We start from the raw sequence: 56,998 nt of genomic DNA on the forward strand, positions 1-56,998 counted from the left end.
TTACCCCGGCCTCATTCTGGGGGTTCGGGCGTGGCCCCGGGGGGGGGGGGCGCGGGGGGGGGGGGGGGGGGGGGGGGGGGGCTGGTCGCGCAGTTCCCCGCGCCCCTAAAGGCAAAAGACACCTGCGGGCAGCGCCCGTTCTTCCAGGGGCGCGGGGAACTGCGCGAACGGCCACGACGCGCGGAAAGCCGACGACGGTCAGCCCGGCTCACCCCAATCGGTCGAGGAACGGCTCGATCGCTGTGCGCCAGGACGCCGGCTGGTCGTAGTGGACGAGGTGGCCCGCGTCGGAGACCTCCGCGTACTCGCCGAGCGGCAGCACCCGCACCATCTCCTGCGCCTCGGCGCGTCCCAGTTCGCCGTCCAGACCGCGCACGACCAGGGCGGGGCAGCGCACGGACGACAGTTCGTCCCAGTGCGCGTCGTACACCCAGGTCTCGCGGGACTTCAGCATCTGCTCCGGCTCGAAGACCGGCCGCCAGCCGTCGGCGCACTCGTGCATGACCTCGGCGTAGAACTCCCCGCGCGCCGGATTGGGGCGCTCCACCCAGGGGTCGTCCTCGCCGAACCACTTCCGTACGTCCGCGATCGTCGCGAACGGCAGGGGCCAGGACCGGAACCAGTCGTCCCACTCCCGCTGCGAGGCGGCGCCCAGCGCCGACGCCCGCATGTCGCAGATGATCAGCCCGCGCACCAGGTCCGGCCGTTTCGCGGCCAGCTGCCATCCGGTGAGCGCCCCCATGGCGTGCCCGATGAGCACGACCGGCGCGAGCCCGAGCTGCTCCAGCGCCGCCTCGGCGTCCTCGACGTACGCCTCCCGGGTGAACGCGGCCCGTGGCGGCTTGTCGCTCTGCCCGTGCCCCCGCTGGTCGAGGGCCACCGCGCGGTGCCGCTCGGCGAGCCAGCGGGCGGTCGAGGCCCAGTGCGAGGCCCGGCCCATCAGGCCATGGAGTAACAGCACGCCGGGCGAGCCGGCACCGCCGGTATCGGCTCCCTCGATGGCCCCGCTGTCCCCGCGCGGCTTCGCGGGGTCACCGAATTCCCAGGCGGCCAGGCGTACGCCGCCCGTACCGGTCACGTCGATGCGCCGCACCATTGGTCCTGGTACCCCCCAAGCTCCGCTCGGCCCGCCCGCTGCCCTTCGAGGGGGGCGGACCTGTCCACCGCGTCCTGCCTGCCGTAGTACCGCTTTCCTGTTTCCTGCCGATGTCCGGTCTCACCGTGTCACGGACCGCTGGGTCTCCGTGTCACGGGGTCACGGGTCACAAGGTCACGGGGTCACAAGGTCACGGGGTCACGGGGTCACGGGGTCACGGGCGAGATCACCCGCAGACTATCGAATGCGCATTCGAGAATGGCGGTTGGGCGGGCAACACCCCTCGTTCGAGTGACCCCCCGCCAGGAATGATCGCCGCGCCCCAGGGGAGATCTTCTGCGGGAGGCGGACCGCTCGGGGAAACCGGTCCGCGGGGACGACCCTGGGAGCTCGGGGCTCCGGGTCGACACAGGGGAGGACAGGCCCCGGCGCCACACGGCGCCGGGGCCTTTTGTCTGTCCAGTTGCATGTCCGGTTGTGTGTCCGGTTGTCTGTCCAGTTGTGTGTCCGGCACATCCGCCCACCCCCTGCCGGTCATATGCCTCACGCGACAGCGTGTCACGGGAACCGTCACCGCGCTGCCCTTCCGCACGGCCGGATCGGGATTTGACGCAACGATGGGAAACGGGTCTCGGCCGGGCGGCAAGTGCCGTCCGGCGCCGGGGAGTTGGCGGCCTCCGTTGGCCCCATTGGCCCCATTGGCCCCGGTGACCCCGTTGGCCCCGTTGGCTCAGCGCTTGGCGACGAAGACGTGTGACGCGACGTCCGACTCCAGCTCCGCCGCCTCGCCGCCGCTGCCGACCAGGACCCCGCCGGCGGATTCCGTCACGCTCACCACCGAGCCGGGCTGCACACCCGCGCGGCGCAGCGTGTACATCAGCTGGGCGTCCGTCTGGATGGGCTCGCCGATGCGGCGGACCACGACCGTCTTGCCCTCCATGCCCGGGTCGAGGTCGGCCAGCGAGACCATGCCCTCGTCCAGGAAGGGGTCGGCGCCGTCCTTCTCGCCCAGCTCCTCCAGGCCCGGGATGGGGTTTCCGTACGGCGACTCGGTGGGGTGGCGCAGCAGCTCCAGGACGCGGCGCTCGACCGCCTCGCTCATCACGTGCTCCCAGCGGCACGCCTCGGCGTGGACCTGCTCCCACTCCAGCCCGATCACGTCCACGAGCAGGCATTCGGCCAGCCGGTGCTTGCGCATCACGCGCGTGGCCAGCCGGCGGCCCTCGTCGGTCAGCTCCAGGTGCCGGTCGCTCGCCACGGACACCAGGCCGTCGCGCTCCATCCGCGCCACCGTCTGGCTGACCGTCGGGCCGCTCTGGTCGAGCCGCTCGGCGATCCGGGCGCGCATGGGGACCACACCTTCCTCCTCCAGTTCGAGGATGGTGCGGAGATACATCTCCGTCGTATCGATCAGTCCGGACATACGTGCCCCTCGATTAGCTCTGCCGGAGGCTCGACGGCTCCCCGGAACATGCGCTGGCCCTGGACTCAATTCTGACGCATACCACTGACATCCGTGCCGCGCCGAAGGAACGGGTCCGTTGCGAGGACCCCGTGACCGCCACCACCGTACGCGCACCGCCGCCATCGCCGTATTGACACGGCGTTGGTCCAGACCGCACGGTGATCCGCGACACAGGGTCAGGCACTGCGAGAGTGAAGGGGCTCTGCATGGGTGACGGCAAGCTTGCCGACCAGTACTTCGACGCCGCTATCGACCTGCTGCGACAGGTGCGGGACGAGGGTGCGGAGGCGGTCACGGCCGCCGGGACGCTCATCGCCGACACCGTCGCCTCGGGCGGGCGGCTGTTCGCGTTCGGCGCCGGCCACTCCTCGCTCGCCGCGCAGGACATCGTGTACCGCGCGGGCGGGCTCGCCCTGATGAACCTGCTGACGGTGCCGGGGGTCGTCGGCGTCGATGTGATGCCTGCCACACTCGGGTCGGCACTGGAGCGGGTGGACGGCCTCGCCGCGGCCGTCCTGGACTCCTCGCCGCTGCGCTCGGGCGACCTCCTGGTGATCATCTCGCTGTCCGGGCGCAACGCTCTGCCGGTCGAGATGGCGCTGAACGCCCGCGCGCTGGGCGTCCGCGTGATCGGCGTGACCTCGGTCGCCTACACCGAGCAGACCACGTCCCGCCACTCCTCGGGTACGTACCTCAAGGACCACTGCGACATCGTCCTCGACTCGAAGATCCCGGTCGGCGACGCCGAGCTGACCCTGGCGGCCGTCCCGGCCCCCTTCGCCCCCGCGTCCACCGTCGTCACCACGGCCCTCCTCCAGGCCGTCATGGCCACCGCCGCCGGCTCCCTCGCCGACCGCGGCATCGAGCCCCCGCTCCTGCGCTCCGGCAATGTGGACGGCGGCCACGAGTGGAACCGGCGGGTGATGGAGGAGTACGGGGACCGGATCTTTTACCGGCAGTGAGGCAGGGGGGTGAGGGGCTCGTGACGGGGGTGGGCCGAGCCGCCCGGTACGACCCTTTTGCGGCCGGGAGTGAGCGCCTGCGGCAAGGCGGGGCCGTGACGTGCGCGCGGGCGCGTGCCGGGCCCTGCGCGGCCAGGGCTTCGCGGCAGGGCATCCGGTGCGACATCCGGCGGGGCATCCGGCGGGGCATCCGGCGGGGCATCCGGCGGGGCCGAGGGCTCGCCGACGACCACCCGGACGGCCTGCGGCCAGGGCCGGTACGCGCGAAGGCGCGGCGGTGCCGGGCGAGCGCACCGGAGGCCGTCCCTCACCTCAGCCCGGAGTCCCCGCCCCCCGGCTCGCGTATCGCGCCCGAAAGGTCCAGGGACGTCGCTATGCGGACGGCGACGTCCTCCGCGTAGGTGCTGTCGGTGCGTTCGAACTGGGTGCGGCCGGGGCCGCGCAGGAACGTTACGACGCCCAGGGTGCGGCCTCGGCTGCGCAGGACCGCGCACAGGGCGTGGACGGAGTCGGCGGGCCACTGTCGGGTGAGGGCCCAGGTGCGGGCCTGGTCGGCGGAGACCGCGCCCGCGCCCGCGCGGACCGAGCCCGAGCGTTCGACGCACTGGAGGGCCGGGTGGCCCGGGGCGTAGCGGGCGGGCAGGCCCGCCTGGCCGCCGAAGCGGCTGGGGCCCGGCGTGCCGGTGGGGGTCTCGGCGATCCGGACCAGGCGGATCGAACCGGGTCCGGCGGCCGTGGCGTCGGCGAGGGGGCCGCCCGCGACCCGGTCGATCAGGGCGTGGTCGGCGAAACCGGCGAGGGCGAAGTCCAGGTGGACGGTGGCCGCCTCGGCCGGGTCCTCGCACTCGGCGGCGGCGCGTGCCGCGCGGTGCAGCTGGTTGGTGCGGAAGCGCAGCAGCGCGGCTTCCTGCTCGCCCTGCTTGGTCTCGGTGACGTCCTGGAACAGCCAGCCGACCCCGAGCGGCACCGGCTCCTCGGTGAGCGGCGAGGCCAGCCGCAGGAAGCCGCTGCGCCAGCAGCGCCGGCGCTCTCCCTCGGGGGTGCGGACGGTCACCCAGATCTCGGCGGGCGCGGGCGGCGCGCCCTCGGCCAGCACATGGGTGAAGGCGCTCTCCAGCTCCTCCACACCGCCCCCCAGCAGCTCGCCCAGCGGACGGCCCAGCAGGGTCGTACGGCCGCTGCCGAGCGCCCGCGCGGCGTGCGCGTTGACCACGGCGGGCCGCAGGTCGACATCGACCAGGACGACACCCCAGCTCGCGTCCTCGAACAGGGCCTCGCTCAGCGCGATGGACCGCTCCAGGTCGATCTGGGCGTGGACCTCGCTGAAGGCGCAGTACACCCCGGCGGGCTTGCCGTCGGGGCCGCGCACGGCGGCGGACTGGGTGCGCACCAGGACCCGGCCGCCGTCCTTGGTGAGCAGCGCGAACTCGTGCACCTGCCGGCCGGGGGCGTGCATGGCCGACATCAGGCGGCTCTCGACCTCCTCGGCGTCCGCCGCGCGCACCGCCCAGCCGGCGAAGCCGTGCCGCCCCACCGCCTCGGCCGCGCTCCAGCCGAGAATCCGCTCGGCCTCGCGGTTCCAGTGGGTGACCACGCCGTCCTCGTCGAACGCGCACAGCGCCGCGTCCATGCCGTCCAGCAGGGCGGCGAGCAGATCCGGGCCGCGGGTGCCCCCTGTACCACCGGACCCCGCCCCGGGCTCAGCCCCGGCCCCGGATCCGGACCCGGGTCCGTCCGGGCCGTCCGGGCCGAGTTCGTCCGTAGCCCCAGTACGCCGGGAAGCACTCATCTGGAACCCCCTGCACGTTGGCGTCCGCACGAACGGCGCGTCGGTTCGCTCACTGGCAATCATTCAACTCGAACGTGATGCAGCACACATCTGGTTCCCACAAGATTGCGGGGAATCGTTGTATGCCGGAAATCCGTGCCCCGCCCCTCATGGTGCTACGCCTGTCCACCGCAGGTCGACCCACTCCTCGTGTTCCCCAGGAAGCACACAGCCTTCGCTCTCCACGAATCCCCGCACGCGCGCGTGCGTGACCTTGTCGCCGTGGAGCGCCCGCCGGGTCATCGCCCGGTCCCTTCCTGTGTCATGGGCCCGACGCTAGATGATCAAGCGGCTGTGCCACAGGGGTGGTCCATGGCTCATCAAAGAATTCAAAAAACAGTTGATCGGCGGCCGATCGGGTTCTTAAGGTGGCCAGCACACGAGAAGGGAGGTGGTTCGGCAGATGTATGAGAACCGGACGCGTGAGGTGATTGCGGGCTAGCGGCCCGCCACCACATTTGTGCGGTGCCGGACCAGCACGTGAAAGAGGCGTGCAGCCGGCCCAATCCCAGCAGTCACCCGACCCGCGAGTCGCCGGTAACGTCCGGCCGGCTCCTCCACGGAGGAACCCGACTCGCGGGTCGTCTGCGTTTCAGGGCCGCCTCAGCGGATCCGGGGCGCCCTCCCGGATCCTCCGGCGCGGGCCTCAGCCCGTGATGTCCGTCCAGCCGTCGATCTCGCGCGGGTCGCGCGTGCCGGGGCCGGTGTAGCGGGCGGAGGGGCGGACCAGGCGGCCGGTGCGCTTCTGCTCCAGGATGTGCGCGGACCAGCCGGCCGTCCGGGCGCAGGAGAACATCGACGTGAACATGTGCGCCGGGACCTCGGCGAAGTCCAGGACGATCGCCGCCCAGAACTCGACGTTGGTGGCCAGGATCCGGTCCGGTCGGCGGCTGTGCAGCTCCGCCAGGGCCGCCTTCTCCAGGGCCTCCGCGACCTCGAAGCGCGGGGCACCCAGTTCGCGGGCGGTGCGGCGCAGGACGCGGGCGCGCGGGTCCTCGGCCCGGTAGACCCGGTGGCCGAAGCCCATCAGGCGCTCGCCCTGGTCCAGGGCCCGGCGGACGTACGCGTCTGCGTCCCCGGTGCGCTCGATCTCCTCGATCATGTGCAGGACCCGGGAGGGGGCGCCGCCGTGCAGCGGGCCGGACATGGCCCCCACCGCCCCGGAGAGGGCGGCGGCCACGTCGGCGCCGGTGGAGGCGATGACGCGGGCGGTGAAGGTGGACGCGTTCATGCCGTGCTCGGCGGCGGAGGTCCAGTAGGAGTCCACGGCGGCGATGTGGCGCGGGTCGGGCTCGCCCCGCCAGCGGATCATGAACCGCTCGACGACCGACTGCGCCTTGTCGATCTCCCGCTGCGGGACCATGGGCAGCCCCTGGCCGCGGGCCGACTGGGCGACGTACGACAGGGCCATCACGGCGGCGCGGGCGAGGTCGTCGCGGGCCTGCGCCGCGTCGATGTCCAGCAGCGGTTTCAGGCCCCAGACCGGGGCCAGCATGGCGAGCGCCGACTGTACGTCGACACGGATGTCACCGGAGTGCACGGGGATGGGGAACGGCTCGGCGGGCGGCAGACCGGGGTCGAAGGCGCCGTCGACGAGCAGACCCCAGACATTGCCGAACGAGACATGGCCGACCAGATCCTCGATGTCGACCCCGCGGTACCGGAGGGCACCGCCCTCCTTGTCCGGTTCGGCGATCTCCGTCTCGAACGCGATGACTCCTTCTAGTCCGGGTACGAAGTCGGACATCAGGCGGCTCCTCAGATGTGGACGACAGACGGATGGAACTGGACGGATGGAACGGGAATGACAGACGCATGGAGCGACGGATGGAGCGACGACGGATGGGCAGGTGCGGGTGGGGCTGCTGATACGCAGGCGGCGGGCGTCCGCCGGATCCACGGTCCGTCTCTGGGACTCGCGGTCCTGGGCGCCACCTTGGTGATGCCCCGTGCGGTCGGGGGTCATGTCATCCAACCGGACGGCAACAGCACGATATCCCCGAGTGCCATCTTTGGGGAGAGTGCGCGGCACTGAGTGCCACTCCGTGACCAAGGACACCGCACGGGCGAGGGTGGCGATGGGGCAGGATGACCGCGTGACCGACCCTGATCTCGATCCCGCCGCGATGCGCGAGCAGTACCGGGCCGAGGGCCTCGCCGAGGGCGAGCTGGCCGCGACCCCCGTGGCGCAGTTCGCGCGCTGGTTCCGGCAGGCGGCGACGGAGGCCGGGCTGTTCGAGCCGAACGCGATGGTGGTGTCCACGGCCGACGCGGAGGGCCGCCCCAGCTCCCGTACGGTCCTGCTGAAGCACTTCGACGAAGAGGGCTTCGTCTTCTACACCAACTACGGCTCCCGCAAGGCCCGCGATCTCGCCGCGAACCCGTACATCTCGCTGCTCTTCCCCTGGCATCCGATGGCCCGGCAGGTCATCGTCACGGGCACAGCCCTGCGCACCGGCCGCGACGAGACCGCCGGGTACTTCCGCACCCGGCCGCACGGCTCCCAGCTCGGCGCCTGGGCCAGCGCCCAGTCCTCGCCGATCGCCGGCCGCGCCGAACTCGACACGTCCTACGCCGAGCTGGCCGCCCGCTATCCCGAGGGCGAGCAGGTCCCGGTGCCGCCGCACTGGGGCGGGTTCCGGGTGACGCCCGAGTCGGTGGAGTTCTGGCAGGGCCGCGAGAACCGGCTGCACGACCGGCTGCGGTACGTGTCCCGGCCCGACGGGAACTGGCGGGTGGAGCGGCTGGCGCCCTGAGCGGGCGGGCCGGCCGGGCTCAGCCGCCGCGGGCCGCCGCCTTGCGCAGGAGCGCGTCCCGGTCGTCGCCCAGCTGCAAGGGCAGCACCTGCTCCAGGACCCGGGCGGACTGCCGCACCCTGACCGCCACCAGGCGCGGGCCATAGGCGGTCATCGGCAGCTGGCTGGGCGCCCCGAGCCCGCACACCGCGTAGAGCTGCGACAACTCGGCCCGCACGCGTTCCCTCGGGGGTTTGTCCGTCAGGACGTCCACCCGCACCCCCAGCTCATGGATGTCGGAGTGGACATGCAACTGGATCCGTAACCCGTGACCGGTGTACTCAAGACCGCCCGCGTCAGCGGTGCCGCCCCAGTTCCCGCTGCACGATCTCCCCCCACTGCGCCACCACCCGCTCCCGGCGCGGTCCGTCGTCCGTGAGGAGGTTGGCGAGGCCCAGGCCACGGGCCATGTCGAGCAGGCCCTGGACGGTCTCGCGGACGCCGGGGCGGGTCTCGTCGGCGGCGAGGAGATCGACGGCTATGCGGTGGGTCTCGCGGCCCACGCGGGCCTCCAGTTCGGTCACCCGGGCCCGTAGCTGCTCCTCGTCGGAGGCCGCGACCCACAGATGGAGGGCGGCGCGGAAGAGCGGGCCGGTGTAGAGGTCGACCAGCGCGGCGACGACCGCGCGGCGGTCCCCGGCCGCCCCCTGGGGGAACAGGGCGCGCAGGGCGCCCGAGCGTTCCTCGGCGACGTACTCGACGGCCGCCGTGAACAGGTCCTCGCGGGTCGGGAAGTGGTGCTGGGCCGCGCCGCGCGAGACACCGGCCCGCTCCGCGACGACGGAGACCGTGGAGCCCGCCCAGCCGTGCTCGGCGAGACAGGAGACGGCCGCCTCAAGGAGCCGTTGCCGGGTCGCCCGGCTGCGGTCCTGCTTGGGCACCCGGTCGACGGTGCCCGTACCGCCACCGGCACCGCCGCCGCTGTCTTCTCTGCCACCCATGCCGCTCACCTCCGTACCGACCCCGTGTCGTGTGTTCTCACAGCACCCATGACGGATCCCGTCGTTCCAGGAAGGCCGTCATCCCCTCGCGGGCCTGCGGGGAGGCGAACAGCCGGGCCGAGAGCGCGGTCAGGGTGTCCGCGTCCCGGTCGAAAGCTTCCTGCACCCTAGCCGTGAGCAGCCGTTTGGTCTCCGCCAGAGCCTGTGGCTCCGAGCGCCGCAGCCCGTCCAGGACCGGATCGAGTACGGCGTCCACGTCCGTCCCGTACGCCGTCACCAGCCCGATACGGGCCGCCTCGGCGGCGTCGAAACGCTCGCCGGTGAGGTAGTAGCGGGCCAGGGCGCGCGGGTCGGTGCGCGGGAGGAGGGGGAGCGAGATCACGGCGGGGGCGACCCCGATCCGCACCTCGGTGAAAGCGAACGTCGCGGTGTCCGAGGCGGCGGCGAGATCACAGGCGGCGAGGAGTCCGAGGCCGCCCGCGCGGACATGCCCGGTGACCCGGGCGACGACCGGCTTCGGCAGGTCGACCAGCGCCCGCAGCAGGGCGACCAGGGCGGTGGGCGCGGGCGGGTCGCGCAGGTCGGCGCCCGCGCTGAAGGTGGTGCCGGTGTGGGTGAGGACCACCGCGCGGACACCGTCGTCCCGGCCGCACTCGGCGAGCGCGCCGGTGAGTTCGCCGACCAGGGCCGCCGACAGGGCGTTGCGGTTGCCCGGCGAGTCCAGGGCGAGCGTGGCCACGCCCTGGGCGCGGGTACGGGCGATCAGGGTCATCGGCGTTCCCTCAGTTCACGGCGGAGGATCTTGCCGGAGGCGGCGCGGGGCACCCCGGCGGTGAAGGTCACGCCGCGCACCCGCTTGTAGGGCGCGACGCGTTCGGCGACGTACATCATCACCTCGCCCTCGGAGAGGCCGTCGGCGGACGGCTGGCGCACCACGTACGCGTGCGGGACCTCGTTGCCGTTCTCGTCGGGGGCGCCGATGACGGCCGCGTCCGCGATGCCGGGGTGGGTGAGGAGCAGTGCCTCCAGTTCGGCGGGGGCCACCTGGAAGCCCTTGTACTTGATGAGTTCCTTGACCCGGTCGACGACGTACAGCCAGCCGTCCTCGTCGACATGACCGACGTCCCCGGTGTGCAGCCAGCCGTCGGGGTCGATCATCGCGGCGGTGGCGTCGGGGCGGCCCAGGTAGCCCTTCATCACCTGCGGGCCCCGGAAGAGGATCTCGCCGGACTGGCCCGGGCCGAGGTCCCTGGCGGGGCCGTGCGGATTGCCGGGGCCGTCGGGATCGTCCGGGTCATCCGGGTCGTCCAGGGAGATGATCCGCATCTCGGTGTTGGGGATCAGCTTGCCGACGGTGCCGGGCGGGGCCTCGTGCATGGCGTCCAGGGGGACGACATGGGTGCCCGGGGAGAGTTCCGTCATGCCGTACGCCTGGCCGACCGGCGGCAGGTTCAGCCGGTGCGCGCAGGCGGCGGCGAGGCGCGCGTCCAGGGGGGCGGCGGCGCTGATGACGTACCGCAGGGAGGACAGGTCGTAGTCGGCGACCCTCGGGTGCTTGGCGAGGGCGAGGACGATCGGCGGGGCGACGTACAGGCCGGTGATGCGGTGGTTCTGGATGGCCGCGAGGAAGGTCTCCAGGTCGAAGCGGGGCAGCACGACGACCGTGGCGCCTTGGCGCAGGGGGGCGTTCATGAGCGCGGTGAGGCCGTAGATGTGGAAGAAGGGCAGCACGGCCAGGATGCGGTCGCCCGGGGCGGACGGGATCACCTGGGTGGTGAGCTGGGCGAGGTTGGTGGCGATCTGCCGGTGGGTGAGCATCACGCCCTTCGGGGTGCCGGTGGTGCCCGAGGAGTACGGCAGGACGGCCACGTCCTCGGCCGGGTCGAGGGCGACGGACGGCTCGGGCGCGGTGGAGGCCGGCAGATCGGTCAGCGAGCGGTGGCCGGGCGCGCTGTCGCAGACGAAGATCTCCCGGACGCCCCCGGCGAGACCGGCCGCGCGGCGGGCCACGTCCAGCAGCGGGGACACCGTGACGATCCAGCGGGCCGCGCAGTCCGCGAGCTGCCCCGCGAACTCCTCGGGCGTGGCGAGCGGATGCACGGTGGTCACGGACGCGCCCGCGCGCGTGGCGGCGTAGAACGCGGTCGGGAAGGCGATGGTGTTCGGGCTGTGCAGGGCGAGCACATCGCCCTTGCGCACCCCGGCCTGGGCCAGACCGGCGGCGACCCGGCGGTGGAAGCGGTCCAGCTGCGCGTAGCTGAGGGTGGTGCCGTCGGTGCCGTCGATCAGGGCGGGGGCGTCGCCGAACGCGGCGGCGCCGCCCAGCACGGCGTCGTGGATGGGCAGGTTCATGGGCGGGACGTCGGCGTATTGACTGCGGAACGACACCATCGGGTTCTCCTCTGTCCCGTGCCGGGTAGCGGGTACCGGGTACCGGGTACCGGTTCAGGTATCTCGTACTGGTTCGGCCACCCCGTACCCGTTCAGTACGACTTGGGCAGGCCCAGGCTCTGGTGGGAGACGTAGTTGAGGATCATCTCCCGGCTGACCGGCGCGATCCGGGCCACGCGGGCGGCCGTGATCAGCTTGGCGAGCCCGAACTCGCGGGTCAGGCCGTTGCCGCCGAGGGTGTGCACGGCCTGGTCGACGGCTCTCACACACGCCTCACCGGCCGCGTACTTCGCCATGTTCGCCGCCTCGCCCGCGCCCGCGTCGTCGCCCGCGTCGTACAGCGCCGCCGCCTTCTGCGTCATCAGACGGGCCAGTTCCAGCTCTATGTGGGCCTGCGCGAGGGGGTGGGCGATGGCCTGGTGGGCGCCGATGGGCGCGTTCCAGACGGTCCGCTCACGGGCGTACTCGATGGCCCGGGACAGCGCGTAGCGGCCCATGCCGATCGCGAACGCCGCCGTCATGATCCGCTCGGGGTTCAGCCCGGCGAACAGCTGGAGCAGCCCGGCGTCCTCGTCGCCGACGAGCGCGTCGGCGGGCAGCCGTACATCGTCCAGGACCAGCTCGAACTGCTTCTCCGCCGCCTGGAGTTCCATGTCGATGGAGTGCCGGGTGAGGCCCTGCGCGTCGGTCGGGACGATGAACAGACAGGGCTTGAGGCGTCCCGTGCGGGAGTCCTCCGCGCGGCCGACGATCAGGACGGCGTCGGCGATGTCCACGCCGGAGATGAAGACCTTCCGGCCGGTCAGCAGCCAGGTGTCGCCGTCGCGGCGGGCGGTGGTGGTGATGCGGTGGGAGTTGGAGCCCGCGTCGGGTTCGGTGATGGCGAACGCCATCGTCTTCGTGCCGTCGGCCAGGGCCGGGAGCCAGTGGCGTTTCTGGGTCTCGGTGCCGAAGCGGGATATGACGGTGCCGCAGATCGCCGGGGAGACGACCAGCATGAGGAGGGGGGCTCCGGCCGCACCCAGCTCTTCGAGGACGATCGAGAGTTCGGTGATACCGGCTCCGCCGCCGCCGTGTTCCTCCGGAAGATTGACGCCCAGGTAGCCCAGTTTGCCCGCTTCTGCCCAGAGGGTGGCTCGGTCGTAGGTGGGGCCGTGGGTCTTGCCGAGGGTGGCGACTGCGGTTCGTAGGGTCTGGTGTTCTTCGGATTCGGTGGGGGGCATCTCGCTCCTTCGGGGTGCGGGTTGTGGGTGGCTGGTCGCGCGCACGCGGCGGAGCCGCATATCGATACAGTCCCGCGCCCCTAAGTCGGTCGTACTACCGCCAGCAGTGTGTCGACCTGCACCTGCTGTCCCGTGGTCACGTGGAGGGCGGTCAGGGTTCCTGCCACCGGGGCTGTGATGCGGTGTTCCATCTTCATCGCCTCCAGCCAGAGGAGGGGCTCCCCTGCCTTTACCTGGGTTCCCTCGCTCAGGCCCTCGGCGATGCGGATCACTGTGCCCGGCATGGGGGCCAGGAGGGAGCCGGGGGCGTGCTGGGTGGTGGGGTCGGGGAAGCGGGGGACGGGGGTCAGGGGGGTGTGGTTGACGTAGGTCCGGTCGGCGTAGCGCGTGATCTCGAACGTCCTGCGTACGCCCGCCGCTTCCAGTACGACCTGCCGCGCGTCGGCGTGCAGGACGCGTACCCCGTCGGCCTCCAGGGTGCCCGCGCGGGTGTGGCGGTAGGTGGCCTCGTGTTCCTCGCCGGACAGGCGGTAGCGCTTGGTCTGGGGCTGGGAGGGGAGATTGCGCCAGCCGCCGAAGCGGGAGCGGCCGTGGGCGTCGGCGAGGGCGGCGGCGAGGGGGGCGTAGGGGTCGGGGGTGGGGGTGGTGAGGGCGGTGAGGTGGCGGTCGTAGAAGCCGGTGTCCATGCGGGCCGCCGTGAACTCTTCGTGGCGCAGGGAGCGGACGAGGAGATCGCGGTTGGTGAGGGGGCCGTGGATCTCCGTACGGTCCAGGGCTCCCGCCAGCTTGCGGAGGGCCTCCGCGCGGGTGGGGGCGTGGGCGATCACCTTGGCGAGCAGGGGGTCGTAGTGGACGCCGATGGTGTCGCCGTCGGTGTAGCCGGTGTCCAGACGGACGCCCTCCGGTGCGGTCAGGCGGTGCAGGGTGCCGGTCTGCGGGGTCCAGTCGTGGGCCGGGTCCTCGGCATACAGCCGGGCCTCGACGGCGTGGCCCCGCGCGCGGGGCGGCTGCTCCGGCAGGGCGTGGCCCTCGGCGATACGGAGCTGCTCGGCCACCAGGTCGATGCCGAACACGGCCTCCGTGACGGGGTGTTCGACCTGGAGGCGGGTGTTCATCTCCAGGAAGTGCGCCTCGCCGCCGGCGACGAGGAACTCGACGGTCCCCGCGCCGACGTACGCCACGCGGCGCGCGGCGCGCTCGGCCAGCACGTACAGCTCGTCGGTGAGGGCGGGCGCGAGGCCGGGCGCGGGGGCCTCCTCGATGACCTTCTGGTGGCGGCGCTGGAGGGAGCAGTCGCGGGTGCCGAGCGCCCAGACCGTGCCGTGGGTGTCGGCGAGGATCTGCACCTCGACATGGCGGCCGTGCTCGACGTACGGCTCGACGAACACCTCTCCGTCGCCGAACGCGCTCGCGGCCTCCGCGCGGGCGCCCTCCAGCGCGCCGGGCAGCTCTTCCAGGCGCCGTACGATCCGCATGCCGCGCCCCCCTCCCCCGGCGGCGGCCTTCACCAGCACCGGGAGATCGGCCTCGGTGACCTCGCCCGGCGGGGCGAGCCCCATCAGCTCCTTGGCGCGGGTCTTGGACGCCATGGCCTCGATGGCGTCGGGCGGCGGCCCGATCCACACCAGCCCGGCGTCCCGTACCTCGCGCGCGAAGCCGGCGTTCTCGGACAGGAAGCCGTAGCCGGGGTGCACGGCGTCGGCGCCCGCCGCCAGGGCCGCCTTCACGATCAGCTCGCCGCGCAGATAGGTGTCGGCGGGCGTGAGCCCCGGCAGCCGTACGGCGTCGTCGGCCACGCGCGCGTGCAGCGCGTCCGCGTCCGCGTCGGAGTACACGGCGACCGTGCGGATACCGAGGTCACGGCAGGTGCGGAAGATCCGGACGGCGATCTCGCCCCGGTTGGCCACAAGGAGAGAAGTGATCATGGCTGGTCCCTCACATCCGGAAGACGCCGAAGCCGCCGCGCACGCCCTCGTAGGGCGCGGTGTGCACGGCGGACAGGCACAGGCCGAGGACGGTCCGGGTGTCGCGGGGGTCGATGACCCCGTCGTCGTAGAGCCGCCCGGACAGGAACATCGGCAGCGACTCGGACTCGATCTGCCCCTCGACCATCGCGCGCAGGGCGGTGTCGGCGTCCTCGTCGTACGGCTGTCCCTTGGCGGCGGCCGACTGGCGGGCGACGATCGACAGCACCCCGGCGAGCTGCTGCGGACCCATGACGGCCGATTTGGCGCTGGGCCAGGCGAACAGGAAGCGCGGGTCGTAGGCCCTGCCGCACATGCCGTAGTGCCCGGCGCCGTACGACGCCCCCATGAGGACGGACAGATGGGGGACGCGGCTGTTGCTGACGGCGTTGATCATCATGGCGCCGTGTTTGATGATGCCGCCCTGCTCGTACTCCCGGCCGACCATGTAGCCGGTGGTGTTGTGCAGGAACAGCAGCGGGATGTCCCGCTGGTTGGCGAGCTGGATGAACTGGGCCGCCTTCTGCGACTCGGCGCTGAAGATCACGCCCTGGGTGTTGGCCAGGATGCCGACGGGGTAGCCGTGCAGGGTGGCCCAGCCGGTCGCCAGACTCGTCCCGTACAGCGGCTTGAACTCGTCGAAGTCGGAGGCGTCCACGATCCGGGCGATCACCTCGCGCGGGTCGAAGGGGATCTTGAGATCGCCGGGGACGATGCCGAGCAGTTCCTCCGGGTCGTACTTCGGCGGCTCGGCGGGCCCCGGATCCTCGTACGCCTTGCGGTGGTTGAGGCGGGCGACGACCCGGCGGGCCTGGCGCAGGGCGTCCGGCTCGTCGACGGCGAAGTGGTCGGCGAGGCCGGAGGTGCGGGCGTGCATCTCGGCGCCGCCCAGCGACTCGTCGTCGCTCTCCTCGCCGGTCGCCATCTTCACGAGCGGCGGCCCGCCCAGGAACACCTTCGCGCGCTCCTTGACCATGATCACGTGGTCGGACATGCCGGGGATGTAGGCGCCCCCGGCCGTCGAGTTCCCGAAGACGACGGCGATCGTGGGGATTCCGGCGGCGGACAGCCGGGTCAGGTCCCGGAAGACGGCTCCGCCGGGGATGAAGATCTCCTTCTGCGAGGGCAGGTCGGCGCCGCCGGACTCCACCAGGCTGATGCAGGGCAGCCGGTTGGCCAGCGCGATGTCGTTGGCCCGCAGCGCCTTCTTCAGGCTCCACGGGTTGCTGGCACCGCCGCGCACGGTCGGATCGTTGGCGGTGATCAGGCACTCCACGCCCTCCACCACGCCGATCCCGGTGACCAGGGAGGCGCCGACCGCGTAGTCACTCCCCCAGGCCGCCAGCGGGGACAGCTCCAGGAAGGGGGTGTCCGGGTCCAGCAGCAGCTCGATGCGCTCCCGGGCGAGCAGCTTGCCGCGCTTGCGGTGCCGCTGGACGTATTTCTCGCCGCCGCCCGCCAGCGCCTTCGCATGCTCGCCGTCCAGCTCGGCGAGTTTCGCGAGCATGGCGTCGCGGTGGGAGCGGTGGTCGGGGGTGGTGGGGTCGAGGGTGGATTCGAGGATGGTCACCGGGGCCTCCGGGGCGGCGCGAGGTGGGGGTGCGAGCCGGGGTGAGGATGGGTCTGGGCGGCGGTGGGGGATGGTGGGGGCTGTGGCGGCAGGGCGATCACAGCAGCGCCTCCGGGATGTCCAGGTGGCGGGAGCGCAGCCACTCGCCGAGCGCCTTGGCCTGCGGATCGAAACGGGCCTGCGCGGCGACGCCTTCGCCGAGGATGCCCTCGACCACGAAGTTCAGCGCGCGGAGATGGGGCAGCGGGTGCCGGGTGACCGGCAGGTCCCGGGTCTCGGGCAGCAGTTCCCGGAACCGCTCGACGGTCAGCTCGTACGCCAGCCACCGCCACGCGTCCTCCGACCGCGCCCACACCCCGACATTGGCGTTGCCCCCCTTGTCCCCGCTCCGCGCCCCGGCGACCAGCCCGAGGGGGGCGCGGCGGGTGGGGCCGGGGGTGGGCGGGGGTGGGGGGAGGGTTGGTCCCGGGACGCCTTCGAGGGCTTCGGGGACCTCGGGGACTTGGCGTGCTTCGGGGACTTCAGGGACTTCGGGTACTCCCCATCCTCCCAACCCTTCGATTACGAGGGTCTCGGCGGCCGGAGCGACCTTCACCCGGCGTCCGTCGGGGAGGACAGCCACATGGTCGACCTCACCCTGGGGGATGTAGGTGTCCTCGAAGACCCCATAGGGCGAGCCCTTTCCAGGTGGCGCGAGCACATGGAACCCGGGGTAACTGCCCAACGCCAGCTCCACGGCGGCCCCACTCAGCGCCCGCCCGACCTTGCGCTCGTCCGCGTCCCGCACGACCAGCCGCAGCAACGCGCTCGCCGTCTCCTCCGTACCGGCGTCGGGCCGGTCGGTGCGGGACAGCTCCCAGCGGACCTCGGCGGGGCGGGACTTGGCCAGCGCGTCCTCCAACTGCCCGCGCACCAGCGCCGCCTTGGCCTCGATGTCCAGGCCGGTGAGCACGAAGACGACCTCGTTGCGGAAGCCGCCGAGGCGGTTGAGCCCGACCTTGAGGGTGGGGGGCGGTGCCTCGCCCCGGACGCCCTCGATCCGCACCCGGTCGGGCCCGTCCTGGGCGAGCCGTACGGTGTCCAGCCGCGCGGTGACGTCCGGCCCCGCGTACCGGGCGCCGCCCGTCTCGTACAGCAGTTGCGCGGTGACGGTCCCGACGTCGACGAACCCGCCGGTGCCGGGGTGTTTGGTGATGACGCTGGTGCCGTCGGCGTGGATCTCGGCGAGCGGAAAGCCGGGACGGCGGACGTCCCTGTCCCCGTCGTCGTTGAAGAACGCGTAGTTGCCGCCGGTCGCCTGTGTCCCGCACTCCAGCACATGCCCGGCGACGACGGCTCCCGCCAGCCGGTCGTACTCGTCCGCCCGCCACCCGAAGTGCGCGGCGGCCGGTCCGGTGACCAGCGCCGCGTCCGTCACCCGCCCGGTGACCACGACATCGGCGCCCGCGCGCAGACAGGCCGCGATCCCGAAACCTCCGAGATAGGCGTGCGCGGCGAGGGTGCCCGGGTGGGCGGCGGTGAGGTCGTCGCCCTCGACATGCGCCACGCGCGCGGGGATGCCGAGCCGGTCCGCCAGCTTGCGCACGGCGTCCGCGAGCCCCGCCGGATTCAGCCCGCCCGCGTTGGTCACGATCCGCACGCCCCGCTCCTGGGCGAGCCCGAGGGTGTCCTCCAGCTGCCGCAGGAACGTACGGGCGTATCCCGCCCCCGGGTCCTTCAGCCGGTCCCGGCCGAGGATCAGCATGGTCAGCTCGGCGAGATAGTCGCCGGTCAGCACGTCCAGCTCACCGCCGGTGAGCATCTCGCGCAGGGCGTCGAAACGGTCGCCGTAGAAGCCGGAGGCGTTGCCGATACGGAACGGCTCCCCCTCCGGGGCCACGGGGGTCGAGGCGTTCACTGCGCGTCCCCTTTCGGTGGGCGTCCGGCGCCGGGCGGGCCCGCGAACGCCTGGGCGATGTCCAGCCAGCGGTCCGCGTCGGGGCCGTCGGCCCGGAGGGCGAGGTCGTCGCGATGGGCACGCCGGGTGACGAGCAGACAGAAGTCGAGCGCCGGTCCGGTGACCCGCTGCCCGGCCCCCTCGGGCCCGTACTCCCACAACTCCCCACCCGGACCGACCAGTTCCACCCGGAACTCCTCGGCGGGCGGAGTCAGTCCACGCACCCCGAAGGCATAGTCACGCGCCCGGACCCCGATCCGTGCCACATGCCGCAGCCGTTTGGAGGGTGGCCGCACCACACCCACCACATCGGCGATGTCCAGCCCGTGCGCCCAGGTCTCCATGATCCGGGCGGTCGCGAGGGAAGCGGCGGACATGGGCGGCCCATACCAGGGAAACCGCGCGCCCGGCCGCGCACCCCGCAGAGCCGCATCGAGCGCCGCCCGCCCCGCACGCCAGTGCGCCAGCAACTCGGCGGGCGGCACCCCGGCACCCTCCCTGGCCCCGTCGTCCACAAAGGTCTCCGGCGAGGCCAGCGCCTTCTCGACGCATGCTTGGAAGCCGGCCTCATCGGTCAACGCCAGCAGGGCCGACCGGTCCGTCCACGCAAGGTGGGCTACCTGATGCGCCACACTCCACCCCGGCGCCGGTGTGGGCGAGGCCCACTCCCGCGGTCCCAGCGCGGCCACGATCGCGTCGACCTCCGCGCTTTCCTCGCGCAGATCATCGAAGACGGGCGTCGAATCAAACACGGCTGCGCTCCCCTCGGAACACGACGGTGTGTGGGGCGGTGCGGTGCGGTGCGGTGCGGTGCGGTGCGTGGAGAGCATGGCAGCGGGGGGAGAAACAAGCAAGCGTGCTTGCATTGAATGGCGGAGGGTGGTCACCCTGCCGCTGTGGCCGCGCTACAGCGGCCCGCTGACAGCCACTCTTGCTGCCACCCCTGCTGCCGCTACCGCTCCGGGGACACCCGCGACTTCCCCCGCCGCCCCTTGGGGCCGATCGGGTTCATCCGGCGGGTCTGCGTTCTCACCGCGCCCATGCTCGCCGCGATGACCAGGGCGATGGCGGCGGCCTGCATGGTGGTCAGGGCCTGGTCGAGGATGAGGAAACCGGCGGTGGCGGCGATGGCCGGTTCAAGGCTCATCAGGATGGCGAAGGTGGGGGCGGGCAGGCGGCGCAGGGCGAGGAGTTCGAGGGTGTAGGGGAGCACCGAGGAGAGGACGGCGACCGCCGCGCCCAGGGCGAGGATCTCCGGGTCCAGCAGCTTCGTACCGGACTCGGCGATGCCCAGGGGCAGGAAGAGCACCGCCGCCACCGCCATGGCCAGCGCGAGTCCGTCCGCCTGCGGGAAGCGGCGGCCGGTTCTAGCGCTGAAGACGATGTACGCCGCCCACATCGCGCCCGCCGACAGGGCGAAGGCCGCGCCGACCGGGTCGAGGGTGTCGAAACCGCCGCCGCCGAGCAGGAAGACACCGGCCAGGGCGAGGCCCGCCCAGACGAAATTGATCGCCCGGCGGGAGGCTATGACGGAGAGGGCCAGCGGACCGAGCACTTCGAGGGTGACGGCAGGGCCCAGCGGGATACGGTGCACGGCCTGGTAGAAGAGGCCGTTCATCGCGGCCATGGTGATGCCGAAGACCACGACCGTGCCCCAGTCGGTACGGGAGTGTCCGCGCAGCTTGGGCCGGCAGATGATCAGCAGCACGAGCGCCGCCACCGCCAGCCGCAGGGTGACGATGCCGAGGGCACCGGCCCGGGGCATCAGGGTCACCGCCAGTGCCCCGCCGAACTGCACCGACACCCCGCCCGCCAGCACCAGCCCGACGGGCCCGAGCGACCCGCGCCGGTGCGGGGAGCCACCGGAGGGGGTGGTGGCGGGGGCCCGGGTCGGCGCGGGCGACGGCGAGGTGGCTGCGTCGGGGGTGGTCACAGGGCGTTCCAGGGGGCTCGGTGCGGATGATTGCCGTTCATTACCATGTACCTATCAGTCCAGAGTAGTGGACTCCGTCAGGGGTGTGAACCGCTCACGCCACTGACCTTTCTGTCACGTCCGTCACCCCGGCGGGGCCTGGTCGGGCACCCTCGGCCGGGGCCCGGTCACGAACCTGGCGGCCGCATCTCCGGCGGCACCTCCGGCGGCAGTGACTCGGCCAGCACCTCCGCCAGATGTCTCCCCCGCGCCCCCGCAAGCTGCTCCAGCTGTGTCCGGCAGGAGTAGCCGTCCGCCAGGAGCACCGCGTCGGCGGGGGCCGATGCCAGGGACGGGAGGAGTTGTTCCTCCGCGCAGGCCCGGGAGACGTCGGCGTGGCCGCGTTCGAAGCCGAAGTTTCCGGCGAGGCCGCAGCAGCCGCCGGAGAGTTCGCCGGTCAGGCCGGCCGCCGTGCGCAGCCGTCGTTCGGCGGTGTCGCCGAGGACCGCGTGCTGGTGGCAGTGGGTCTGTCCGACGGCCGGGCGGTCGAGCCGGGGCGGTGTCCAGTGCGGGGCGTGGCGCTCCAGGGCCTGGGCGAAGGTCAGGACGCGGGCGGCGAGACGGGCGGCCCTGGGGTCGTCGGGCAGCAGCTCGGGGAGGTCGGTGCGCAGTGCGGCGGCGCAACTGGGCTCCAGGACGACCACGGGAGCGGTGGTCTCCAGGACGGGTTCCATGAGGTCGAGGGTGCGACGGAGCACCGCGCGGGCGCGGTCGAGCTGGCCCGTGGAGACATAGGTGAGGCCGCAGCAGACCCGGCCCCGGCCGCGCAGCAGGGACCTGGGGTCGAGAGCGACCGTGATGCCGTCGCCGATCGGGGGGCGGGTGAAGTGGACGGTCGGGGGGAGCGCGACGCGCAGCCCGGCGGCCTCCAGGACCCGGACGGCGGACTGTCCGACGGACGGGGCGAGGTGCTCGGTGAAGGTGTCCGGCCAGAGGATGACCAGTTCGCCGTCCGGCGGGGCGGTCGTGGTGCCCCGGCGTCGCTCCCACCACCGGCTGAAGGTCTGCCCGGCCAGCCGGGGAATCCCCCGCTCACGGTCGACACCGGCGAGCCGCTTGCCGAGCCGGGCCAGGGGCTGCACGGCGGCCAGGGCGTTGACCAGCCAGGCCGTGCGGGTCCGGGACACCCAGCGCAGCCAGAGCGGCAGCCGTCCGAGGCTGTAGTGCGCGGCGGGTCGGCGGCGCCCGGCGTAGTGGTGGTGGAGGAACTCCGCCTTGTAGGTGGCCATGTCGACACCGACCGGGCAGTCGGAGCGGCAGCCCTTGCAGGACAGGCACAGATCCAGCGCGTCCCGTACCTCCGTGGACCGCCAGCCGTCGGTCACCAGCTCCCCGGCGAGCATCTCGTGCAGCAGCCGGGCGCGTCCCCGGGTGGAGTGGGTTTCGTCGCCGGTCGCGCGGAAGGACGGGCACATGACGGCGGGCCCGGACGCGGTGGTCGTACGGCATGTGGCGACGCCGACGCAGCGGCGGACGGCGGCCGAGAAGTCACCGCCGTCGGCGGGGTAGCCGAAGGCCACGTCGACGGGCTCGCGGGGCAATACGGCGAAGCGCAGGTCGGCGTCGAGGGGGGCGGGGCGGACCAGCATTCCGGGGTTGAGGAGGTCGTCGGGGTCCCAGACGGCCTTGGCCCGCTCGAAGAGGGCGACCATGTCCGGCCCGTACATCGTGGGGAGGAGTTCAGAACGGGCGAGCCCGTCGCCGTGTTCCCCGGAGAGCGAGCCGCCGTGGGCGACGACCAGGTGGGCCAGCTCCTCGGAGAAGCGCCGGAAGCGGGCCACGCCCGCGTCGGTGAGCAGGTCGAAGTCGATCCGGACATGGATGCAGCCGTCACCGAAGTGCCCGTACGGGGTGCCGCGCAGGCCGTGGGTGGTCAGCAGGGCCCGGAAGTCGCGCAGGTAGGCGCCGAGGCGGGCGGGCGGTACGGCGCAGTCCTCCCAGCCGGGCCATGCCTCGCTGCCGTCCGGCATCCGGGTCGCCGTACCGGCGGCGTCCTCGCGGATCCGCCACAGCGCGCGCTGCCCGGCGGGGTCGGTGACCACGCGGGCGTCGAGCACGTCGGCCGCGCGGACGACGGCGTCGGCGTGCGCCCGCGCCTCGGCCGGAGTCTCGCCGCCCGTCTCCACGAACAGCCAGGCCGCGCCGCGCGGCAGCCCCGCCGGGTCGGGCACCAGGTCGATGGCCATGCCCTCCACGGTCAGCGGCCCGTACGGCAGCAGCCCGGCGGCGGCTTCGGCGGCGGCGCCCTCGTCGGCGTACCCCAGCACCGCCAGTGCCCGTGCCCGGGGTGCCTCCACCAGCCGTACGACCGCTTCGGTGAGCACGCCGAGGGTGCCTTCCGAGCCACAGAAAGAACGGGCGACATCGGCGTGGTGCTCGGGCAGCAGCGCGTCCAGCGCGTAGCCGGAGATACGGCGGGGGAGGTCGGGGAACCCGGTGCGCAGCCGCGCCGACTGGTCGTCGACCAGCTCCCGGAGCCCGTCCGGCGCACCGGCCCACTCCTGCCCCAGCCGCAGTGGCTCGCCCCGCGCGGTGAGCACGGAGAGTTCGCGGACGCTGTCGGCGGTGGTGCCCCAGGCGACGGAGTGGGAACCGCACGAGTTGTTCCCGATCATGCCGCCGAGGGTGCAGCGGCTGTGGGTGGCCGGGTCGGGTCCGAAGCGCAGTCCGTGCGGGGCGGCGGCCTCCTGGAGCCGGTCCAGGACGAGCCCCGGCTGTACGACGGCGGTACGTGTCTCGGCGTCCAGGGAGATCAGCCGGTTCATGTGCCGCGTGAAGTCCAGGACGACGCCGGTGCCGGTCGCCTGCCCGGCGATGGAGGTCCCGCCCCCGCGCGGCACGATGGGCACCCCACGCGCGCGGCACACCGCCAGCACGGCCGCCACGTCATCGGCGTCTCTGGGCGCGACCACCCCCAGCGGGACCCGCCGGTAGTTGGAGGCGTCCATGGTGACCAGCGCGCGGGAGGTGACATCGAAACCGACGTCACCGCGCACTGCGCGGCGCAGTTCCGCTTCGAGATCCGTCTGATCGGTGTGATCAGCGCGGTCGGTGCGATCGGTGCGATCGGTGCGATCCGTCATGGGTCCAGGATGCACGTGTTCACGGACAGTGACGGCGAGTTGTCCACAGGCGGGTGGGAATTGTCGTACTAATACGAGCCAGGGGAGGCGGGCAGGCGGCATCGGAATTGAACGACTCGTTCAAAACAACACATTGACATCACATCGTGTATCGCTCATCCTGACCGTATGCCGAAACCTCCGCAGCAGCACGCCACCCCCACCCCCGCCCCCACCCCCTTCACCCCTCCGCAGCCCGAGCAGGCGCGGGCGCGGCGGGTCTACGCGTCCTTGATCCGGATCGCGGAGCGCCACGCGGCGAGCGACGCGCAGCGGAGCCGCCAGGCGCACCCCTCGTTCCTGGGGCCGCACGAAGCCGTCAGGCTCGTGTCGTTCCTGCTCAGCGGCGCGGCCCTGCGGGAGGACGGCGAGCCGGAGGTGGACCAGGCGGACATCACCGCCGCGCTGAGCCTCGTACCGCTGGTGCGCGGTGAGATGGACGAGCTGGAGACCGGGCTCCTCCAGATGGCGCGGGGGCGGGGGATGACCTGGCAGGAGATCGCGTTCGGGCTGGGGCTGGGGACCCCGCAGGCGGCACGGCAGCGGTACGAGCGGCTGGCGAGCCGGGCGCCGGCGGAGGAACCGGTGGAGGAGAAGGATTCCGGGGCCTCGGACGAGGGACTGGCCTGACGGCCTGGTGAGGCTGGACGCAGGCCGGATTCGGTCCGGAGTCGGTCCGGAGTCGGTCCGGAGTCGGTCCGGAGTCGGGGCCGGAACCGGGCGTCCACGACTCGCCAAACCCGTCTCATCCGACGGACATGTTTCCGCCCGGTTTCGCCCACCCGATACGCTCCGGATCGTGGCCGACATCCAGATTCCCGCTGACATCAAGCCCGCCGATGGTCGATTCGGCGCTGGCCCCTCCAAGGTGCGAGTCGAGGCGCTGGACGCCCTCGCCGCCACCGGTGCCTCCCTGCTGGGCACCTCCCACCGCCAGGCCCCGGTCAAGAACCTGGTCGGCCGGGTGCGTGACGGCATCCGCGAGCTGTTCCAGCTGCCCGACGGCTACGAGGTGATCCTCGGCAACGGCGGTTCCACGGCGTTCTGGGACGTCGCGACGCACGGCCTGATCGAGACCAAGTCGCAGCACCTGAACTTCGGTGAGTTCAGCTCGAAGTTCGCGAAGGCCGCGAAGCTGGCGCCGTGGCTGGCCGACCCGGACGTCATCGCGTCCGACCCCGGTACGCACCCGGAGCCGGTCGCGGCGGCGGGCGTCGACGCGTACGCGTTCACCCACAACGAGACCTCGACCGGTGTCGCCATGCCGATCAAGCGGGTCGCGGGCGCGGACGAGGGCGCGCTGGTGCTGGTCGACGCCACCTCCGGCGCCGGTGGCCTGCCGGTCGACATCGCCGAGACCGACGTGTACTACTTCGCCCCGCAGAAGTCCTTCGCGGCGGACGGTGGCCTGTGGATCGCCGTCTTCTCCCCGGCCGCGATCGAGCGCGCGGAGCGGATCCACGCGTCCGGCCGTCACATCCCGGAGTTCTTCTCGCTGCCGACGGCGATCGACAACTCGCGCAAGAACCAGACGTACAACACCCCGGCGCTCGCCACCCTGTTCCTCCTGGGTGAGCAGCTGAACTGGCTCAACGGCCAGGGCGGCCTGGACTGGGCGGTCCGCCGCACGGCGACGTCCGCGCGGACGCTGTACGGCTGGGCGGAGGACGTGAAGTTCGCCAGCCCGTTCGTCACCGACCCCGCCAAGCGCTCGCAGGTCATCGGCACGATCGACTTCACCGACGAGGTGGACGCGGCGGCCGTCGCGAAGGTGCTGCGCGCCAACGGCATCGTGGACACCGAGCCGTACCGCAAGCTGGGCCGCAACCAGTTGCGCGTGGCGATGTTCCCGGCCATCGAGCCGTCGGATGTCGAGGCGCTGACGAAGTGCGTGGACTATGTGATCGAGCAGCTCTGACGCTGCCGCGTCCCGTACGGCGGTTTGCTGTACGCGGTTTCCTGTACGACGCCGAAGGGCGCCCGGCGGATCGACGATCCGGGGGCGCCCTTCTCGTCTGTGCCTGTGCCTGTGCCCTGGCTCTGTGCCCTACCTCTGGGCGTCGGTTTCGACGAGGAGTTCCTCGGCAGTCGTCACGCTCAGGGACCGGTCGAACCAGACACCCAGCACATCGAGGTCGGTGCAGCCGATGATCCGCTGGCGGACGGGGGCGGAGACCTCGATTCCGCGCCCGATGAGAATGCGCAGGATTCCTTCGACCCGGCCGTCGGCACGCCCTTCGGCCCGGCCCACCGCGCGGCCCTTGGCCTCACCCTCTTCCCGGCCCGCGAGCCATACCTCTTCCAGGAGCGTGCCACTACCGGGAAACTTCGGTGACCACTTGCCCATCAGCTGCCTCCACAGGTCTCGGGCCGGGCCCTCGCCCAGGCCGATCTCGACGTACTCCGCCCAGTCATCGACGCTCATCCCGTCGCCGATGTCGGTACCGTCCGGGGACCAGGTCTCCATTCCGGCCACCAGCGCTTCCAGGATGACGGGCAGCCCCGGGTCCTTGGCGTGGGCGAACGCCGAGAACACGGCGAGCGGAAGGTCTCGCGCCGCCTCGCCCGGATCGGTGATCGTGGGCAGGTTCCCCGGCCCGAGTACCAGCGGGCACACCTCGATGGTGGTGTGGAAGCGGCGCCCGATCCGGATGGGCTCCGCCGCCCACGCGGCCGTCGCCTTGTCCCGGCAGAGCACCAGGAGGATCGCCGGCAGCCGGTACTTGGCGTACAGATAGGCCAAGTAGTACGTCCAGTTGTCGCGCCTCACCGGCTCCCGCTTGTCCGGCGACTCGACCACCAGCAGGAAGCCGCCGGTGTCATCGACGGCGTGAACCCTGAAGAGGCTGTCCACCCGGCCCTCGATCGACCTGCTGTCGGTGAGGTCAGCGTCCAGGTGGCCGATGGAGACGTACTCGGGGAACGTGATACCGGCCCGCCGCAAGACCCGGGCGAACAACGCCGGTTCCTGCCGGAGAAGCCAATGCCTCGCATCGTGAGCTGAACTGACCATACGGCGGAAGGTAGTTGCGCCCGACCGCCCCACGGAAGCGTACGGGCGCCGTGTCAGCCGGACGAGTGAACATGCCTCTGGCCTATGCCAAAGGGCGCCCTACGGGATCCGCGGGGCGCCCCTGAGTGTGCCTGCGCCTATCCGAACTGCCGGACGAACGCGTGCCAGCTCTCGCGCGAGGCGGTGAGGAGGGGGCCGGCGGGCTGCTTGCTGTCACGGACGGCCCGGCCGCCAAGAGCGGTGTCGGCGACCTCTACGCAGTCGCCATGCTGTCCGGAGTACGACGACTTCCAGAAGGAACCCTTAACCTCGATCACGATCAGTCTTCCTTCATTCGCTGCACTATGTCCCGGATGAGCTTCGAACTCGCGTCCGGTGTCAGTGCTGCCGATCGTAGTACGTCGTACATGTTGCTGTAAGCCGCCAGGTCTTCCGGCGCTTCAAGAACCGACGTTCCTCGCAGGTTCTCCAGCGTCACGGCTTCAACGATCGGTTCGGATTCGAAGCTGAAGGAGGAAAAGCCAGCGGTCGTGGCAGCCAGTGCTCCCGCACTAAACGGAAGCACCTGGACAGTGACATTCTTGCGCTCGCCGACCTCAAGGATCGCAGCCAACTGATCTCGGTGAATGTCGGCACTCACCAACGGCTGGGCAACGACCACCTCCCAGAGGATGGCGGCGTACGAGGTTCCACCACCCCCGATCTTCGCCTGCCGCTCTTGGCGCACCTTCACCAGCTGAGTGACCATTTCTGGGGCCACATAGTCAGGGCCAGCCGCGATAACTGCCGCTGCGTAGACCGGTGTTTGAAGCAGTCCAGGCACCAACGTGGGGTGCCATTGGCGGATGTAGGTCGCGTCGTCCTCCAACGCGATGTGATCGACATAATCCGGCCGCAAATGTTCCGCATGCTCAAGCCACCAGCCCCGACGCTTCGACTGGCGGGCCAACTCTTCCAGTTTCCGCCGGACTTCCGAGTCATGCACTCCGTACGCATCCAGCAGCGCTCGGACTTCCAGCGCGCGGGCGCAAACATGCCCGGTCTCTATGCGACTGACCCTGGTCTGGTGTGCGGCGATCACCTCGGCGGCTTGGACCTGATCCATCTTGGCCGCCAACCGATACGTCTTGAGCGCGGCACCAAGTCGCCGACTGCGCACGGTTGGCCGTCCCCCTGTGGGCATCCCAGACCCCTCTCTCTGTCGCAAGAAAACTGTAGAGCATGCGTCAATCGAACATACCTCCAACGGCATGTATGCGACTTGAAGTGGTTGCGGCTATACGACCTGCGGCTCTAGCCTCAAGCCCACAAGGAGCTTTCAGTTCCGCATCTTGACGACACGTCAGGAGGTACGGCACCCCCATGCCCGAACCCGAGATCTTCCGCATCCCCAAGCGCAGGCAGCACGTCCCGGCGGCCCGCCACCGCATCCGCAAGGTGCTCGCGAACTGGGGAATCACCGGCGAAGTCGCCGACGCCATCACGCTCTCCGCCAACGAACTCATCACCAACGCCGTGGCCCACTGCCGGGTCGGTCACGCCCAGGTACGGATCACGCTCACGCTCCAGGGCGCCGAACTGCTGCTGGAGGTCGCCGACCCCGACCGGGACCGGCTCCCCCAGCCCCACGACTCCGACCCGGACGAAGAACACGGACGCGGACTGACCCTCGTAGCCGGGCTGGCCGACGCCTGGGGCCACCGGACCGAGCCGTACACCAAGTGCGTGTGGGCGCGATTCACGGTCACCGAGAAGCTGGAGGCGGCGCATGCTCCGGCGGATTTATGACGCGCTCGCGCGCCTGCGTCCCAGGCGCCCCGCGCCAAGCGTCCAGGCCCTCGCGCAAGAGGCCCGGACCCCAGACCCGTACGTCTGGCGGCTGCCAAGCCCTCACCAGGCCCGTTGGCGCCGCTGGGCCAGACGCAATCGCGCGGCCGGCCATCGTCTGCCGCTGCTGCCGGACGAGGAGTGCTGGCAGGTCCCCGAGCGCCCGAAGGGGCCGCGCTGGGAAACGTCGGACGACGTGGTGCGGCCGTACGTCCTCAGACCTTGATGCTCCGGCGGACCCTCGCGATCACCTGTTGCGCGTCCGTGCCGAAGACTGCCGACTCTTCGAAGGTGTCCCAGACCCGGCGGTAGAGAGCGATCGTTTCGGCATCGTCCAGCAAGAGTTCGGCGTGCCAGTCCTCGACGGTGACCAGTCGGTCGTCCAGGATCCAGAACCCGTTACCCGGTGGAAGTCGCAGCTGGGCGTCCAGTGGAACGATCCCCAGGTGAACGGTGTCCATACCCACCACGCCGAGCAGCCGGTCAAGTTGAGCGGCCAGAACCTCCTGTGGGCAGATGCGAGCCCACAGGACACTCTCAGGCATGATCACCTTCAGCTGCCTGCCGGGCCGGTACAGCCACTCCTGCCGCTTCATACGGGCACGCACCGCCTCCTCGGTGTCCCGTGGAGTGCGCCGGAAATCCGCGAAGCGCTCAAAGATATTCCGGGCGTAGTCAGCGGTCTGGAGCATTCCGTTGATGGCGAAGCTGTCCCAGCAGTGCAGGGTTCGGGACTCCGTGATGAGGGCGTTCCACGCCTCCTGCACAGGGGCATGCCCTGCCGCCAGCTGGCGCCGCCAGGATCTGATATGGCTTTCGAAACCCCGCAGGCGGGCTTGGAGTTCGACTATCACGCCAGGCTGCCCCACGGCCTCCGCCCATGCCCGGAGATCATCGGCCGTGGGTGTCTGCCTGCCGTTCTCCAGCTTGCTGACCTTCGACTGGGGCCAGCCCAGACGCTGAGCCAGTTCCGTACCGGTGAGCCGACCCACAGGGCTGTCCACGCGCAGTTCCCTGAGCTTGCGGCCCAGCTCTTCACGTGCCCTCTGGTAGTCCGTACTCACCGGTACCCGCTCTTACTCCTGTGCGTCGCTGTTCATCTCGGCCATGAACCGCTCCCGCGATACGGCGTGATGCCAAGCAGCATCCCGGATCATGGCGCAGCGCACCACCTCTGCGGGTTCGGTGATGAGGTCCACGTGCGTGAGCTGGTCGTCGTCATCGAAACGCAGAAGCGCGATGAGTCGGCTGTCGAACAGCCAGAAGTCTTCGGCGGGAAGCCGGAGGCGGTCCGCGTCGGCACGCCACAAGTTGCGAATGTCCTCGCCGAGGCCGATGTTCCACCTCGCACTGTCGAACAGATAGCGCTGACCGGTGGTGGCGGGCCGATCCACGATACGTACCCGCTCGATCCGCTTCCCCTGCTCGATGTTCGCCCGTGTCGTCTCCGTCCACCAGTTGTAGAGGGAGTTCGGCGCCGAGTCCTCACCGATCGTGCCGTTCTCGATGAAACGGGTCCAGCGCTCGCCCTATTCGTCGCTCGCGTACCGGCCACGCGTCTCCAGACGCCAGGCGGTGTGCTCGTAATTCTCGAACAGGGTGTGGAACTCCTCCAGATCGATCGTCCGCGACTGCCGCGACCGCTCCTTCGGGGTCCAGTCGACCAGCAGGTCTCGCGGCACAACGACCGCGACCTCTCCCTCCGAGAGATGCTGGAGTTGAGCGATGTCCTCCGCGTCGGCGAGCGGAGGACCATGCACGATCACCTCTCCGCTGTCCAGGTCCTCATGCACGGAAGGGCATCCCGTAACACCGCTACCAGTCCCGTTGAACCGTAACCGTCGCGCCATGTGCGACCACCTCCTCGGTGTTGTTGATGTCAGCGCGGACAGCATCTCGATACCGCTCGGTGAATGTCCATGCATCCAGAGTCACCACGCGAGAATAATCAAGAATATTCGACCCTCCGCTTCCTTCCCGTCACCTACGGTCATCACCCAGACCCGACCCACCGAGAAGGAAGGCCCAGCCATGCCGACCCCCACCGACCTCTACGCCCTCGACCTCACCACCGTCACCTACGCCGCCGCCTGCGGAGGCCCCTGCTCCGACGGCTGTGTCGTCCTCGCCCGGATCGGCGAAGACGCCTGGGCCCTGGGCGACAGCAAGCGCCCCGACGCCGAACCCCTCCGCTTCACCACCGAGGAGCTGGCCGTCGCCGGCATCGACCCCACCCGCTTCGGCCTCCCCCTCTGACCTGACACAACCCACCGACCATGCACCACCACGCCTACCTCTGGACCGGCCCCAAACCCCGCTTCGACCAGGAAGCCCTACGGCGGCCCCCGCACCACGACCCACCCCCCGCCGGAGCGCGACCCGAGCTGATCCAGAGGTATCGCGAGGTCGCCGCCGAGTTCCCCGCCTCGGACCTGCCCCCGCTGGAGACGGCGTACTGGCTCGTCAAAGCCCGTTCACTCGTGCGCGGCACCTGGCACGACCCCCGGCCGGCCGCCGCCTGGCTGGGAGAGCGGCTCGTCACCTACACACCCCGGTTCGCCTCCCCCTGCGACCCCGGCGCCCTCGTCGCCTCCGCCCACCACCGGCTCGCCGCCGGCGACGACGTGTCCCTCGGCTTCTACCTCGAACGCCCCGCCTACCTCTGCCTCGCCCTCGTCACCTGCACCCCGAACCGGCAGTACCCGGCACTCCCCTGCCCTACGGCAACTCCGCCAGCGCCGCCCCCACCCCCACCGCCGCCAGCCCCGCCAGCAGCACCAGCGCGGTGAGGACGATGTCGTGGCCCCGGGAATGGCGTTGGTCCGGCAGGTCCAGGGTGAAGACGGACGGGTTCTCCGGCGTGTAGTGGACCGTGACCTCCCGGCCGTGGGACTTGACCGGGTCCGGCAGGCCCCTCGTGCAGTAGGCGAGGACCGCCTCGCCCGCGTGGGTCGTGAACGCGAGGACCGGGGTGTGACTGGTCGTCAGGCCGCCCTCGCCGTCGGAGCTGACGTCCTTGAGTACGGCGATGATCCGCCCGGGGACGGGAGTCATCGACGTCAGCCGGGCGAAACGGCGGCTCGCCTCATGGGCGTTCACCGGCAGGAAGAACGCGGCGCTGACGGCCAGCGGCGCGCCTGAGCCGATCAGTGACCACGGCCAGCCCCAGTCGATCGCCGCGTAGGTGACCACTCCGGCATAGATGAGGAAGACCGCGCAGCTCGGCCAGCCGAGCCCCCGGCCCGTCTCCAGGCCGGTGGTGAAGCGGAAGTTGTGGAGCTGGCCAGGGAGGTAGCGGACGCCGATCTCGCGGCCCGTCCACGCCGTGTCGATCCAGTCGCCGTGCTCGCCGTCGTTCGTGACGGTGTGCTCCCGCCCGGTGGCCGGGTCGCGGAAGGTGACCACCACCGGTAGGCCGCCCCGCTTCGAGCCGCCGTGCCGAGGCTCCGTCACCCGCTCGATCCTGCCCTTGACCCTCACCATCCGCTGGGCCCGGGTCACCCCGGCCAGCGACCGCCCGTAGCCGACCAGCGCCACCGTGCCGAACACCGCGCACCACAGCGCCAGATACTCATTCCAGTCCATGGCTGATTCCCCTCGTTCCCCTCAGTCCCCTCAGTCCCCTGCCGGAGTGCGCGCCACCACGTCACCCCGCTCGTCCGCCTCCAGCGACGCCGTGCCCTCGGGGCCGGTCACCCCCACCCTGATGGTGACGCTGTCGGCTGTGAGGTTCTCGGCAGTGATCTGCCAGGAGTCGGGGGACTGGACCCCGAGGGTGGTGCGGGCCTCCTCCACCAGGGCCGGGAAACGCTCGTACGGCAGGGAGGCCAGGTCGAAGCCCGGTGCCGGGGAGTCGGAGGGGACGTACACCACCGACAGCATCCGATCCTGTACGACGACGGTCAGGGCCGGGCCCTTGTCCTGGTCGTCGGCCTGGGTGAGGGACTCGATCGCCCGGCTCAGCTCACCCTCGTCCAGGAACGACTGGCCCGCGCCCAGCGTGACCGTACTCGTCGCCGACGACACCACCGTCGTGGAGGAAGAAGAAGAGGAAGAGACGGACGGGTGGGCTGCCGTGTCCGTCCCGTCGAACAAGTCCCCCCGGAACAGGAAGACCACCGCCGCCACCCCCAGCAGCAGACCCAGCACCGAGAGAAATCCGAGGGCGCAGCCGTCCCGGTCGTCCACCGTCATGGCCGGGCCCGGCGCCGAGTCGATCCGCGCCCCGGCCACCCGCTCCTCCCACTCCGGCGTCGGCCGCTTCACGATCCTTACCTGCCACGGCTTGTCCGGTGGGTACTGGACCACCAGCATCCCGCGCGCGCGGTAGTCGGACAGTTCGACCAGATTGATGTCCTGCTTGAACTCGACGCGGAACGCGGGCCCGTCCTCCGGCGCCACCGTGACATCGAACCGCACCGGTACGTCGCTCGTCTCGCCCCGGACGGCGTCCAGACTCTCGATCATCGCGAGTGCCGTGCGGGGCACGACCCGCGCCTCGCGGGCCCGCCGTGGCGCACCGGAGAGGTAGTAGAGCAGCGCGTATCCGGCGGGCACGGCCAGACCCGCGACGGTCAGCGGCACCTTCTCGATGTTGATGCCGACGACAAAGGCGGTCAGCGACCCCCCGATCACGCCACCCGTCAGAAAGCCCAGCAGGAGGGTGACGGGCGTGGTGCGCTTGGGGGGCCTGGGGGGCCTGACACCCGTGGTGATCGTCATACGGGTGATTGTGGCGGGCCCGGATGGCGGCCGGTAGGTCCCCCCGCCAACTACCCGCCCCCGCCAACTGGCCTCCCTCGCCAACTACCCGCCCCCGCCAACGGCCTCCCCCGACCCCTGGCGCTCCCGCCCGCTACCGGCTCAGCCGCTGGAACCTCCGTACCGCCAGCGGCAGGAAGATCGCCGTCAGGACCACCGGCCACACCCCCGCCATCAGCAGCGCGTGCTCCTCGATCCAGGAGTCCCCGCCGCCGACCGGCGTGCCGAACAGCTCACGTGAGGCCGCGGCCGTCGAGGAGATGGGGTTCCACGCCGCCACCCAGCCCAGCCAGTCCGGCATCAGCTGCGGGGCGACGAAGATGCTGGAGATCATCGTCAGGGGGAAGGCCACCGCGAACAGGCCGCCCGCCGCCTCCGGGTTGGGGACGATCAGGCCCAGCCAGACGCCGACCCAGATCAGGGAGAAGCGGAGCCACAGCAGGAGTCCGAAGGCCGCCAGGAAGCCCCAGCCGCCGTCCGGGCGCCAGCCCATCGCCAGCGCGGTCAGCATGATGATGGCCAGCTCGGCGCACGCCACCAGCAGATCGGTGACCCCACGGCCCGCCACCACCGCCGACGACGACATCGGCATCGAGCGGAAGCGGTCGATGACCCCCTTCGTGGAGTCGTACACCACCACCGTCGCCGTGTTCATGAAGCCGAACGCCATCGTCATCACGAACATCCCCGGCATCAGGAAGTCCTTGTAGTCCCCGCCGCCCGGCACGGTCATCGCGCTGCCGAAGACATAGCCGTAGAGGAGGACGGAGAGGATGGGGAAGCCCAGCTGCCAGGCGATGTTCACCGGCTGGCGCTGGTAGTGGGTCAGACCGCGCCGGACGATGTTCCAGACATCCGACAGCAGCCAGTACGTGCCGCCGCGCGAGGGCAGTTCGGTCTTGACAGCCACCGTGCTCACACCGCCGTCTTCTTTCAGGTCCACAGCACTCACGCCGCCGTCTCCTTCTTCTCCGCCCGGTGTCCGGTCAGGCGCAGGAACACATCGTCCAGGCTCGGCCTGCGCAGCCCGATGTCCTCGACGCGGACGCCCTCGTCCTGGAGGGTGCGGGCGACGTCCGTGAGGGCCGCCACCCGGTCGGTCACCGGGGCGTGCACCCGCAACTCCGTCTCGTCGGACTCCGGTTCGCCGTCCGAGACCCGCGCCACGACCTTCACGGCCCGCGCGATGTCCGACCGCTCGGCGAGCACCACCTCGATACGGTCGCCGCCGATCAGGTTCTTCAGCCCGTCCGGGGTGTCGTCGGCGATGGCCCGGCCCTGGTCGATGACCGTGATCCGGGACGCCAGCTTGTCCGCCTCCTCCAGATACTGGGTGGTCAGCAGGACCGTCGTACCGCTCGCCACCAGCGCCCGCACCGACTCCCACACCTCCCCCCGGCTGCGCGGGTCCAGGCCCGTCGTCGGCTCGTCCAGGAAGAGCACCGCCGGGGCCAGGATCATCGACGCGGCCAGGTCCAGCCGGCGCCGCATGCCGCCGCTGTAGCCGCCCGCGCCCTTGTCGGCCGCCTCGGTGAGATCGAACTGCTCCAGCAGCTCCACCGCCCGGCTCTTCGCGCGCGCGCCGCCGAGGTGGAAGAGCCGGCCGAACATCTCCAGGTTCTGCCGCCCGGTGAGCACCTCGTCAACCGCCGCGTACTGCCCGGTGAGCCCGATCCGGGCCCGTACCTCGCGCGGCTTGCGGGCCACGTCCAGTCCGGCGACCGTGGCATGTCCGCCGTCCAGCTTCACCAGCGTGGACAGGATGCGTACGGCGGTGGTCTTCCCGGCGCCGTTCGGCCCGAGCAGGCCGTGCACGGTGCCCTCGCGCACGGCGAGGTCGAAGGCGTCCAGAGCCCGTTTCTCGCCGTACCGCTTCTCCAGGCCCTCGGCCCGCACCGCGTATCCGTCCATGCCCTGCCCCCTATGTCCGCTCGGCCCGCCATCCAACTGAGTACACCGTACCCGATGACGCGTACAGCGTACCCAATTTTGGTCCAGGGATTTAAGCTGAGCCCATGACGAGCGGCGAGAACAGGGGCAAGAACGCCGGTGACGGCACACAGACCAGCGGCAGCGGGGACATCGCCCGCACGCTCGAACTGCTGTGGGACACCGGCCGGCGGCCCAGCCGCGGCCCCAAACCGGGCCTGACGCTCGACCGGATCGTGGATGCGGCCGTCCAGGTCGCGGACGCCGAGGGCCTGGAGGCGGTCTCCATGCGCCGCGTCGCCGCCGAACTCGGCACCGGCGCGATGTCGCTCTACCGGTACGTCCCCGGAAAGGGCGAGCTGCTCGATCTGATGCTGGACCGGGTCCAGGGGCCCTCGGAGAACCCCGCCGCCCTCGGCGACGGCACCTGGCGCTCCGCCCTGGAGCACATGGGCCACGCCACGCTCGCCCTCTACCGCCGCCACCCCTGGCTGCTCCAGGTCAACCAGACCCGCCCGATCCTCGGCCCGAGCGCCCTCGGCGCCATGGAGAAGGTCCTCTCCCGCATCAAGCCGATGAACCTGCCCGACATCGAACTCGTCTCGGCGATCATCCTGGTCGACAGCTATGTCGTCGGAGCCGCCCGCACCCAGCTCTACGGGGAGGCGGCCGAGCACCGCACCGGCCTGACCGACACCGAGTTCTGGGCGGCCCAGGTGCCGACCCTGGAGAAGGTCCTCGCCTCCGGCCGGTTCCCGCTGATGGCCGCCCTGGACGAGGACACCTGGGGCACCGACTTCGACCACTTCGGCTGGGGCCTGAAGCGCATCCTGGACGGCCTGGAGGCGATGGTCACGGCGAGGGCGGCGGTCACGGCGCGGGCGGCGGCCACCACGCCCTCGACGCACCCCGAGCCCACCGAGGCGGACGCCCACTGACCTCTGAGCGCGGCCGGCTAACTAACCCCGCCGCCTCCGCCGCCGCGCCCCCAGCACCAGCAGCGCCAGCACCCCCACGGCCAGCGCCCCGGCCCCGACGGAGAGACCGGGCCCGTCCCCGGCGTCCTCGCCCGCCGCCGACGACCCCGAGTCCTGCGCGCCCGATCCCGAACCGCCCCCGGGCGCGTCCTCGGGCAGCACCTGGCTCCCCTCCCCCTCCGCCCCGTACATCAGCTTGCTCCCGTCGGCCGTGTACGTGACCGACTCGCCCTGCACGAACCCGGTCGGCACGCTGAGCCGCTCCAGCCGCTTGAGCTGCCCGCCGTTCCACTCGTAGTCGATGGCCCCGAAGTAGCTGCGGACGACGAGATGCCCCGCGTCCGGGGAGAGCGTCGCGTCGGTGGCCTCCAGGTCGGGGACGGCGGCGATCGGCTCGAAAACATTGGTGCCGGAGGCCGACAGCTCGGCCGGTCCCTCGTACAGGTGCCCGCCCTCGCTGTTCTTGTCCACGATGTAGACCCGCCCGGTCCGCGGGTGCACGACCAGCGACTCGGCGTCCCGGGCACCGTCCGCGTACTGGACGACGTACTGCGTCGCCGCGATCGATTGGTCCGTCAGCTCCGCGGGCTCGGGCAGCTGATAGATCCAGACGTGGTCCCAGGTCCCGCCGAGGTTGTCCCCTATGTCACCGACATAGATCTGGTCGTCCGGCCCGATCGAGATCGCCTCGACGTCCCGGGGCGTGCCGACGCCCGTGAGGGTGATCGTCGCGACCGTCTCGCCCGTCGCGCCGTCCACGGCGTAGAGGAAGGCCCCGTCGTCGCTGTCGTTGTGCGTCCAGTAGATCCCCGGATGCTGCCGGGACGCGGCGAGCCCGCTGGACTCGGTGATCCGCGGATCCTTGATCGTGAACCCCTCGTCACCGTCGGCGGCGGACGCGGACGGCACGGACAGCCCGACCGTGAGCAGGGCGGCGGCGAGAGGGACCAGTGATCGGCGCATGCCCCAAGACTGCCATCCCGTACGGGCGTTCCCCTCGGTACCTGTGCCGCGCGCCGCGTCCCCTGCCCCCGCCGTCCCCGCCCCACCCCGGGTCGGCCATCATGAGCGGATGCTCAGGTTGATGCCGGTAGGCGATTCGATGACCATCGGCAGTGCGGGCGAGCACACCTGGCGGTACCGGATGTGGCGGCACCTGTGCGCGACCCACGGCGGCCCGTTCACCCTGGTCGGACCGCGCGAGACGCTGTACGACAAGGGAGCCGACGCGCCGGTCTCCTATCTCTACGCCGAGCCTGATTTCCCGCGCGCGCACCTGGCCGGCTGGGGCGAGGGCTGGCAGCACATGGCGCCCATGATCGGACAGGCCGTGCGGGAGACGCGCGCGGATGTGCTGCTGGTCTCCCTCGGCCTGATCGACCTGGGCTTCTACACCGACCCCGAACAGACCACACAGAACGTCCGGGCCTTCATCGCCGAGGCGAGGGCGGCCCGGCCGCGCGTGCGGATGGTGGTGCTGCCGGTGATACCCAACATCCGGGCCACCTCCGACGCCGCCTTCGCCACCCAGGTCGCCACGTTCAACGAACTCCTCGCGAAGACCGTCGCCGACCTGGACGAGCCGCGCTCCTCCCTGCTGCCGGCGTCACTCCCGGCGTCGTACGACGTCGACACCGACACCTACGACGGCACCCACCCGAACACCAGCGGCGAGCACAAGATCGCGGAGGCGTTCGCCGAGGCGATGTACCAGGGGTGGGGGCTGGGGGGCGAGTACGAGGGGTGAGCGGCGGTCAACAGGGCGATTGAGTCGCTTGAGCCGCTCAAGAAGAGTGCGCGGCAGCCTCGATCTCCCGCACCATCGCGTCCGCACACTCCCGCACCCCACCCGGCACCGGCCCCTCCGGCCCCGCCCCCAGATACCCCGCCCGCGCCCACTCCAGCACCGGACGATGCCGCTCCGGCAACCGCTCACGCGCCCAGTCAGCCGCCGCGTCCTTCGATCGGATGGCGCCGGTGACCAGGGTGGTCCAGATCCGGGCGAGGGTCAGCAGGACGTTACGGGTGTCCGTGTCCAGCTCGGCCATCAGCTCCGGCACCCCGGCCACGATGGCCCGGCGCAGGTCGGCGGGCGGGACGGGCGGCAGCAGCCGGTCCGGGGGCGGGCCGTGAAGCGGGGTGTCGCCGTCGCGGGCCATGGTGATCAGCGGGGCGAGGTCGGGCATCGGCCCGGCGGCGGGGACGTACCCCCGCTCGTACTCCGCCCGCAGCCACTCCCCGTACAGGAACTCGCAGGTCGGCGGAGAGCGCCACGGACTGATCTCGCCGTGCACGACGACGATCAGCTCGACGGGCCGCCGCCCGGGGTCACCGGGGGCGCCGGAGACCTCCATCAGCTCCCGCACCAGGTCCCGGCGTTGCGTGTCCGTCAGCGGTCGCTCCACGACGACGAGCAGATCGACGTCACTGTGCGGACGCAGCCCGCCGAGGACGGCGGAACCGTGGAGGTAGACGCCCAGGAGGGTGCCGTCGAGGTGGCGGTGGAGGAGACGTACGAGGGGGTAGGTGAGGGGGGTTGATGGCATGCTCGGCAGTGTGGTCATGGATCACTGTCCGTGTCCAAACCTTTGAACGTATCGTTGTACCGCGCGGCTGTACCCGTTGGCGGGGCAGCCGGGGAGGAGCGCCACGATGACCGTCGTGGAGACCGACAGGATCGAAATGGCCGACGAGAACGCACAGCACCTCGATGACTTGTTCGAGCTGGTGGAGCGGATGATCCCCGAAGGTTTCAAGGTCGAGGTCGTCGAGGGGGCCGTCACTATGGTGCCGCAGCGGTACACGCACGGGGAGATCATCCGCCGGATCACCCATGCGCTGGAGGACAGGTTCGGCCGGGACATCATGGTGACCACAGATGTCCGCATCGACTTCCCCGGCTTCGAGAACGGCTTCTGCCCGGATGTGATGAAGCTGCGGGACGGGGCCGAACGCGACCCGGAGCGCGGCTGGCGCCACGAGGATGTCGAGTTCGTCGCCGAGGTCATCTCACGCGGCACGGGGATGAACGACTACGGCCCCAAGAAGGCCACGTACGCGGAGGCCGAGGTCCCCGTGTATCTCATCGCGGACTCCTACCAGGGCCGCTGCCATCTCTTCACCGACCCCAAGGACGGCGAGTACCGCACCGAGTCCCGGGTCGACTTCGGTGAGACCGTCGATCTGACCCACACCCTCCTCGACCTCACCATCGACACGTCCACGTTCCCCCGCGACTGACCACACCCGCCCCCGACACCCACCCCTCCCCCACTTGCCTGGAGCCCACTCCAAGTCGTTGGCTTGTGGACCATGGAGTACACGCAGCTCGGACGCACGGGACTCAAGGTCAGCCGACTCGTCCTCGGCACGATGAACTTCGGTCCGCAGACGGATGAACCCGACAGCCACGCGATCATGGACGCGGCCCTGGACGCGGGTATCAACTTCTTCGACACCGCGAATGTGTACGGCTGGGGCGAGAACAAGGGCCGTACGGAATCCATCATCGGGAACTGGTTCGCCCAGGGCGGCGACCGCCGGGACAAGGTGGTCCTCGCCACCAAGGTGTACGGCAACATGGCCGCCGACGGCGAGGCCTGGCCCAACCACGACAAGCTCTCCGCGAAGAACATCCGCCGCGCGGTGGACGACTCCCTCAAGCGCCTTCAGACGGACTACATCGACCTCTACCAGTTCCACCACATCGACCGGGCCACCCCGTTCGAGGAGATCTGGCAGGCCATCGATGTGCTGGTGCAGCAGGGGAAGATCCTCTACGTCGGCTCCAGCAATTTCCCCGGCTACAAGATCGCCCAGGCCAACGAGATCGCCGGGCGCCGCGGCGGCACGATCGGCCTGGTCAGCGAGCAGTGCCTGTACAACCTCGCCGAGCGCCGCGCCGAGATGGAGATCATCCCGGCCGCCCAGGAGTACGGCCTCGGGGTCATCCCGTGGTCGCCACTGCACGGCGGTCTGCTCGGCGGGGTGATCAAGAAGGAGGTCCAGGGCGGCCGACGCGCCTCGGGCCGCGCCGCCGACGCCCTGAACGACCCGGCGCTCCGCGCGCAGATCCAGGCGTACGAGGATCTCCTCGACAAGCACGCCCTGCCCCCCGGCGAGGCGGCCCTGGCCTGGCTCCTCACCCGCCCCGGCGTCACCGGCCCGATCGTCGGCCCGCGCACGGCGGAACAACTGGAGTCGGCGGTGCGCGCGGTCGACCTGGCCCTGACGGACGACGTCCTCAAGCAACTGGACGAGATCTTCCCGGGCCCGGGCCCGTCCCCGGAGGCTTTCGCCTGGTAGAACCGTCCCCCTCCGACGCCCCCGGGACAGCCACTGCGACAACGCCCCGGGGGCGGCAGGCCCAAAGGCTCACGGGTACGCGTCCACCGGACAACACCGGGCCGACCGCCCAACCCAAGGGGCGCGGGGAACTGCGCCCGTTCACCCGACAACGCCGGGCCAGCCGCCCAACCCAAGGGGCGCGGGGAACTGCGCGACCAGCCACAACACCGCCGCACCCGGCGACGAAAGAGAAACCCCCCTCCCCCTACCCCCCAACCGCAGAGGCCACGGCGACAACCACGAACAACAGAACAAGCGCACCGGCCATAATCCGGTTCCGGGTCTTGGGATCCACGCGTCGAGCCTAACCGCCCCCGCCGGACCCCCCACCGAGCCCCCACCGCCCGACGACGTCATACCGCGGCTGCTCCCCCGCCACCCCCGACACCGGCAGCACACTCCGCACCAGCGCCACCTCCCCCACGGTCCACTCCCGCCCCCAGCGCCTCCACATACCGCCGCGGATACCCCCGTACCCCTCGCACCCCTCGCACCCCCCGTACCTCCACCGCCGCCCCGCCGCGCGCCACCGTCAGATGGGCCCGGTACCGCCGGTGCTCCCCCATCGCCACCCCCGCCTTGCGCCCCGCCGCCTCCGCCCGCTCGGCGAGCAGCCGCAGCGCGGCGAGGTCCCCGTCCGCCCCGGCCCACAGCGCCCGCCCCTGCCCGAACTGCCCACCACCCCGCACGGCCAGCGCGAAGGGCGGGGTCCGGCGCGCGGCGCGCGCCAGGCGGTCCGACAGTTCGGGTACGACGTCGTCGCCGACCTCTCCGTAGAAGGCGAGGGTGAAGTGCCATCCCGCCCGCTGGGTCCAGCGCAGCGCACCCGCGCCGGGGAGGTTCCTCAGCGGGTCCACGACGGCGGCCAGTTCCCGGGCGGCCGGCTCGGGCGGGAGTACGGCGGCGAAGAGTCTCATGGTCAGGAGACGCTAGCGGCCTCGGCCGGCTCCCCGGTCCGCTGCCGGGGCACGAACCGCAGGCGCGGATATCGGGCGTCCCACTCCAGCGACAGCCGCAGCCCGCCGGTCCGGGCCAGGATCACGCCGATGGTCGCGGCGGCCAGAGCCGCTATCGCGCCACCGGCGGCCATCCCCACCCGGGCGCCGTAGGCGTCGGTGACCCACCCCACGATCGGGGCGCCGACCGGTGTGCCGCCGAGGAAGACCATCATGTAGAGCGCGAGGACCCGGCCGCGCATGGCGGGGTCGGCGGACATCTGGATGCTGGTGTTGGCGGTGACGTTCACGGTCATGCCGAAGAGGCCGAGCGGGACCATCAGCAGAGCGAACATCCACACCGAGGGCGCCACCGCGGAGGCGACCTCCAGCAGGCCGAAGAGCAGCGCGGCGGCGCAGAGCACCTGGATGCGTGCGGTGCCGCGGCGGGCGGCAAGCAGTGCGCCCGCGACGGAGCCGACGGCGATCAGGGTGTTGAAGAGGCTGTAGGTGCCGGCGCCCGCGTGGAAGACATCGTCGGCGAAGGCCGACAGGAACACCGGGAAGTTGAAGGCGAACGTGCCGACGAAGCCGACCAGGACGATGGGCCAGATCAGCTCGGGCCGCCCGGCGACATAGTGCAGCCCCTCCCGCAACTGCCCCTTGCCGCGCGGGGCGCGCTGGACGGTGTGCAGTTCACGGGAGCGCATCAGCAGCAGTCCGGCGAGCGGCGCCAGGAAGGACAGGCCGTTGAAGAGGAACGCGTACCCCGTACCCACCCCGGTGATCAGCAGGCCCGCCACGGCGGGGCCGATCATCCGGGCGGACTGGAAGTTCGCGGAGTTCAGGCTGACCGCGTTCTGCAACTGGTCGGGGCCGACCATCTCGGAGACGAACGACTGCCGGGCCGGGTTGTCGACGACGGTGACGAGACCGGCGGCGAGGGCGGCGAGATAGACGTGCCACACCTGGACCTGCCCGCTGAGGGTCAGCGCGGCCAGCGCGAGCCCGGTCAGGGCCATGGCGGACTGGGTGAACAGCAGCGTGGGGCGCTTGGGGAGCCGGTCGACCAGGACTCCGCCGTAGAGCCCGAGGAGCAGCATCGGCAGGAATTGCAGGGCCGTGGTCACGCCGACGGCGGTGGCGGAGCCGGTGAGGCTGAGGACCAGCCAGTCCTGCGCGATGCGCTGCATCCAGGTGCCGGTGTTGGAGACGACCTGGCCGAGGAAGAAGAGCCGGTAGTTACGGATCTTGAGGGACGAGAACATCGCGGACCGGCTGCGGGATGCGCCGGGGTCGCGGGGGGAATCGGGGTCACCGGGGGAACCGGGCTTACCGAGAGAATCAGGCTTACCGGGGTCACCGGGGGAATCTGGCTTACCGGGGGAACCGGGGTCGCCGGGGGAGCCAGGGACGGCGTCACCCAACGGATCGTTGACGGTGTTGTCGGCTGCTGGCGCGGGTGCGGAATCTGCTCCGGGTCCCGAACTCAAAGAAGTTCGCCTCCTCAGGACGTCGTTGATCCTTGCTCTGGCCTTGGTGTGGCCTTGGTCTGACCTTGGTGTGGCCTTGGTGTGGCCTGCTGCTGGCACTCCTACGGCCTACTGCCGCTGCCGCCGCCTCGCCAGGGCCCGCCGCGGCTGCCTCAGTCGCGGCGGGCACCACTCACAGCTGCGCGAGCCTCTCCAGCACCGGCGCGGCGGCCCGCAGCTTCGCCCACTCGTCCTCGTCGAGGCCCTCGGCCAGCGTGGCGAGGAAGGCGTTGCGTTTGGTGCGGCTCTCTTCGAGCATCGCCTCGGCCTGCTCGGTGGGGGTGACCACCTTCTGCCGGCGGTCCTCGGGGTGCGGGTCCAGCCGGACCAGCCCCTTGGCCTCCAGCAGCGCGACGATGCGGGTCATCGACGGCGGCTGGACATGCTCCTTGCGGGCCAGCTCGCCAGGGGTGGCGGTGCCGCAACGGGCGAGGGTGCCCAGGACCGACATCTCGGTCGGGCTCAGTGACTCGTCGACACGCTGGTGCTTGAGCCGACGGGACAGCCGCATCACGGCGGAGCGCAGGGAATTCACGGCGGCAGCGTCGTCGCCATGGGTGAGGTCCGACATATTCTTAGCGTAACTCATTACTCTCCCTAAAGACCACCCTGGGTGCACCACGATCCCCGTGACACCCGCCACCCAAGCCGACACTTCACCCATACGAGTGACACGACTCCGGAAAGTGAGGCAGCGGACACCCGGGGGCGGTGACCCTCATCCCCATGGGGACCAGCGTGCTCAGCCTGCGGATGAACGGGGAGCTGCTCGACCGGCTCCGGGGTCATGCGGCGAAAAGAGGAATGAGCGTCCAGGACTATGTGGTCCAGACGCTCATCCGGGACGACTTCGACCAGCGCTTCACGACGGCGGTCGAGGAGACGGAGAAGTTCTACGGGTCACCCGAGTACGGGGTCACCTGAAACCGGCGGCTCGGGTCAGGTGAGCCCCAGGGCCGGCATCAGGTAGTAGAAGCCGAACACCGCCGCGACGACATACATCGCCGCCGGGATCTCCTTCGCGCGCCCGGCCGCGAGCCGCAGCACGACGAAGGTGATGAAGCCCATGCCGATGCCGTTGGTGATCGAGTAGGTGAACGGCATCATCACCATCGTCACGAAGGCGGGTATGGCGAGGGTGTGGTCCGTCCAGTCGATCTCCTTGATGGACCCGGCCAGGATCAGGAACCCGACCGCGACCAGCGCGGGGGTGGCCGCCTGGGACGGGACCATGGTGGCGACGGGGGTCAGGAAGAGGGCGAGGGTGAACAGCGCGCCGGTGACAAGGTTGGCGAAGCCGGTGCGGGCGCCCTCGCCGACACCGGCGGTGGACTCCACGAAGCAGGTACCGGCGGAGGAGGAACTGGCGCCACCGGCCGCGACCGCGATGCCGTCCACGAAGAGCACCTTGTTGATGCCGGGCATCTGGCCCTCGCCGTCGGTCAGCTTGGCCTCGTCGCTGACGCCCATGATCGTGCCCATGGCGTCGAAGAAGCAGGACAGCAGCACGGTGAAGACGAAGAGGACGCCCGTGAGCACCCCGACCTGCTCGAAGCCGCCGAACAGACTGACCTCGCCGAGCAGCCCGAAGTCCGGGCTGGAGACCGGGTTGCCGGGCCACTTCGGGGTGGTCAGCCCCCAGGAGGGAACCGTGGCGACGGCTTCGATGATCATCGCTACGACGGTCATGGCGACGATCGAGATCAGGATCGCGCCGGACACCTTGCGCACGATCAGCGCCAGCGTCAGCAGCACCCCGAGCACGAAGACCAGCACCGGCCAGCCGTCGAGGTGGCCGTCACCGCCGAGCTGGAGCGGGACGGTGGTGTGGGCGGCGTCGGGGATCCGGGACACGAACCCGGCGTCCACCAGCCCGATCAGCATGATGAACAGGCCGATGCCGATGGCGATGGCCTTGCGCAGCGAGTAGGGCACGGCGGCCATCACCCGCTCCCGCAGCCCGGTGGCGACCAGCAGCATCACCACGAAACCGGCCAGCACCACCATGCCCATGGCATCCGGCCAGGACATCCGGGGCGCGAGCTGGAGCGCGACGACCGAGTTCACCCCGAGTCCGGCGGCGAGCGCGATCGGTACGTTCCCGATGACTCCCATCAGCAATGTGGTGAACGCCGCCGTGAGCGCCGTGGCGGTGACCAGCTGGCCGTTGTCGAGCTGGTGGCCGTACATGTCCTTCGCGCTGCCGAGGATGATCGGGTTCAGCACGATGATGTACGCCATCGCGAAGAAGGTGGCGAAACCGCCACGGACCTCCCGGGGCAGGGAGCTGCCCCGCTCGGAGATCTTGAAATAGCGGTCTAGAGCCGAGCTGGGCATCGTTTAGAGATTCCTACGAATATAAGTGGCCAGTAAGAAACAGTTTCAGTATGAACATATAACGCCGGAAAGGGCTATCTCCGCGCGTAGACCGGCGTGGGCCAGGGACGGGGCGTGGTGCCTCGTAAGCTGGCCCCATGGCGAAGTGGACACCCAAGCACGAGGCGCCGGAGCCCCTGGAGGGCCCCGTGGTCGCCACCATCACGGGCGGCACGATCCTCTGGTTCGTCCTCTTCCTGGTGCAGCTCCCGTTCTACGGCTGGTTCGCGGACCACGGCCACACCTGGTGGATCTGGACCTGCCTGGCCGGCGCAGCCCTGGGCCTGATCGGCATCTGGTACGTCCGCAAGAGAGACCAGGCAATCAAACAAGCGGAAGCGGACCTTTAGCGCCAGAGGGCCTTGGCGGCAGAGGGCCTTTAGGGGCGCGGGGAACTGCGCGACCAGCCCCCACCGGGCCCGCACCCGTACACCCACGGACGGACCCCCCCTCCTCCCGTAGTCGGATCTTCACGACATCGGGGGGGTGCACGCCCATTTCCCCACGTACCGTCGGAGACATGACGCACACCGACGCAGGCGCCGAACTGGACCCTGCGCACCCCCACCCCGCACCACCAGCACCGGGCGGACTCACCTCGGCAGAAGTGGCGGAGCGCGTCACGCGGGGACAGGTCAACGACGTTCCGGTGCGCAGCAGCCGTTCCATGGCCGAGATCGTCCGTTCGAACGTCTTCACCCGGTTCAACGCGATCATCGGTGTGCTCTGGGTGATCATGCTGTTCGTCGCGCCGATCCAGGACAGCCTGTTCGGCTTCGTCATCATCGCCAACACCGGGATCGGGATCATCCAGGAGTGGCGGGCGAAGAAGACCCTGGACTCGCTCGCGCTGATCGGCGAGGTCCGTCCGACCGTGCGGCGGGACGGGGTCGCGGCACAGGTCGGGACGTCCGAGATCGTGCTGGACGACGTCCTGGAGACCGGCCCCGGTGACAAGGTCGCCGTGGACGGCGTGTGTGTGGAGAGCGACGGCCTGGAGATCGACGAGTCGCTGCTGACCGGCGAGGCGGACCCGGTGGTCAAGCGGATCGGCGACGAGGTGATGTCGGGCAGTTTCGTGGTGGCCGGCGGCGGCGCGTTCCGGGCGACGAGGGTGGGCCGCGAGGCGTACGCGGCGCAGCTGGCGGAGGAGGCGTCCCGCTTCACGCTCGTCCACTCCGAGCTGCGTACGGGCATCTCCACGATCCTCAAGTACGTGACGTGGATGATGGTCCCCACGGCGATCGGCCTGATCATCAGCCAGCTGGTGGTGCAGGAGAACGCGTTCAAGGACTCGGTGGCGCGGACCGTCGGCGGGATCGTGCCGATGGTCCCCGAGGGCCTGGTCCTGCTCACCTCGGTCGCCTTCGCGATCGGCGTGATCCGGCTGGGCCGCAAGCAGTGCCTGGTGCAGGAGCTGCCCGCCATCGAGGGCCTGGCCCGCGTCGACACGGTGTGCCTGGACAAGACCGGCACGCTCACCGAGGGCGGCATGGACGTCACGGAGCTGCGCCCGCTGGACGGGGCGGACGAGACGTACGTACGCAAGGTGCTCGGCGCGCTCGGGGAGTCGGATCCGCGTCCCAATGCCTCCCTCAAGGCGATCATCGACGCCTACCCGGACAGCGAGGACTGGCGCTGCACTCAGTCGCTGCCCTTTTCCTCGGCCCGCAAGTACAGCGGGGCGTCCTTCAGCTTGGGCGGCGGGGAGTCGGGCACCTGGCTGCTGGGCGCCCCCGATGTGCTGCTGGCCCCGGACGACCCGGCCCTGACGGAGACGGAACGCCTCAACGAGCAGGGGCTGCGGGTGCTGCTGCTGGTGCGGGCGGTGCACGAGCTGGACGACCCGCAGGTGGCGGCGGACGCGCAGCCGGTTGCCCTGGTGGTCCTGGAGCAGCGGCTGCGCCCGGACGCGGCGGACACCCTGGCCTACTTCGCCGACCAGGACGTGCACGCGAAGGTGATCTCCGGTGACAACGCGGTCTCGGTGGGCGCGGTCGCGGGCAAGGTCGGCCTGACCGGCACGGTGATCGACGCCCGGCAGCTGCCCGCCGAGCGGGAGAAGATGGCGGCCGCGCTGGACGAGGGCACGGTGTTCGGCCGGGTCACCCCGCAGCAGAAGCGGGACATGGTGGGCGCGTTGCAGTCACGCGGCCACACGGTCGCGATGACCGGCGACGGGGTGAACGACGTGCTGGCCCTGAAGGACGCCGACATCGGGGTGGCGATGGGCTCGGGCTCGGAGGCGACGCGGGCCGTGGCCCAGATCGTGCTGCTGAACAACAGCTTCGCGACGCTGCCGAGCGTGGTCGCCGAGGGCCGCCGGGTGATCGGCAACATCACGCGGGTGGCGACGCTGTTCCTGGTCAAGACGGTCTACTCGGTGCTGCTGGCGATCCTGGTGGTCTGCTGGCAGGTGGAGTACCCCTTCCTGCCGCGCCACCTGACCCTCCTGTCCACCCTGACGATCGGTGTCCCGGCCTTCTTCCTGGCCCTGGCACCCAACAAGGAACGCGCGCAGCCGCATTTCGTCCGCAGGGTGATGCGCTACTCGATCCCGGGCGGGGTCCTGGCGGCGGTGGCGACCTTCACGACGTATCTGATCGCCCGGCACCACTACACCGGCCCGGACGCGCTGGACGCCGAGACCAGCGCGGCCACGCTGACCCTGTTCCTCATCGCCATGTGGGTCCTGGTGATCGTCGCCCGTCCGTACACCTGGTGGCGGGTGGCCCTGGTCGCCACGATGGGCGCGGCCTTCGTCCTGGTCCTCGTCGTCCCCTGGCTCCAGACCTTCTTCGCCCTGAAGCTGGTGGGCACGACGATGCCGTGGCTCGCGGTGGGGATCGCGGCGGTCGCGGCGGCGGTGCTGGAGGTTCTGTGGCGGTGGGTGGACCGGCGGGTGCCGGCGTAGGGGCCTCGCCCTCAACGCCCCTCACAACAAAACGCGGGGGACCACGCGACCGGCTCTCACCGGCGCGCGGTCCCCCGCGACAGAAGCGGAACCCGACCCGCCGCGCTTACCTCACGTCGATGAAGTCACCCGGGGCGTTGACCGCCGGGGTCGTGACCGTCCCGGCGAAGCTGTACCGGTAGTAGCCGTCCTTGGACGCCTTGACCGTGGTCTTCAGCTCACCCTTGGAGTTGGTCTTGATGGTCTTGATGGTGGTGTAGCTGGTGGCGCTCTTCGTACGGAACTGGAGCTTGACCGGCTGGTTGGTGTAGCCGGCGTACTTGTTGGTCTCCCAGTTGGCCCGCGCGAGCTTGCCGGTGACCGTGATGGTGTTGCCCTTCTTCACGGGCTCCGGCGCGGCGTTGACGGTCAGCGTGGAGTTGCGCTGGATCAGGGTGGTGCCCAGGGCGCCCTGGTCGGCGAAGTCACCGGTCACGTAGTCCAGGGCGATGGCCGCACCGCGCCAGGTTCCGGCGTCGGAGTTGATCAGGTCTCCGTAGCCCGGGTAGATGTTGACCTTGCCCTTGCAGTTGGCGGTCGTCGCGGAGGTGGCGGTGCAGGTCGCCGGGGCGTCGCCGATGAGCAGGTTGTCCGGAGTGTCGAAGGCACCCCGGTAGAGGTACGGGCCCGTGTCGAAGTCCGCGGACTTGATGTCGATGTCCGCGGCGTGGGTCATCGTGTAGGTGATCGTGGTGGAGGTGTGGCTCGCGGACCCGACCTTGACGGCCTTGACGGCCTTGAAGTTCGAGAAGGAGATGTCCAGCCCACCGATCGCGGCGGCGCCGTACGCGCTCTTCGCCGGGTTCTGGGTCTGCTTGGCCTTCAGGGCCTGTTCGGCGGCCGTGCGGTACGACGGACCGGAGCCATCGGCCTGGGCAGCCGGAACGGCCAGGCCGGACAGGGCCAGAGCGCCTGTGACGACGCCGAGTGTGACCCGCTTGCGCATGTGCATTCCCCCCAGGGGAGTTGAGGCCCGGCGGTCGCGCTGCACATGGCGCGCGGTCTCGCGCGAGGCCCTTTCGATCGGGGAGCCTGTTGGCTCACCCGATCAGATGCACCACAAGCCTCATTGGTTGTGCACAGCTATGAAGTTTCTGTGTGCGCCCTCTGAGGTGGGAGCAGCGCGCCGCCCGGTTTCCCGGGCGGCGCCCGCCCCTCAGTCGAACCAGCGGTCCCGCGCCAGCTCCCCCGTCCGCGACGGATCCTCCAGCAGCGCCGCCACCTCGAACCGCCGGGGCCACTGCCGCGCCGCCCACGCGAGGCCCGCCGCGACGCCTTCCAGGGTGGCCGCGTGCAGCACCCCGTCCGTGGTCAGCCGCCAGTCGATCTCGACGCCGTCGACCAGCAGCTCCTCGTGCTCGACGTAGGAGGACGGGGTCCGGGCGCCCAGCAGCACCCGTACCGACTCCGGTACGTCGTGCTCGGCACCCTGCGAGTCCACCACCGCGCCGACGGACTCGCTCAGCCGCCGCACCTGGAACAGCTCCGCCAGTTCGGCCGCGCGGGCCGGGCGGACCGGCAGCAGCGGCACCCCGTCCGTGAAGGGCAGCAGATCCGGCGAGTCCACGACCACCGCGTCCGACGCCTCGACCACCGTCACCCGCCCGTCGAGCACGGCCCGCAGGTCGTCCGGGAGAGTCACCTGCTCGGGGTCCAGATCGGCCAGCGCGCTGTACAGGGCGTGCAGTTGGGAGCCCGTCACCTCGCGGTCGGGGTCGGCGAGACGGTCGAGGAGTTCCGCCGCCCCGCCCGGCTCCTCCAGCAGCGCGGCCACCGACGTCCGTACGCCCAGCGCCCGCAGTACCTGCTCGTCGTCGAAGCCGGTCGCGTCGGCCTCCTCGTACAGGCCGCGCAGGAGGGGGTCACCGCCCGACGCCAGCAGGCCCGCCGGGCGGCGGCCGTCCAGCACCGGGTTCCCGCGCAGCCACCACGCCGTGTACGGCCGGACGAGTTCGTGCGTGCCGTCGGGGAGCAGGACGCGGACCGGCTGGGTGAGGGCGTCGCGCAGGGGCGGCCGGGCGAGCAGGGCCAGCGCCTGGGGCCACTTGTCCTCGTCCACCAGGTCCAGGTCCCGTACGGCGATCAGCTCGGTGGCGACGGGCGGGACCGGCGAGTCAGGGAAGCGGTCGAGGATGTCCTCGGACCACACGTCGACGGCGTCCAGCAGCCCGGGGTCGTCGGGCTGGGCGAAGTCGCCCTCGCGGGGCTCCAGTTCGTCCGGGTCCAGGACCACGTCCGTCGCGCGGACCAGGGCGAAGTCGGCCAGCACACCGCAGGCGGCGAGCGGCTGTTCGCCCCACCTGGACGCCAGCTCGGCGTCCACGTGGGCGAGTTCGTCCTCGCGCATGACGGCGGCGAAAGGGCTGCCGGGCAGGACCAGTTCACCGGCCGGGGACAGCTCGCCGTCCTCGTCGGGCAGGGCCAGCGCGCCCAGCCAGGGTTCGTCGCCCGGCTCCAGCCCGGCCGCCCGCGCCAGCGCGAGGACGGTGTCCGCGAGTTCCTCGGCGTCCGGGGTGTCGTCCTCCCAGCCCGCCCCCTCGTCGTCCAGGGACGCGGCGACCGCCGCCCGTACCTGCGGGGTGGTGAGGACCGCCCTCGGGGTCGCGGGCAGCGCGCCCAGCTTCTCCAGCAGCGGATGTGTGGCGTCCGGGTGGGCGACCTTCAGACCGAGCCGGGCCAGCGCCTCCGGGTCGAGCCCGGCCGAGTCGGGCGTCGGCAGCAGCACCTGCCGGGGCCCGATCGTCGTACGGCCATCGGCGAGCGGCACGGGCAGTCCCGACAGCCGGTCCGGATCGACGCCCGCCAGGCTGTCGTACAGCTCCCGCCACCAGTGCGGCGCCTTCTCCAGCCCGGCCAGCCGGTCGATCGCGTCGGTCAGCGGCACCCGGGCCACACCGAGCGTGCGCAGCTCGACGCGCCGTTCGAGCCCGGCGGGCAGCAGCGTCGGCAGCACCTCGGCGAGCACCCGTACGGTGTCGGCGCCGGCGCCCTCCACCACCTCCGCGTCCCTCGGGCGCAGCGACTCGGGGGCGTCCTCGTCGGCGGGCGGGAGGGCGGGGGGCAGGAAGGAGGTGCGCGGCAGCCGCTGGAGGATCGCCTGACGCAGTACGCCGTCCAGCTCGCCCTTGCCGAGCGGACCGGGCACGAGGGAGATGATCCCGGCGGTCACCGGACGCCAGCCGGCGAGCAGTTGGGCGTAGGCGTCGGCGGCCTTCTCGACCAGGAAGTCGGTGAGGGGGCCGGGCGCGGTGTGGCGGCGGGTGGTGTCCTGCGGGAAGGAGGCGATGAGCAGGGCGGGCACGCCGAGGGGCTCGTCGCTGGGGGTCGGGGCGTGCAGGACGGGGCTGGTGCGCGGGGCGGCCGGGGCGCCCTCGCCGTCCACCGGTACCGCCCAGGTCACCGACCAGTGGGGCCGCGACCGCTCCTCCACGGGCCGGTCGGCCAGCAGTGCGGCGGCGAGCGCTCCGTGCGCGGTCGCGGTACGCCACCGGCTGGTCCCGTCCCGCGAGTCCTCGACGACGGTCAGGTCACCGTCGGCGCCCCGCCGCAGCACCCGTTCCCGCCCGCCCGCCTCCACGACGACCTCCGCCAGCCCCGGCAGGGCGAGCAGCAGGGCGTCGTCGACGGCGTCGAGGAGCCGTTCGGCGAGTTCGGCGGCGGCGGTGTCGCGCAGCGGCAGGATCACGGCGGTGTCGTACGGATCGGGAGCGGTGCCCTCGGCGGCGAACGGCAGCCGCAGCAGGGGTACGTGACCGTCCCGGCGCCGGATCTCGTCACCCAGGCCGGGGCTGTGGCGGGCGGTCCCGGCGGCGAGGTCCCGCGCCTCGGCGAGCGACCAGCGCACCCCGCCGTGCCGCCCGACGACAGCGGGCTCGTCGGTCACGGCGAGGACGGCGGCGAACCCGACGCCGAAGCGCCCCACCGACTCGGTGTCCCGCTTGGCGGAGGCGCGCAGGGTGGCCAGCGACTCGACCCCGGTGGCGTCGAGCGGGGCACCCGTGTTGGCGGCGACGAGGACGCCCTCATGGAGAGTGAGCCGGAGCCGTCCGGGCACCCCGGCTCGGGCGGCGGCGTCGGCGGCGTTCTGTGCCAGCTCGACGACCAGGCGGTCCCGGTAGCCGCCGAGCACGAGGTCTTCCTCGGCGTTGGCGTCCTCCCGGAACCGGGCCGGGCTGGTGGCCCACGCGTCGAGCACCCCACGGCGGAGCCGGGCCGTCGCGAACGGGTCGGCTCCCTCGGGGGCCGGCCGCACGAACTTGCTCACGTTCACTCTCCTCATCGGCGTGAGGAGACGGTATCGCGATCCGCGCGGCCGTCCGGCCCGGTGTCACGCCCCCGGGCGCTCGCTCAGGTCGGCGCCGAACAGGCGCAGCAGTTCGTCCTCCACCACGGGGGTGAGGGCCTCGACGTAGCCGTCCGCGAGGTGGCCGTAGTCCCGGTAGACGAGGGTGTTGCCGACCACGACCGGGCAGGTGCCGGAGGGGGCGCAGACCCAGTCGTAGGGGTCGATGACGGTGACGTCCTCGGCGGCGGCCGCCTTGCGGATCGCCTCGGTGACCTCGGGCTTGGGGTCGGCCTCGGAGCGGTCGCGGGTGCAGGAGGCGAGGTCGCCGGGGTTGGCCGACACACAGTCCACGGTGTTGTTCTTCGGCCAGGGGTTGTCGAGCAGGGTGAGCACCTGGGTGCGTCCCTGCTGGAGCATCCGGTACGTCTCGGCCTGTCCCTCGCCCCAGGCGTCGCCGAGGTCGCCCTCGCCGTACAGCTTGGCGGAGTTGGAGCTGGAGGTGATGACGAGTTCGGGCTCCATCTCCTGGATCTTCCCGATGGTCACGTCCCGCCAGTCGTCGCAGGTGGAGTACGGGCCGCCCTCCCACTCGATGGTGATCTGGGAGACCTTGCAGGCGTTCTTGGTGAAGGAGTACAGCCGCCACTCGTGCTCACGGGCGATGGCGTCGAGCGCCGGGAACCACTGGGCGACGTGGGAGTCGCCGAAGAGGACCACGCTGCGGTCGGCGGTCTTGTCGCCGTACAGACAGGGCTCGGTCTGGACCGTGCCGGTCATGGTGAGGGCGCAGTCGTCGGTGTAGAGCGCGGAGCGTTCGTACGCGGTGTCGCGCAGGTTCGGTTCGAGGTTGGCCGGGAGTTTCTCCACCGGCTGTTCCAGGAGTTGGGTGAGGGTGGCGCGGGGGTCGGAGGCGGCGGCGAGGGTGTCCTTGGTGCTCTGCCGGGCGTCGCCCTCGTCGAGGGTGGGCGGGAACTGGAGGGTGAACACGGCGGCGAGGGCCGCGGCGGCCGACAGGCCGAGACCCAGGGTGAGTCCCCGGGCGGCGTGGGCCTTGAACGCGCGGTGGAAGCGCATCGGGTCCTCGACCAGGTGCAGCGTGCCCCAGGCGAGCAGGATGCCGCCGAGCGCGGCGATCAGCCGCAGCGGCCCGTCGTCCGCGCCGAACCCGACGGCGGCCGGGACGATGATGATGAGCGGCCAGTGCCACAGGTACCAGGCGTAGGAGATCCCGCCGATCCAGACGGCGGGCCGCAGCGACAGCACGGCGCCCGCGCCGTAGCGCCCGGCCGCGGCGCCACCGGCGAGGACGGCCGCGGCGCCGAACACCGGGATCACGGCGTGATGGCCGGGGAAGGGGGTGCTCTCGTCGAAGGACACGGCCGCGTAGCCGATGGCGGCCAGTCCGGCCCAGCTGAGGACCGCGGCGAGGGGGCGCGGGATCTCGTGCAGCCGGTGCGCCGCGAGCGCCAGCAGGGCGCCCACCGCCAGCTCCCAGATCCGGCCCTGGGAGCCGAAGTAGGCCCAGGAGGGGGAGGTTTCGGTGAGGTGGAGACTGAGCGCGAAGGAGGCGGCGGCCAGGGCGAGCAGCGGGATCGCGAGCAGTGCCCGGCGCCGGAACAGCTTGAGGGCGACGATCAGGACGATGGGCCAGATCAGATAGAACTGCTCCTCGACCGCCAGCGACCAGAAGTGCTGGAACGGGGAGGGCGGTACGTCGGTGTTGAAGTAGTCGGTCCCGGCCTCGGCGAGCCGGAAGTTGACGACGTACCAGGCGGAGGCGATGGCGTCCTTGGCGTAGTCCGCGAAGCGCAGCGGGCCCAGGAAGAGCCAGGAGCCGGCCAGGGTCGCGAGCACGACCAGGGTGGAGGCGGGCAGCAGGCGCAGCGCCCGGCGCGCGTAGAAGCGGCCCAGGGAGATCCGGCCGTCGCGGCCCCATTCGCGGAGCATCAGCGAGGTGATGAGGAAGCCGGAGATCACGAAGAAGACGTCCACGCCGACGTATCCGCCGGCCATGGAGGAGACGCCCGAGTGGCCGAGCACCACGAGGGTGACGGCCACGGCCCGCAGGCCCTGGATGTCGAGCCGGAGACTGGCGCCGCCGGCCGGCGCGGCGGTCCGCTGCCCGCCCTTCCCGGGGGTGCCGTCCGCGGGGCCGGGCTGGGGCGGGACGTCGTCGGACGTGGGCCGCGGGGGATGCGTGAGGCGGCGGACGGGCACCGTGTGGATCTCCTTGGCTCATGAGGCATCACCGGACGGCGCCGATGATCGCCCCCGGAGCCGGACGATCGAACCTACCTTCGGCCCGGTCCGTGGTTCATCGCATTGCCATTACATAGCAATAACGAGAAAGTGGACCACGTTTGAACGGCGACCGACAAACCTGGGCGGGTGAAAGCCGCATAGGGAACATTGCGGTGATGGCGTGGAGCACCTGGAGGGACGCTGCCGGACATTCCGGACGTCTGACGCCGGCGCCGGATACCCTGGCCGGGCACTCCCTGGAGGACACCATGAGCACTCAGGCCGACCACGGACACGCGCTGATCCCTCGTCCCGAACAGACTCCCGAAGCCTTGCGCGCGGCCTTGGCCATAGTCGCTCCAGGCCGCCTGGACGAGATGCAGGTCATGAAGGACGAGGCATTCGCCAAGGCAGTCGAGTGGCAGTCGCTCAGCCCGGTGCGGAGCTGGGTGCTGAGCTGGGCCAGGGACATCGAGATCGCCCGCCGACCTGACCTGTCCGCCCGGCTCGCCCGCGCGCGGGGCAACCTGGAACACGAGGACCCGACCGTCGCGCACGAGGCCCTGCGCGAACTGGGCTCCGTACTGGACGACGCCATGGCGGCGGTGCGCGCGTGAGCTGGAAATGGGAGTACGCCTTCGGCGCGGAAGAAGCCGCCCGTACCGCTCCGGCGAACTTCCTCGCGGCAGTGGAACGCAAGGCTGACGAACTGGTCCGGGCCGCCGAGGCCCGCCACCTCCACGGCCGGGCCCATGACGCGGTCGACCCCGAGGGCGGCAACATCATCGTCCCTGGCGGGATGTTCCGGTACCAGATCGTCGTCCGCAGCGAGCGGGTCTACATCGTGCAGATCACCTACCTGGGGTTCTGACTCCCTGGGCTCCGCACGGTGAACACCCGCTACCCGTATCCGAAGGCAACAGGCGCGGCCCAAAGGGACCGCGCCCGCCTCCGGGCGCAGGGTCGACCATCCCCGAACCGACCCACGCGGTACGGGGATGCGTAACGGGGACTACGAGTGCCCCAGCTCCGCCACCGTCTCGTCGGGCGTCTCCGGGACCGAGCCCGAGTCCTTCGCCGGGCGGAGGGGGAACGCGTCGACCTTCGTCTCGTCGATGACCGGCTCGGCCGGCTGCGGGGGCTTGGGGACGACCGCGGCCTCGGAGTGGCCGCCACAGCCGTAGGAGAGGGAGACGAGGTGGCCGTCGGCCGGCGAGAACTCATTGGCGCAGGCGCCGAATGCCTGACCGAGGGAGCCGCCGATGGCGACCAGGAACCCGCAGCTCACGCAGGTGGCGGGGGCGGCCTGGGCCATGGGGGTCTGCGCGCCGAACGACTCTTCCCAGCGGTCGGCGGCGATGTGCAGGCCATAGCGGGACAGGACCCGGGCACGGCCCAGACCCCGCTCCTGCGCCACCGCCGCGATGGACCCACGGGAGGGGACGACCGGGAGGTGGGCGGGTGTACCCGCGCTGACCTCGGCGTCCTCCGCCTCGACCAGTTCCGCCATGTCCTCGGAGACCGCGGAGTTCGGCGGGGGCGCGTCCTCGCCGCTGAAGCCTGGCTCCAGGCGCAGATCGTCGGCGTCGGTGGGCAGCAGGTCGCCGGGGCCCATGTCGCCGGGGCGCAGCCGCTCGCTCCAGGGCACCCACTCGGGGGCGAGCAGGGCGTCCTGGCCGGGGAGCAGGACCACCTCGTCCAGGGTGACGAGCTTCGCGCGGGAGGCGCGCGCCACCGTGACGGCCCAGCGCCAGCCCCGGTAGCCCAGTTCCTTGCACACGAAGAAGTGGGTGACAACCCGGTCGCCCTCGCTCGTCAGGCCCGCGTGTTCTCCTACCACCCCGGGCGCGGCAGCCTCCTCGGCGGCGGCGCGGGCGAGGTCGACGGCCTCGGCGCACAGACGGTCGGGGGTGCGGCTTCGCGTTGTCGCTGCGCTCACAGGTATCGCTTCTCTCCTACGCCGTCGCTACCGGGTGCGGCTTGCCTCCGGCGGTTAGGGGGGACGGAGCGGAACGGAAGACCGCGTCGACGTCCATGCCTGTCGCGCTCGGGCGCACCTACGTCACCCATTCTGCCTGTTCCCCGTCCGGGGGCCTACACCGACGCCCACTCGGCACCCCGCGCCGGGGATTTCCTTGACGGGGAATCGGGATTCCGGGGGGAGGGGGACGGGGGCGCGGGGGGCTGGTGGGGTGCGGGGGTGAGGGCGGCATCATCAGCGGCGGGGCGGGCGGGGACTGCGTCGGCGAGGGGCGGGCGGGGCGGATGGGGGCTGCGTCGGCGGCGGGCGGGGCGGATGCGCGAGGCGGATGGGCGGGGCGGATAGGCGAGGCGGATAGGCGAGGCGGATAGGCGAGGCGGATGGCGTGGCAAGGCCCGGTGGCGCAAGGGCCTGGGGGCTGGCGGACGCCGGGGTGGGGAAACGCCGGTCGGCGGGCGGCCGGGCCATCGGCGGTCGCACGGACGGGCGGGAAACAGCCCGGCGACACATCGGCCTCGGCCTGGCAGACGCCGGACCAGGGGAACACCGGCAGGCGAACAGCCCGGCCACCAGCAA

48 protein-coding genes and 2 pseudogenes are annotated in these 56,998 nt (G+C 71.3%); 16 read left to right on the top strand and 34 right to left on the bottom strand.

From position 1 onward, the window contains the following. Positions 1-208 precede the first annotated feature (208 nt). Positions 209-1,096 carry an alpha/beta fold hydrolase gene (locus ACFRFC_RS09805; protein WP_382684265.1) on the bottom strand — a complete coding sequence of 296 codons (888 nt, stop codon included), beginning with the start codon at positions 1,094-1,096 and terminating at the stop codon, positions 209-211. Positions 1,097-1,826: 730 nt separating this feature from the next. Further along, entirely contained in the window at positions 1,827-2,519 is a 693-nt protein-coding gene (locus tag ACFRFC_RS09810) for a metal-dependent transcriptional regulator (RefSeq protein ID WP_382684264.1), read from the bottom strand. Positions 2,520-2,767: 248 nt separating this feature from the next. Between ACFRFC_RS09810 and ACFRFC_RS09815 the strand changes: the two genes are divergently transcribed. After that, complete coding sequence (locus ACFRFC_RS09815) at positions 2,768-3,523, top strand: SIS domain-containing protein (RefSeq protein WP_382684261.1); 756 nt, start codon at positions 2,768-2,770, stop codon at positions 3,521-3,523. A gap of 307 nt (positions 3,524-3,830) precedes the next feature. Here the strand turns inward: ACFRFC_RS09815 and ACFRFC_RS09820 are convergent, their stop codons facing one another. Both ACFRFC_RS09820 and ACFRFC_RS09825 read right to left on the bottom strand, forming a co-directional pair. Continuing rightward, on the bottom strand, positions 3,831-5,312 hold the full coding sequence (locus ACFRFC_RS09820; protein ID WP_382684258.1) for a PAS domain-containing protein: 1,482 nt from the start codon (positions 5,310-5,312) through the stop codon (positions 3,831-3,833). 685 nt (positions 5,313-5,997) lie between these two features. Then, positions 5,998-7,098 (bottom strand): citrate synthase 2, encoded by a 1,101-nt coding sequence (locus ACFRFC_RS09825; RefSeq protein ID WP_382684255.1) that lies wholly within the window; start codon positions 7,096-7,098, stop codon positions 5,998-6,000. A gap of 331 nt (positions 7,099-7,429) precedes the next feature. Here ACFRFC_RS09825 and pdxH point away from each other — a divergent pair, with 331 nt between their 5' ends. Then, positions 7,430-8,107, top strand: a complete 678-nt coding sequence (gene pdxH / locus ACFRFC_RS09830) for a pyridoxamine 5'-phosphate oxidase (protein ID WP_382684253.1) — start codon at positions 7,430-7,432, stop codon at positions 8,105-8,107. A 19-nt stretch (positions 8,108-8,126) separates the two neighbouring features. Here pdxH and ACFRFC_RS09835 read toward each other — a convergent pair whose 3' ends face one another. The 11 genes from ACFRFC_RS09835 to ACFRFC_RS09885 form a co-directional block, all read right to left on the bottom strand. Further along, complete coding sequence (locus ACFRFC_RS09835) at positions 8,127-8,399, bottom strand: hypothetical protein (protein WP_382684250.1); 273 nt, start codon at positions 8,397-8,399, stop codon at positions 8,127-8,129. A gap of 43 nt (positions 8,400-8,442) precedes the next feature. Next, the gene (locus ACFRFC_RS09840) at positions 8,443-9,087 is read right to left on the bottom strand and encodes a TetR/AcrR family transcriptional regulator (protein WP_382684248.1); all 645 of its coding nucleotides are present in this window, start codon (positions 9,085-9,087) and stop codon (positions 8,443-8,445) included. Positions 9,088-9,124: 37 nt separating this feature from the next. After that, positions 9,125-9,859, bottom strand: coding sequence for an enoyl-CoA hydratase family protein (locus ACFRFC_RS09845; RefSeq protein ID WP_382684245.1), 735 nt, complete (start codon positions 9,857-9,859; stop codon positions 9,125-9,127). Next, positions 9,856-11,478 carry a 4-coumarate--CoA ligase family protein gene (locus tag ACFRFC_RS09850; RefSeq protein WP_382684242.1) on the bottom strand — a complete coding sequence of 541 codons (1,623 nt, stop codon included), beginning with the start codon at positions 11,476-11,478 and terminating at the stop codon, positions 9,856-9,858. The genes ACFRFC_RS09845 and ACFRFC_RS09850 overlap by 4 nt, the downstream gene beginning before the upstream one ends. 92 nt (positions 11,479-11,570) lie before the next feature. Beyond that, positions 11,571-12,701 carry an acyl-CoA dehydrogenase family protein gene (locus ACFRFC_RS09855; protein WP_382684239.1) on the bottom strand — a complete coding sequence of 377 codons (1,131 nt, stop codon included), beginning with the start codon at positions 12,699-12,701 and terminating at the stop codon, positions 11,571-11,573. Between the two features lie 80 nt (positions 12,702-12,781). Continuing rightward, a complete protein-coding gene (locus ACFRFC_RS09860; protein ID WP_382684236.1) occupies positions 12,782-14,626 on the bottom strand; it encodes an acetyl/propionyl/methylcrotonyl-CoA carboxylase subunit alpha in 1,845 nt (614 codons plus the stop codon). A gap of 10 nt (positions 14,627-14,636) precedes the next feature. Further along, entirely contained in the window at positions 14,637-16,235 is a 1,599-nt protein-coding gene (locus ACFRFC_RS09865; protein ID WP_382684233.1) for an acyl-CoA carboxylase subunit beta, read from the bottom strand. Between the two features lie 97 nt (positions 16,236-16,332). Next, complete coding sequence (locus ACFRFC_RS09870; RefSeq protein ID WP_382684231.1) at positions 16,333-18,132, bottom strand: acyclic terpene utilization AtuA family protein; 1,800 nt, start codon at positions 18,130-18,132, stop codon at positions 16,333-16,335. Then, complete coding sequence (locus ACFRFC_RS09875; RefSeq protein WP_382684228.1) at positions 18,129-18,923, bottom strand: TIGR03084 family metal-binding protein; 795 nt, start codon at positions 18,921-18,923, stop codon at positions 18,129-18,131. The genes ACFRFC_RS09870 and ACFRFC_RS09875 overlap by 4 nt, the downstream gene beginning before the upstream one ends. Positions 18,924-19,123: 200 nt before the next feature. After that, entirely contained in the window at positions 19,124-20,104 is a 981-nt protein-coding gene (locus ACFRFC_RS09880; protein ID WP_382684226.1) for a DMT family transporter, read from the bottom strand. A gap of 167 nt (positions 20,105-20,271) precedes the next feature. Then, complete coding sequence (locus tag ACFRFC_RS09885; RefSeq protein ID WP_382684224.1) at positions 20,272-23,226, bottom strand: FAD-binding and (Fe-S)-binding domain-containing protein; 2,955 nt, start codon at positions 23,224-23,226, stop codon at positions 20,272-20,274. A gap of 168 nt (positions 23,227-23,394) precedes the next feature. On the opposite strand from ACFRFC_RS09885, the gene ACFRFC_RS09890 reads away from it, so the two are divergent. Both ACFRFC_RS09890 and serC read left to right on the top strand, forming a co-directional pair. Next, on the top strand, positions 23,395-23,895 hold the full coding sequence (locus ACFRFC_RS09890; protein WP_382684222.1) for a DNA-binding protein: 501 nt from the start codon (positions 23,395-23,397) through the stop codon (positions 23,893-23,895). A gap of 169 nt (positions 23,896-24,064) precedes the next feature. Continuing rightward, positions 24,065-25,183 carry a phosphoserine transaminase gene (serC, locus tag ACFRFC_RS09895; protein ID WP_382684219.1) on the top strand — a complete coding sequence of 373 codons (1,119 nt, stop codon included), beginning with the start codon at positions 24,065-24,067 and terminating at the stop codon, positions 25,181-25,183. A 129-nt stretch (positions 25,184-25,312) separates the two neighbouring features. Here serC and ACFRFC_RS09900 read toward each other — a convergent pair whose 3' ends face one another. The 3 genes from ACFRFC_RS09900 to ACFRFC_RS09910 all read right to left on the bottom strand — a co-directional run bounded on the left by ACFRFC_RS09900 (position 25,313) and on the right by ACFRFC_RS09910 (position 27,461). Further along, a complete protein-coding gene (locus ACFRFC_RS09900) occupies positions 25,313-26,224 on the bottom strand; it encodes a hypothetical protein (protein ID WP_382684216.1) in 912 nt (303 codons plus the stop codon). A 191-nt stretch (positions 26,225-26,415) separates the two neighbouring features. Next, positions 26,416-26,595, bottom strand: coding sequence for a DUF397 domain-containing protein (locus ACFRFC_RS09905; protein WP_382684214.1), 180 nt, complete (start codon positions 26,593-26,595; stop codon positions 26,416-26,418). A 2-nt stretch (positions 26,596-26,597) separates the two neighbouring features. Further along, the gene (locus ACFRFC_RS09910; protein WP_382684211.1) at positions 26,598-27,461 is read right to left on the bottom strand and encodes a helix-turn-helix domain-containing protein; all 864 of its coding nucleotides are present in this window, start codon (positions 27,459-27,461) and stop codon (positions 26,598-26,600) included. A gap of 179 nt (positions 27,462-27,640) precedes the next feature. On the opposite strand from ACFRFC_RS09910, the gene ACFRFC_RS09915 reads away from it, so the two are divergent. Then, positions 27,641-28,066 carry an ATP-binding protein gene (locus ACFRFC_RS09915; RefSeq protein WP_382684209.1) on the top strand — a complete coding sequence of 142 codons (426 nt, stop codon included), beginning with the start codon at positions 27,641-27,643 and terminating at the stop codon, positions 28,064-28,066. A 254-nt stretch (positions 28,067-28,320) separates the two neighbouring features. Here the strand turns inward: ACFRFC_RS09915 and ACFRFC_RS09920 are convergent, their stop codons facing one another. Both ACFRFC_RS09920 and ACFRFC_RS09925 read right to left on the bottom strand, forming a co-directional pair. Continuing rightward, positions 28,321-29,169, bottom strand: a complete 849-nt coding sequence (locus ACFRFC_RS09920) for a helix-turn-helix domain-containing protein (RefSeq protein WP_382684207.1) — start codon at positions 29,167-29,169, stop codon at positions 28,321-28,323. A gap of 12 nt (positions 29,170-29,181) precedes the next feature. Beyond that, positions 29,182-29,955: pseudogene (locus ACFRFC_RS09925) on the bottom strand (DUF6879 family protein). Between the two features lie 181 nt (positions 29,956-30,136). Between ACFRFC_RS09925 and ACFRFC_RS09930 the strand changes: the two are divergent. Together ACFRFC_RS09930 and ACFRFC_RS09935 are read left to right on the top strand one after the other, a co-directional pair. After that, positions 30,137-30,361 carry a DUF397 domain-containing protein gene (locus tag ACFRFC_RS09930; RefSeq protein ID WP_382684204.1) on the top strand — a complete coding sequence of 75 codons (225 nt, stop codon included), beginning with the start codon at positions 30,137-30,139 and terminating at the stop codon, positions 30,359-30,361. A gap of 20 nt (positions 30,362-30,381) precedes the next feature. Then, the gene (locus tag ACFRFC_RS09935; protein WP_382684202.1) at positions 30,382-30,894 is read left to right on the top strand and encodes a hypothetical protein; all 513 of its coding nucleotides are present in this window, start codon (positions 30,382-30,384) and stop codon (positions 30,892-30,894) included. On the opposite strand, the gene ACFRFC_RS09940 is transcribed toward ACFRFC_RS09935, so the two are convergent. The 4 genes from ACFRFC_RS09940 to ACFRFC_RS09955 form a co-directional block, all read right to left on the bottom strand. Then, positions 30,824-31,690 carry a DUF3592 domain-containing protein gene (locus ACFRFC_RS09940; RefSeq protein WP_382684200.1) on the bottom strand — a complete coding sequence of 289 codons (867 nt, stop codon included), beginning with the start codon at positions 31,688-31,690 and terminating at the stop codon, positions 30,824-30,826. The genes ACFRFC_RS09935 and ACFRFC_RS09940 overlap by 71 nt on opposite strands. Positions 31,691-31,720: 30 nt before the next feature. After that, on the bottom strand, positions 31,721-32,827 hold the full coding sequence (locus ACFRFC_RS09945) for a hypothetical protein (RefSeq protein ID WP_382684197.1): 1,107 nt from the start codon (positions 32,825-32,827) through the stop codon (positions 31,721-31,723). Between the two features lie 133 nt (positions 32,828-32,960). Then, on the bottom strand, positions 32,961-33,776 hold the full coding sequence (locus ACFRFC_RS09950; RefSeq protein WP_382684492.1) for an ABC transporter permease: 816 nt from the start codon (positions 33,774-33,776) through the stop codon (positions 32,961-32,963). Positions 33,777-33,814: 38 nt separating this feature from the next. Next, on the bottom strand, positions 33,815-34,777 hold the full coding sequence (locus ACFRFC_RS09955; protein WP_382684196.1) for an ATP-binding cassette domain-containing protein: 963 nt from the start codon (positions 34,775-34,777) through the stop codon (positions 33,815-33,817). A gap of 104 nt (positions 34,778-34,881) precedes the next feature. Here ACFRFC_RS09955 and ACFRFC_RS09960 point away from each other — a divergent pair, with 104 nt between their 5' ends. After that, complete coding sequence (locus ACFRFC_RS09960) at positions 34,882-35,733, top strand: TetR/AcrR family transcriptional regulator (protein WP_382684194.1); 852 nt, start codon at positions 34,882-34,884, stop codon at positions 35,731-35,733. A gap of 21 nt (positions 35,734-35,754) precedes the next feature. Here the strand turns inward: ACFRFC_RS09960 and ACFRFC_RS09965 are convergent, their stop codons facing one another. Beyond that, positions 35,755-36,735: a WD40 repeat domain-containing protein gene (locus ACFRFC_RS09965; RefSeq protein ID WP_382684192.1), complete on the bottom strand. Its 981-nt coding sequence runs from the start codon at positions 36,733-36,735 to the stop codon at positions 35,755-35,757. Positions 36,736-36,844: 109 nt separating this feature from the next. On the opposite strand from ACFRFC_RS09965, the gene ACFRFC_RS09970 reads away from it, so the two are divergent. Next, a complete protein-coding gene (locus ACFRFC_RS09970; RefSeq protein WP_382684190.1) occupies positions 36,845-37,519 on the top strand; it encodes an SGNH/GDSL hydrolase family protein in 675 nt (224 codons plus the stop codon). 37 nt (positions 37,520-37,556) lie between these two features. Here ACFRFC_RS09970 and ACFRFC_RS09975 read toward each other — a convergent pair whose 3' ends face one another. Continuing rightward, a complete protein-coding gene (locus ACFRFC_RS09975) occupies positions 37,557-38,318 on the bottom strand; it encodes an aminoglycoside adenylyltransferase family protein (protein WP_382684187.1) in 762 nt (253 codons plus the stop codon). A gap of 106 nt (positions 38,319-38,424) precedes the next feature. Here ACFRFC_RS09975 and ACFRFC_RS09980 point away from each other — a divergent pair, with 106 nt between their 5' ends. Together ACFRFC_RS09980 and ACFRFC_RS09985 are read left to right on the top strand one after the other, a co-directional pair. Beyond that, the gene (locus ACFRFC_RS09980; RefSeq protein ID WP_382684184.1) at positions 38,425-39,012 is read left to right on the top strand and encodes a Uma2 family endonuclease; all 588 of its coding nucleotides are present in this window, start codon (positions 38,425-38,427) and stop codon (positions 39,010-39,012) included. Positions 39,013-39,084: 72 nt separating this feature from the next. Then, entirely contained in the window at positions 39,085-40,077 is a 993-nt protein-coding gene (locus tag ACFRFC_RS09985) for an aldo/keto reductase (protein ID WP_382684181.1), read from the top strand. A 346-nt stretch (positions 40,078-40,423) separates the two neighbouring features. Here ACFRFC_RS09985 and thpR read toward each other — a convergent pair. The 3 genes and pseudogenes from thpR to ACFRFC_RS10000 form a co-directional block, all read right to left on the bottom strand. Then, a pseudogene (gene thpR, locus ACFRFC_RS09990) lies at positions 40,424-41,036 on the bottom strand (RNA 2',3'-cyclic phosphodiesterase). A gap of 2 nt (positions 41,037-41,038) precedes the next feature. Then, positions 41,039-42,547, bottom strand: a complete 1,509-nt coding sequence (locus tag ACFRFC_RS09995) for an MFS transporter (RefSeq protein ID WP_382684178.1) — start codon at positions 42,545-42,547, stop codon at positions 41,039-41,041. 172 nt (positions 42,548-42,719) lie between these two features. Further along, positions 42,720-43,157, bottom strand: coding sequence for a MarR family winged helix-turn-helix transcriptional regulator (locus tag ACFRFC_RS10000; protein ID WP_382684176.1), 438 nt, complete (start codon positions 43,155-43,157; stop codon positions 42,720-42,722). A 155-nt stretch (positions 43,158-43,312) separates the two neighbouring features. On the opposite strand from ACFRFC_RS10000, the gene ACFRFC_RS10005 reads away from it, so the two are divergent. Beyond that, complete coding sequence (locus tag ACFRFC_RS10005) at positions 43,313-43,510, top strand: ribbon-helix-helix protein, CopG family (RefSeq protein WP_382684173.1); 198 nt, start codon at positions 43,313-43,315, stop codon at positions 43,508-43,510. A gap of 15 nt (positions 43,511-43,525) precedes the next feature. On the opposite strand, the gene ACFRFC_RS10010 is transcribed toward ACFRFC_RS10005, so the two are convergent. Beyond that, positions 43,526-44,923 (bottom strand): NCS2 family permease, encoded by a 1,398-nt coding sequence (locus ACFRFC_RS10010; RefSeq protein WP_382684170.1) that lies wholly within the window; start codon positions 44,921-44,923, stop codon positions 43,526-43,528. Positions 44,924-45,060: 137 nt separating this feature from the next. On the opposite strand from ACFRFC_RS10010, the gene ACFRFC_RS10015 reads away from it, so the two are divergent. Continuing rightward, the gene (locus ACFRFC_RS10015; protein WP_382684169.1) at positions 45,061-45,312 is read left to right on the top strand and encodes a DUF2530 domain-containing protein; all 252 of its coding nucleotides are present in this window, start codon (positions 45,061-45,063) and stop codon (positions 45,310-45,312) included. Between the two features lie 170 nt (positions 45,313-45,482). Further along, entirely contained in the window at positions 45,483-47,876 is a 2,394-nt protein-coding gene (locus tag ACFRFC_RS10020; RefSeq protein ID WP_382684167.1) for an HAD-IC family P-type ATPase, read from the top strand. A gap of 106 nt (positions 47,877-47,982) precedes the next feature. Here the strand turns inward: ACFRFC_RS10020 and ACFRFC_RS10025 are convergent, their stop codons facing one another. From ACFRFC_RS10025 to ACFRFC_RS10035, 3 genes are all read right to left on the bottom strand, one after another. Continuing rightward, positions 47,983-48,861, bottom strand: a complete 879-nt coding sequence (locus ACFRFC_RS10025) for a hypothetical protein (RefSeq protein WP_382684164.1) — start codon at positions 48,859-48,861, stop codon at positions 47,983-47,985. 210 nt (positions 48,862-49,071) lie between these two features. Beyond that, the gene (locus ACFRFC_RS10030) at positions 49,072-52,179 is read right to left on the bottom strand and encodes a sacsin N-terminal ATP-binding-like domain-containing protein (protein WP_382684162.1); all 3,108 of its coding nucleotides are present in this window, start codon (positions 52,177-52,179) and stop codon (positions 49,072-49,074) included. 63 nt (positions 52,180-52,242) lie between these two features. Beyond that, positions 52,243-54,417 carry an acyltransferase family protein gene (locus ACFRFC_RS10035; RefSeq protein ID WP_382684159.1) on the bottom strand — a complete coding sequence of 725 codons (2,175 nt, stop codon included), beginning with the start codon at positions 54,415-54,417 and terminating at the stop codon, positions 52,243-52,245. 293 nt (positions 54,418-54,710) lie between these two features. Between ACFRFC_RS10035 and ACFRFC_RS10040 the strand changes: the two genes are divergently transcribed. Next, positions 54,711-55,058 (top strand): hypothetical protein, encoded by a 348-nt coding sequence (locus ACFRFC_RS10040; RefSeq protein ID WP_382684157.1) that lies wholly within the window; start codon positions 54,711-54,713, stop codon positions 55,056-55,058. After that, on the top strand, positions 55,055-55,312 hold the full coding sequence (locus ACFRFC_RS10045) for a hypothetical protein (protein ID WP_382684155.1): 258 nt from the start codon (positions 55,055-55,057) through the stop codon (positions 55,310-55,312). The genes ACFRFC_RS10040 and ACFRFC_RS10045 overlap by 4 nt, the downstream gene beginning before the upstream one ends. 141 nt (positions 55,313-55,453) lie before the next feature. Here ACFRFC_RS10045 and ACFRFC_RS10050 read toward each other — a convergent pair whose 3' ends face one another. After that, complete coding sequence (locus ACFRFC_RS10050) at positions 55,454-56,380, bottom strand: DUF3027 domain-containing protein (protein WP_382684152.1); 927 nt, start codon at positions 56,378-56,380, stop codon at positions 55,454-55,456. Between the last annotated feature and the right edge of the window lie 618 nt (positions 56,381-56,998).

Source organism: Streptomyces sp. NPDC056734 (assembly GCF_042790455.1).
Taxonomy (GTDB): domain Bacteria; phylum Actinomycetota; class Actinomycetes; order Streptomycetales; family Streptomycetaceae; genus Streptomyces.

Bases quoted from the DNA above. Each gene is read 5' to 3' on its own strand.
- ACFRFC_RS09805 (WP_382684265.1), bottom strand. From the start codon at position 1,096: ATGGTGCGGCGCATCGACGTGACCGGTACGGGCGGCGTACGCCTGGCC.
- ACFRFC_RS09810 (WP_382684264.1), bottom strand. From the start codon at position 2,519: ATGTCCGGACTGATCGATACGACGGAGATGTATCTCCGCACCATCCTC.
- ACFRFC_RS09815 (WP_382684261.1), top strand. From the start codon at position 2,768: ATGGGTGACGGCAAGCTTGCCGACCAGTACTTCGACGCCGCTATCGAC.
- ACFRFC_RS09820 (WP_382684258.1), bottom strand. From the start codon at position 5,312: ATGAGTGCTTCCCGGCGTACTGGGGCTACGGACGAACTCGGCCCGGAC.
- ACFRFC_RS09825 (WP_382684255.1), bottom strand. From the start codon at position 7,098: ATGTCCGACTTCGTACCCGGACTAGAAGGAGTCATCGCGTTCGAGACG.
- pdxH (WP_382684253.1), top strand. From the start codon at position 7,430: ATGGGGCAGGATGACCGCGTGACCGACCCTGATCTCGATCCCGCCGCG.
- ACFRFC_RS09840 (WP_382684248.1), bottom strand. From the start codon at position 9,087: ATGGGTGGCAGAGAAGACAGCGGCGGCGGTGCCGGTGGCGGTACGGGC.
- ACFRFC_RS09845 (WP_382684245.1), bottom strand. From the start codon at position 9,859: ATGACCCTGATCGCCCGTACCCGCGCCCAGGGCGTGGCCACGCTCGCC.
- ACFRFC_RS09850 (WP_382684242.1), bottom strand. From the start codon at position 11,478: ATGGTGTCGTTCCGCAGTCAATACGCCGACGTCCCGCCCATGAACCTG.
- ACFRFC_RS09855 (WP_382684239.1), bottom strand. From the start codon at position 12,701: ATGCCCCCCACCGAATCCGAAGAACACCAGACCCTACGAACCGCAGTC.
- ACFRFC_RS09860 (WP_382684236.1), bottom strand. From the start codon at position 14,626: ATGATCACTTCTCTCCTTGTGGCCAACCGGGGCGAGATCGCCGTCCGG.
- ACFRFC_RS09885 (WP_382684224.1), bottom strand. From the start codon at position 23,226: ATGACGGATCGCACCGATCGCACCGATCGCACCGACCGCGCTGATCAC.
- ACFRFC_RS09890 (WP_382684222.1), top strand. From the start codon at position 23,395: ATGCCGAAACCTCCGCAGCAGCACGCCACCCCCACCCCCGCCCCCACC.
- ACFRFC_RS09910 (WP_382684211.1), bottom strand. From the start codon at position 27,461: ATGCCCACAGGGGGACGGCCAACCGTGCGCAGTCGGCGACTTGGTGCC.
- ACFRFC_RS09915 (WP_382684209.1), top strand. From the start codon at position 27,641: ATGCCCGAACCCGAGATCTTCCGCATCCCCAAGCGCAGGCAGCACGTC.
- ACFRFC_RS09930 (WP_382684204.1), top strand. From the start codon at position 30,137: ATGCCGACCCCCACCGACCTCTACGCCCTCGACCTCACCACCGTCACC.
- ACFRFC_RS09935 (WP_382684202.1), top strand. From the start codon at position 30,382: ATGCACCACCACGCCTACCTCTGGACCGGCCCCAAACCCCGCTTCGAC.
- ACFRFC_RS09940 (WP_382684200.1), bottom strand. From the start codon at position 31,690: ATGGACTGGAATGAGTATCTGGCGCTGTGGTGCGCGGTGTTCGGCACG.
- ACFRFC_RS09945 (WP_382684197.1), bottom strand. From the start codon at position 32,827: ATGACGATCACCACGGGTGTCAGGCCCCCCAGGCCCCCCAAGCGCACC.
- ACFRFC_RS09955 (WP_382684196.1), bottom strand. From the start codon at position 34,777: ATGGACGGATACGCGGTGCGGGCCGAGGGCCTGGAGAAGCGGTACGGC.
- ACFRFC_RS09960 (WP_382684194.1), top strand. From the start codon at position 34,882: ATGACGAGCGGCGAGAACAGGGGCAAGAACGCCGGTGACGGCACACAG.
- ACFRFC_RS09965 (WP_382684192.1), bottom strand. From the start codon at position 36,735: ATGCGCCGATCACTGGTCCCTCTCGCCGCCGCCCTGCTCACGGTCGGG.
- ACFRFC_RS09970 (WP_382684190.1), top strand. From the start codon at position 36,845: ATGCTCAGGTTGATGCCGGTAGGCGATTCGATGACCATCGGCAGTGCG.
- ACFRFC_RS09975 (WP_382684187.1), bottom strand. From the start codon at position 38,318: ATGCCATCAACCCCCCTCACCTACCCCCTCGTACGTCTCCTCCACCGC.
- ACFRFC_RS09980 (WP_382684184.1), top strand. From the start codon at position 38,425: ATGACCGTCGTGGAGACCGACAGGATCGAAATGGCCGACGAGAACGCA.
- ACFRFC_RS09985 (WP_382684181.1), top strand. From the start codon at position 39,085: ATGGAGTACACGCAGCTCGGACGCACGGGACTCAAGGTCAGCCGACTC.
- ACFRFC_RS10000 (WP_382684176.1), bottom strand. From the start codon at position 43,157: ATGTCGGACCTCACCCATGGCGACGACGCTGCCGCCGTGAATTCCCTG.
- ACFRFC_RS10005 (WP_382684173.1), top strand. From the start codon at position 43,313: ATGGGGACCAGCGTGCTCAGCCTGCGGATGAACGGGGAGCTGCTCGAC.
- ACFRFC_RS10010 (WP_382684170.1), bottom strand. From the start codon at position 44,923: ATGCCCAGCTCGGCTCTAGACCGCTATTTCAAGATCTCCGAGCGGGGC.
- ACFRFC_RS10015 (WP_382684169.1), top strand. From the start codon at position 45,061: ATGGCGAAGTGGACACCCAAGCACGAGGCGCCGGAGCCCCTGGAGGGC.
- ACFRFC_RS10020 (WP_382684167.1), top strand. From the start codon at position 45,483: ATGACGCACACCGACGCAGGCGCCGAACTGGACCCTGCGCACCCCCAC.
- ACFRFC_RS10025 (WP_382684164.1), bottom strand. From the start codon at position 48,861: ATGCGCAAGCGGGTCACACTCGGCGTCGTCACAGGCGCTCTGGCCCTG.
- ACFRFC_RS10040 (WP_382684157.1), top strand. From the start codon at position 54,711: ATGAGCACTCAGGCCGACCACGGACACGCGCTGATCCCTCGTCCCGAA.